General features: G+C 65.5%; 56 protein-coding genes (2 of these 56 cut by a window edge). 41 read left to right on the top strand and 15 right to left on the bottom strand.

What is annotated here, in order from left to right:
- Together BMX43_RS11020 and BMX43_RS11015 are read right to left on the bottom strand one after the other, a co-directional pair.
- On the bottom strand, positions 1 to 585 hold the 5' portion of the coding sequence (locus BMX43_RS11020) for an ABC transporter ATP-binding protein (protein WP_091301291.1). It extends 426 nt beyond the left edge of the window; 585 of the gene's 1011 nt are visible here — the first part of the coding sequence; it begins with the start codon at positions 583 to 585; its stop codon lies off the left edge, out of view.
- On the bottom strand, positions 578 to 1582 hold the full coding sequence (locus tag BMX43_RS11015) for an ABC transporter ATP-binding protein (protein ID WP_091301289.1): 1005 nt from the start codon (positions 1580 to 1582) through the stop codon (positions 578 to 580). The genes BMX43_RS11020 and BMX43_RS11015 overlap by 8 nt, the downstream gene beginning before the upstream one ends.
- Before the next feature lie 215 nt (positions 1583 to 1797).
- On the opposite strand from BMX43_RS11015, the gene argE reads away from it, so the two are divergent.
- The 3 genes from argE (at position 1798) to BMX43_RS11000 (ending at position 5560) form a co-directional block, all read left to right on the top strand.
- Positions 1798 to 2961, top strand: coding sequence for an acetylornithine deacetylase (argE, locus tag BMX43_RS11010; RefSeq protein ID WP_091301288.1), 1164 nt, complete (start codon positions 1798 to 1800; stop codon positions 2959 to 2961).
- Entirely contained in the window at positions 2961 to 4304 is a 1344-nt protein-coding gene (locus BMX43_RS11005) for an NAD(P)/FAD-dependent oxidoreductase (RefSeq protein WP_175482094.1), read from the top strand. Before argE ends, BMX43_RS11005 begins: the two co-directional genes overlap by 1 nt.
- Before the next feature lie 86 nt (positions 4305 to 4390).
- The gene (locus tag BMX43_RS11000) at positions 4391 to 5560 is read left to right on the top strand and encodes a M20 aminoacylase family protein (RefSeq protein ID WP_091301284.1); all 1170 of its coding nucleotides are present in this window, start codon (positions 4391 to 4393) and stop codon (positions 5558 to 5560) included.
- A 71-nt stretch (positions 5561 to 5631) separates the two neighbouring features.
- On the opposite strand, the gene moaA is transcribed toward BMX43_RS11000, so the two are convergent.
- A complete protein-coding gene (gene moaA / locus BMX43_RS10995) occupies positions 5632 to 6636 on the bottom strand; it encodes a GTP 3',8-cyclase MoaA (RefSeq protein ID WP_091301281.1) in 1005 nt (334 codons plus the stop codon).
- A 102-nt stretch (positions 6637 to 6738) separates the two neighbouring features.
- On the opposite strand from moaA, the gene BMX43_RS10990 reads away from it, so the two are divergent.
- The gene (locus tag BMX43_RS10990; protein ID WP_091301279.1) at positions 6739 to 7215 is read left to right on the top strand and encodes a hypothetical protein; all 477 of its coding nucleotides are present in this window, start codon (positions 6739 to 6741) and stop codon (positions 7213 to 7215) included.
- A gap of 28 nt (positions 7216 to 7243) precedes the next feature.
- On the opposite strand, the gene BMX43_RS10985 is transcribed toward BMX43_RS10990, so the two are convergent.
- Genes BMX43_RS10985 through glmU form a run of 4 tightly spaced genes read right to left on the bottom strand, consistent with a single transcriptional unit; the run spans position 7244 to position 11686 of the window.
- Positions 7244 to 7945, bottom strand: coding sequence for a DNA alkylation repair protein (locus tag BMX43_RS10985; RefSeq protein WP_091301277.1), 702 nt, complete (start codon positions 7943 to 7945; stop codon positions 7244 to 7246).
- On the bottom strand, positions 7942 to 8502 hold the full coding sequence (locus tag BMX43_RS10980) for a pyridoxamine 5'-phosphate oxidase family protein (protein ID WP_091301275.1): 561 nt from the start codon (positions 8500 to 8502) through the stop codon (positions 7942 to 7944). The genes BMX43_RS10985 and BMX43_RS10980 overlap by 4 nt, the downstream gene beginning before the upstream one ends.
- Positions 8502 to 10331 (bottom strand): glutamine--fructose-6-phosphate transaminase (isomerizing), encoded by a 1830-nt coding sequence (gene glmS / locus BMX43_RS10975; protein ID WP_091301272.1) that lies wholly within the window; start codon positions 10329 to 10331, stop codon positions 8502 to 8504. Before glmS ends, BMX43_RS10980 begins: the two co-directional genes overlap by 1 nt.
- The gene (glmU, locus tag BMX43_RS10970) at positions 10331 to 11686 is read right to left on the bottom strand and encodes a bifunctional UDP-N-acetylglucosamine diphosphorylase/glucosamine-1-phosphate N-acetyltransferase GlmU (protein WP_091301270.1); all 1356 of its coding nucleotides are present in this window, start codon (positions 11684 to 11686) and stop codon (positions 10331 to 10333) included. The genes glmS and glmU overlap by 1 nt, the downstream gene beginning before the upstream one ends.
- Before the next feature lie 109 nt (positions 11687 to 11795).
- On the opposite strand from glmU, the gene BMX43_RS10965 reads away from it, so the two are divergent.
- Complete coding sequence (locus BMX43_RS10965) at positions 11796 to 12461, top strand: HAD-IA family hydrolase (protein ID WP_091301268.1); 666 nt, start codon at positions 11796 to 11798, stop codon at positions 12459 to 12461.
- 2 nt (positions 12462 to 12463) lie between these two features.
- Positions 12464 to 13687: a DegT/DnrJ/EryC1/StrS family aminotransferase gene (locus BMX43_RS10960; RefSeq protein ID WP_091301266.1), complete on the top strand. Its 1224-nt coding sequence runs from the start codon at positions 12464 to 12466 to the stop codon at positions 13685 to 13687.
- A 192-nt stretch (positions 13688 to 13879) separates the two neighbouring features.
- Here BMX43_RS10960 and BMX43_RS10955 read toward each other — a convergent pair whose 3' ends face one another.
- A complete protein-coding gene (locus tag BMX43_RS10955; protein WP_091301263.1) occupies positions 13880 to 14332 on the bottom strand; it encodes a CreA family protein in 453 nt (150 codons plus the stop codon).
- A 132-nt stretch (positions 14333 to 14464) separates the two neighbouring features.
- On the opposite strand from BMX43_RS10955, the gene BMX43_RS10950 reads away from it, so the two are divergent.
- On the top strand, positions 14465 to 15625 hold the full coding sequence (locus BMX43_RS10950; protein ID WP_091301475.1) for an isovaleryl-CoA dehydrogenase: 1161 nt from the start codon (positions 14465 to 14467) through the stop codon (positions 15623 to 15625).
- A 104-nt stretch (positions 15626 to 15729) separates the two neighbouring features.
- On the opposite strand, the gene BMX43_RS10945 is transcribed toward BMX43_RS10950, so the two are convergent.
- Complete coding sequence (locus tag BMX43_RS10945) at positions 15730 to 16323, bottom strand: OmpW/AlkL family protein (protein ID WP_091301473.1); 594 nt, start codon at positions 16321 to 16323, stop codon at positions 15730 to 15732.
- A 147-nt stretch (positions 16324 to 16470) separates the two neighbouring features.
- On the opposite strand from BMX43_RS10945, the gene BMX43_RS10940 reads away from it, so the two are divergent.
- From BMX43_RS10940 to BMX43_RS10805, 28 genes are all read left to right on the top strand, one after another.
- On the top strand, positions 16471 to 18075 hold the full coding sequence (locus BMX43_RS10940; RefSeq protein WP_091301261.1) for a carboxyl transferase domain-containing protein: 1605 nt from the start codon (positions 16471 to 16473) through the stop codon (positions 18073 to 18075).
- Positions 18076 to 18193: 118 nt separating this feature from the next.
- A complete protein-coding gene (locus tag BMX43_RS10935) occupies positions 18194 to 20083 on the top strand; it encodes an acetyl/propionyl/methylcrotonyl-CoA carboxylase subunit alpha (protein ID WP_091301259.1) in 1890 nt (629 codons plus the stop codon).
- Positions 20080 to 20739: a glutathione S-transferase family protein gene (locus tag BMX43_RS10930; protein WP_175482087.1), complete on the top strand. Its 660-nt coding sequence runs from the start codon at positions 20080 to 20082 to the stop codon at positions 20737 to 20739. Before BMX43_RS10935 ends, BMX43_RS10930 begins: the two co-directional genes overlap by 4 nt.
- A complete protein-coding gene (locus tag BMX43_RS10925; RefSeq protein ID WP_091301257.1) occupies positions 20732 to 21601 on the top strand; it encodes a hydroxymethylglutaryl-CoA lyase in 870 nt (289 codons plus the stop codon). The genes BMX43_RS10930 and BMX43_RS10925 overlap by 8 nt, the downstream gene beginning before the upstream one ends.
- Positions 21594 to 22376, top strand: coding sequence for a crotonase/enoyl-CoA hydratase family protein (locus BMX43_RS10920; RefSeq protein WP_091301255.1), 783 nt, complete (start codon positions 21594 to 21596; stop codon positions 22374 to 22376). The genes BMX43_RS10925 and BMX43_RS10920 overlap by 8 nt, the downstream gene beginning before the upstream one ends.
- A gap of 243 nt (positions 22377 to 22619) precedes the next feature.
- A complete protein-coding gene (locus BMX43_RS10915; protein WP_091301469.1) occupies positions 22620 to 22985 on the top strand; it encodes an NADH-quinone oxidoreductase subunit A in 366 nt (121 codons plus the stop codon).
- Positions 22976 to 23509: a NuoB/complex I 20 kDa subunit family protein gene (locus tag BMX43_RS10910; protein WP_091301253.1), complete on the top strand. Its 534-nt coding sequence runs from the start codon at positions 22976 to 22978 to the stop codon at positions 23507 to 23509. Before BMX43_RS10915 ends, BMX43_RS10910 begins: the two co-directional genes overlap by 10 nt.
- Before the next feature lie 10 nt (positions 23510 to 23519).
- On the top strand, positions 23520 to 24122 hold the full coding sequence (locus tag BMX43_RS10905; RefSeq protein WP_091301251.1) for an NADH-quinone oxidoreductase subunit C: 603 nt from the start codon (positions 23520 to 23522) through the stop codon (positions 24120 to 24122).
- Positions 24123 to 24132: 10 nt separating this feature from the next.
- The gene (locus BMX43_RS10900) at positions 24133 to 25020 is read left to right on the top strand and encodes a sulfotransferase (RefSeq protein WP_175482086.1); all 888 of its coding nucleotides are present in this window, start codon (positions 24133 to 24135) and stop codon (positions 25018 to 25020) included.
- A complete protein-coding gene (locus tag BMX43_RS10895) occupies positions 25020 to 26228 on the top strand; it encodes an NADH-quinone oxidoreductase subunit D (protein WP_175482093.1) in 1209 nt (402 codons plus the stop codon). The genes BMX43_RS10900 and BMX43_RS10895 overlap by 1 nt, the downstream gene beginning before the upstream one ends.
- Positions 26228 to 27343, top strand: a complete 1116-nt coding sequence (gene nuoE, locus BMX43_RS10890; protein ID WP_091301244.1) for an NADH-quinone oxidoreductase subunit NuoE — start codon at positions 26228 to 26230, stop codon at positions 27341 to 27343. Before BMX43_RS10895 ends, nuoE begins: the two co-directional genes overlap by 1 nt.
- A 9-nt stretch (positions 27344 to 27352) precedes the next feature.
- A complete protein-coding gene (locus tag BMX43_RS10885; protein ID WP_091301242.1) occupies positions 27353 to 27589 on the top strand; it encodes a DUF5337 domain-containing protein in 237 nt (78 codons plus the stop codon).
- Between the two features lie 9 nt (positions 27590 to 27598).
- On the top strand, positions 27599 to 28894 hold the full coding sequence (gene nuoF, locus BMX43_RS10880; protein WP_091301240.1) for an NADH-quinone oxidoreductase subunit NuoF: 1296 nt from the start codon (positions 27599 to 27601) through the stop codon (positions 28892 to 28894).
- A 7-nt stretch (positions 28895 to 28901) separates the two neighbouring features.
- Positions 28902 to 29255, top strand: a complete 354-nt coding sequence (locus tag BMX43_RS10875; protein WP_139201562.1) for a hypothetical protein — start codon at positions 28902 to 28904, stop codon at positions 29253 to 29255.
- Positions 29256 to 29318: 63 nt separating this feature from the next.
- Positions 29319 to 31325: an NADH-quinone oxidoreductase subunit NuoG gene (gene nuoG, locus BMX43_RS10870; RefSeq protein WP_091301235.1), complete on the top strand. Its 2007-nt coding sequence runs from the start codon at positions 29319 to 29321 to the stop codon at positions 31323 to 31325.
- A 4-nt stretch (positions 31326 to 31329) separates the two neighbouring features.
- The gene (locus BMX43_RS10865; RefSeq protein ID WP_091301233.1) at positions 31330 to 31725 is read left to right on the top strand and encodes a hypothetical protein; all 396 of its coding nucleotides are present in this window, start codon (positions 31330 to 31332) and stop codon (positions 31723 to 31725) included.
- A gap of 33 nt (positions 31726 to 31758) precedes the next feature.
- Positions 31759 to 32796, top strand: a complete 1038-nt coding sequence (gene nuoH, locus BMX43_RS10860) for an NADH-quinone oxidoreductase subunit NuoH (RefSeq protein ID WP_091301231.1) — start codon at positions 31759 to 31761, stop codon at positions 32794 to 32796.
- Positions 32797 to 32801: 5 nt separating this feature from the next.
- Positions 32802 to 33590 carry a methyltransferase domain-containing protein gene (locus BMX43_RS10855; protein WP_091301229.1) on the top strand — a complete coding sequence of 263 codons (789 nt, stop codon included), beginning with the start codon at positions 32802 to 32804 and terminating at the stop codon, positions 33588 to 33590.
- Positions 33577 to 34071: an NADH-quinone oxidoreductase subunit NuoI gene (gene nuoI / locus BMX43_RS10850; RefSeq protein ID WP_091301227.1), complete on the top strand. Its 495-nt coding sequence runs from the start codon at positions 33577 to 33579 to the stop codon at positions 34069 to 34071. The genes BMX43_RS10855 and nuoI overlap by 14 nt, the downstream gene beginning before the upstream one ends.
- 7 nt (positions 34072 to 34078) lie before the next feature.
- The gene (locus BMX43_RS10845; protein WP_091301225.1) at positions 34079 to 34489 is read left to right on the top strand and encodes a carboxymuconolactone decarboxylase family protein; all 411 of its coding nucleotides are present in this window, start codon (positions 34079 to 34081) and stop codon (positions 34487 to 34489) included.
- On the top strand, positions 34486 to 35100 hold the full coding sequence (locus tag BMX43_RS10840) for an NADH-quinone oxidoreductase subunit J (RefSeq protein WP_091301223.1): 615 nt from the start codon (positions 34486 to 34488) through the stop codon (positions 35098 to 35100). Before BMX43_RS10845 ends, BMX43_RS10840 begins: the two co-directional genes overlap by 4 nt.
- Before the next feature lie 89 nt (positions 35101 to 35189).
- Complete coding sequence (gene nuoK / locus BMX43_RS10835; protein ID WP_091301221.1) at positions 35190 to 35495, top strand: NADH-quinone oxidoreductase subunit NuoK; 306 nt, start codon at positions 35190 to 35192, stop codon at positions 35493 to 35495.
- A gap of 6 nt (positions 35496 to 35501) precedes the next feature.
- Positions 35502 to 37724, top strand: a complete 2223-nt coding sequence (gene nuoL / locus BMX43_RS10830; RefSeq protein ID WP_091301218.1) for an NADH-quinone oxidoreductase subunit L — start codon at positions 35502 to 35504, stop codon at positions 37722 to 37724.
- Positions 37724 to 39265 (top strand): NADH-quinone oxidoreductase subunit M, encoded by a 1542-nt coding sequence (locus BMX43_RS10825; protein ID WP_091301216.1) that lies wholly within the window; start codon positions 37724 to 37726, stop codon positions 39263 to 39265. Before nuoL ends, BMX43_RS10825 begins: the two co-directional genes overlap by 1 nt.
- 10 nt (positions 39266 to 39275) lie before the next feature.
- Positions 39276 to 40712 (top strand): NADH-quinone oxidoreductase subunit NuoN, encoded by a 1437-nt coding sequence (gene nuoN, locus BMX43_RS10820; protein WP_091301214.1) that lies wholly within the window; start codon positions 39276 to 39278, stop codon positions 40710 to 40712.
- A complete protein-coding gene (locus tag BMX43_RS10815; RefSeq protein WP_425431801.1) occupies positions 40702 to 41460 on the top strand; it encodes a biotin--[acetyl-CoA-carboxylase] ligase in 759 nt (252 codons plus the stop codon). Before nuoN ends, BMX43_RS10815 begins: the two co-directional genes overlap by 11 nt.
- A gap of 10 nt (positions 41461 to 41470) precedes the next feature.
- Entirely contained in the window at positions 41471 to 42250 is a 780-nt protein-coding gene (locus BMX43_RS10810; protein WP_091301210.1) for a type III pantothenate kinase, read from the top strand.
- Positions 42247 to 43926 carry a ribonuclease J gene (locus tag BMX43_RS10805; RefSeq protein WP_091301208.1) on the top strand — a complete coding sequence of 560 codons (1680 nt, stop codon included), beginning with the start codon at positions 42247 to 42249 and terminating at the stop codon, positions 43924 to 43926. The genes BMX43_RS10810 and BMX43_RS10805 overlap by 4 nt, the downstream gene beginning before the upstream one ends.
- Positions 43927 to 44143: 217 nt before the next feature.
- On the opposite strand, the gene BMX43_RS10800 is transcribed toward BMX43_RS10805, so the two are convergent.
- The 4 genes from BMX43_RS10800 to BMX43_RS10785 form a co-directional block, all read right to left on the bottom strand.
- Positions 44144 to 45760 carry a DEAD/DEAH box helicase gene (locus BMX43_RS10800; protein ID WP_091301206.1) on the bottom strand — a complete coding sequence of 539 codons (1617 nt, stop codon included), beginning with the start codon at positions 45758 to 45760 and terminating at the stop codon, positions 44144 to 44146.
- Between the two features lie 130 nt (positions 45761 to 45890).
- On the bottom strand, positions 45891 to 46895 hold the full coding sequence (locus BMX43_RS10795) for a glycosyltransferase family 2 protein (protein ID WP_175482084.1): 1005 nt from the start codon (positions 46893 to 46895) through the stop codon (positions 45891 to 45893).
- An 86-nt stretch (positions 46896 to 46981) separates the two neighbouring features.
- A complete protein-coding gene (locus tag BMX43_RS10790) occupies positions 46982 to 48580 on the bottom strand; it encodes a peptide chain release factor 3 (RefSeq protein ID WP_091301202.1) in 1599 nt (532 codons plus the stop codon).
- A 128-nt stretch (positions 48581 to 48708) separates the two neighbouring features.
- On the bottom strand, positions 48709 to 49716 hold the full coding sequence (locus BMX43_RS10785; protein WP_245749446.1) for a Hint domain-containing protein: 1008 nt from the start codon (positions 49714 to 49716) through the stop codon (positions 48709 to 48711).
- 183 nt (positions 49717 to 49899) lie between these two features.
- Between BMX43_RS10785 and BMX43_RS10780 the strand changes: the two genes are divergently transcribed.
- Positions 49900 to 50679 (top strand): SDR family oxidoreductase, encoded by a 780-nt coding sequence (locus BMX43_RS10780; protein ID WP_091301198.1) that lies wholly within the window; start codon positions 49900 to 49902, stop codon positions 50677 to 50679.
- Positions 50680 to 50807: 128 nt separating this feature from the next.
- The gene (locus tag BMX43_RS10775) at positions 50808 to 51899 is read left to right on the top strand and encodes an ABC transporter ATP-binding protein (RefSeq protein ID WP_091301196.1); all 1092 of its coding nucleotides are present in this window, start codon (positions 50808 to 50810) and stop codon (positions 51897 to 51899) included.
- Here the strand turns inward: BMX43_RS10775 and BMX43_RS10770 are convergent.
- On the bottom strand, positions 51896 to 52249 hold the full coding sequence (locus BMX43_RS10770) for a helix-turn-helix transcriptional regulator (RefSeq protein WP_091301194.1): 354 nt from the start codon (positions 52247 to 52249) through the stop codon (positions 51896 to 51898). The two genes, BMX43_RS10775 and BMX43_RS10770, sit on opposite strands and share 4 nt — an antisense overlap.
- Positions 52250 to 52409: 160 nt before the next feature.
- Between BMX43_RS10770 and tatA the strand changes: the two genes are divergently transcribed.
- The 4 genes from tatA to BMX43_RS10750 are packed head-to-tail and all read left to right on the top strand — an operon-like array spanning position 52410 to position 54854.
- Positions 52410 to 52628, top strand: a complete 219-nt coding sequence (gene tatA / locus BMX43_RS10765; RefSeq protein WP_091301193.1) for a twin-arginine translocase TatA/TatE family subunit — start codon at positions 52410 to 52412, stop codon at positions 52626 to 52628.
- 40 nt (positions 52629 to 52668) lie between these two features.
- The gene (tatB, locus tag BMX43_RS10760; RefSeq protein ID WP_091301191.1) at positions 52669 to 53133 is read left to right on the top strand and encodes a Sec-independent protein translocase protein TatB; all 465 of its coding nucleotides are present in this window, start codon (positions 52669 to 52671) and stop codon (positions 53131 to 53133) included.
- Between the two features lie 3 nt (positions 53134 to 53136).
- Positions 53137 to 54003 (top strand): twin-arginine translocase subunit TatC, encoded by an 867-nt coding sequence (gene tatC, locus BMX43_RS10755; RefSeq protein ID WP_091301190.1) that lies wholly within the window; start codon positions 53137 to 53139, stop codon positions 54001 to 54003.
- Complete coding sequence (locus BMX43_RS10750) at positions 54000 to 54854, top strand: ATP-binding protein (RefSeq protein WP_091301188.1); 855 nt, start codon at positions 54000 to 54002, stop codon at positions 54852 to 54854. The genes tatC and BMX43_RS10750 overlap by 4 nt, the downstream gene beginning before the upstream one ends.
- A gap of 37 nt (positions 54855 to 54891) precedes the next feature.
- Here the strand turns inward: BMX43_RS10750 and BMX43_RS10745 are convergent, their stop codons facing one another.
- A protein-coding gene (locus BMX43_RS10745; protein WP_091301186.1) for a M23 family metallopeptidase crosses the window boundary here: on the bottom strand, positions 54892 to 55684 show its 3' portion. The gene runs 455 nt beyond the window's last position; 793 of the gene's 1248 nt are visible here — the last part of the coding sequence; its start codon lies off the right edge, out of view — the gene reads right to left on this strand; it ends in the stop codon at positions 54892 to 54894.

Genomic DNA, 55684 nt, shown 5'->3' with positions numbered 1-55684 from the left:
CTGGATCGAGACATCCAGCGCGGCAATCGGTTCGTCGCAGACGATGAATTTCGGGTTCAGCGCCAAGGCGCGGGCAATGCCGATGCGCTGACGCTGGCCGCCGGAAAACTCGTGCGGGTAGCGGTTGGCGAAGCGGCGGTTCAGACCGACCTGATCCATCAACGTATAGACGCGTTCCAGCTTTTCGGCGGTGGGCAGGCCGGAATGTTCGTCCAGCGGTTCGCCGATGATGGCGGCGACGGTCATGCGCGGGTTCAGGCTGGCCTGCGGATCCTGGAACACCATCTGCATGGTCGGGCGTTTCTGGCGCAGCGCCTCGGCCGAAAGGGTGGCCACGTCATCGCCGTCGATCACCACATTGCCAGCGGTGGGGGTGTAAAGCCGCAGCAGCGCCCGGCCCACGGTGGATTTGCCGCACCCGGATTCGCCCACCAGCCCCAGCGTCTCGCCTTCAAAAATGTCGAAGCTGACATTATCGACGGCCTTCACATCGCCGCTGTGGCGGCGCAGCAGGCCCGAGAAGATCGGGAAATACATCTTCAGATTGCGCACCTGCACCAGCGGGCGCTTTGCCGTGTCAAGCATCGGCGCTCTCCTGTGCCGGGGCGGTCCAGTGGCAGGCCACGTCATGGCCGTGGCCCAAGGCGGCCCCATCCACCGGGCGGCGCAGCGGGTTTTCCGCTTCGCAGCGCGCGAAGGCATGGGCGCAGCGGGCGCGGAACGGGCAGGCGGTGGGGGCACCGGCGAGGATCGGCGGCTGGCCTTCGATCACCTGCAACCGCGCCTCGCGCTGGCCCCCCAGTTTCGGGATCGTGCGCAGCAAGGCGCGGGTATAGGGGTGCTGCGGTTTGTGGAACAGCTCCCACACCGGGGCCTGTTCGACGATCTGCCCGCCATACATCACCATCACCCGGTCGGCGATGCCTGCAATCACCCCAAGGTCATGGGTGATCCAGACGATGGCCATGCCCAGCTTCTGGCGCAGTTCTTTCACCAGTTCCAGAATCTGCGCCTGAATCGTCACATCCAGCGCGGTGGTGGGTTCATCGGCGATCAGCACCTCGGGGTCGCAGGCCAGCGCGATGGCGATCATCACCCGCTGCCGCATCCCGCCGGAAAACTGGTGCGGATAGGTTTTCAGCCGTTTTCGCGCATCGGGGATGCCGACCAGCTCCAGCAGCTCCACCGCGCGGGCCTCGGCCTGCGCCTTGGTCAGCCCCATATGCACGCGCAACGGCTCCATGATCTGGGCGCCGACGGTAAACACCGGGTTGAGCGAGGTCATCGGGTCTTGAAACACGAAACCGATGCGGGCGCCGCGCACCTTGCGCAACTCCTCTGGCGAGGCTTTCAGGATGTCCACGCCGCCCAGCAGCACCTCGCCCGCCCGCACCTGCGCCGGGGGCGATGGCAGCAGCCCGATCAGCGACATCATGGTGACGGATTTGCCAGAGCCGCTTTCCCCCACCACGCCCAGCAATTCGCCGGGGCGCAGGTGAAAACTGACATCATTGACCGCATGAACCTCGCCGCCCCGTGTCTGGAAGACGGTCTTCAGGCCACGCACTTCGAGCACGGGCATATGTAACTCCCCAAGACTTTGTTTTTGTTCGTTATTGCCGGTCTTTTTTCGTTTTTGCGCTGACCGTTTGGTCAAGTGTTAGCCATTTTTGGGCATCCCGCAAGAAACTTTCGGCGAAATGCCCGGCGATCGGGCATGATGACTTGGCGTCAGCGGGCGATCCCTTGCGTTTCGCGCAAAGCGCGCGCAGGCTCCGCCCGAAAACGGAGCATACGATGCCGCAACGCCTTACCCCGCGCCAGATTCTGGACCGTCTGGTTGCCTTCCGCACGGTCAGCCGCGACAGCAATCTTGATCTGGTGGATTGGGTCGAAGATTACCTTGCCGGATGGGGCGTCAGCGCCCGACGCGTCTACAATACCGAAGGCACCAAGGCCGCGCTTTATGCCAGCGCCGGGCCGGATGTGGCGGGGGGCGTGGTGCTGTCGGGCCATACCGATGTGGTGCCGGTGGACGGGCAGGACTGGACAACCGACCCTTGGCAGGTGGTGGAGCACGACGGGCGGCTCTATGGCCGCGGCGTCTGCGACATGAAGGGATTCGACGCGCTGGCACTGGCCGCCGTGCCGCTGGCGCTGGAACGGGGGGTGAAGCGCCCGCTGCAGATCGCGCTGTCTTATGACGAGGAACTGGGCTGCACCGGCGCGCCGCCGATGATCGCGGCAATGGCCGCAGGGTTGCCCCGCGCCAGCGCGGTGGTGGTGGGCGAGCCGTCGATGATGAAGCTGGTGAACGGCCACAAGGGCGGCCACGGCCTGCGCGTACATGTCGAAGGGTTCGAGGTGCACAGTTCCATCCTGCACACCGGGGTCAGCGCGATCATGGAAGGGGCGCGGCTGATCGACTGGGCCAACCGGGTGAATGAAGCGAATCGGGCCAAACAGCCCTCGGACCTCGCGGCGCTGTTCGATCCACCTTGGACAACGCTGCATGTGGGCACGATTCAGGGCGGCACCGCCGAGAATATCACGGCGCGGGATTGCAGCTTTGGCATGGCCTTCCGCGTGGTGCCGGGCGAAGACCCGCTGGAATGGGTGGCCCGTCTGCGGGCCGAAGCCGCGCGGATCGAGGCGGGAATGCAGGCGGTGCGCCCCGAGACCCGGATCTGGCTGGAAGAAAAGTTCTTCGTGCCGCCGCTGAAACCCGAAACGCAGGGCGCCGCCGAGGCCTTGGTGCGCCGTCTGACCGGCGACAATGATACCGGCGTGGTCAGCTATGGCACCGAAGCCGGGCAGTTTCAGGCCGAGGGCTATTCAGCGGTGGTCTGCGGGCCGGGCGATATCGCGCAGGCGCATCAGCCGGATGAATGGCTGGCGGTGGATCAGTTCGAGGCAGGATGGCGGTTCATGGAATCGCTGGTCGAGGAGTTGTGCCAATGATGCCCTTTCCGATTTCCGAGGCGACGCCGATCCGCTTTGCCGGGCCCTTGCCTGCCGCCTGCGATGTGGTGGTGATCGGCGGCGGCGTGATCGGCGTGATGACGGCGTGGTATCTGGCCGAAAAGGGGCTGCGCGTCACCCTGTGCGAAAAGGGCCGCATCGCCGGGGAACAAAGCAGTCGCAACTGGGGCTGGGTGCGCCAGCAGGGCCGCGATCCGGCGGAATTGCCGATCATGGTGGAAAGCCTGTCGATCTGGAAAACGCTGGCGCAGGAATTTGGCGACGCGCTGGGGTTCCGGCAGGAAGGCGTGCTCTACCTCGCCAAGACCGAGAAAGAGATCGCAGGGTTCGAGGACTGGCTGGTTCATGCCAAGGCGCATGGGCTGGATACCCATATGCTGGGCGCGGGCGCGGTGGCCGAGCGGGTGAAGGGCGCGGAAAAGGCGTGGAAGGGCGGGCTGTTCACGCCCTCGGATGCGCGGGCCGAGCCTTGGGCGGCGGTGCCGTTGCTGGCGCAGGGGGCCGTGACGCGCGGCGCGGTGATCGTCGAGCATTGTGCGGTGCGGGCGTTGGACATCGCGGGCGGCAAAGTGGCCGGGGTGGTGACCGAACAGGGCCGCATCGCCTGCGATCAGGTGGTGCTGGCGGGTGGCGCCTGGTCGGCGCTGTTCGCGCGGGCCCATGGGGTGGCGCTGCCGCAGCTTGCTGTGAAGGCCACGGTGATGGCGACGGCGCCCTTGCCCGAGGTGTTCGCGGGCAATGCGGCGGATGATGATTTCGCGTTTCGGCGGCGGCAGGATGGCGGCTATACGCTGGCCCCCGGTGCCGCGCATGATTTCTTCATCGGGCCGGATGCGTTTCGCAACTTCGGCGTCTATCTGCCGGTGCTGAAAAAGGATTTCCGCTCGACCCGCTTTCACTACACCGCCCCCGAGGGCTATCCCGACGCCTGGCGCACGCCGCGCCGCTGGTCGCCCGACGCGCCCAGCCCGTTCGAGGCGCGCCGCGTGCTGAACCCGGCGCCCAGTCGGCGCATCGTGGCCGAGGTGTCGAAACAGTTCGCGCATACTTTCCCGGGGTTGGGGCGGTCGCAACTGGTGGCCGCCTGGGCCGGGATGATCGACACGATGCCCGATGTGGTGCCGGTGGTGGACCGCGTGGCGCAACTGCCGGGGCTGGTGATCGCCACGGGGATGAGCGGCCATGGCTTCGGCATCGGGCCGGGCATGGGGCGGGTGGTCGCCGATCTGGTGGCCGGGGCGACGGTGGGCCATGATCTGGCGCGCTTCCGGCTGGCCCGGTTCACCGATGGCTCGAAAATCGCACCCGGCCCCTCGCTGTAGCGAAGATCCGGCGGCGGCGCGGCATGTCGCTTTCGGCGTTGAAGGGGGGCGGGCTTTGCGCCACGCTGGGACAAAGGAGATCTGCCATGCCGCCCAAGAACCGTTTCGCCGAACTGCTGCCGGAAATCACCGCATGGCGCCGGGATTTTCACGAAAACCCGGAACTGCTGTTCGAGGTGCATCGCACGGCGGCCAGGGTGGCGGAGTTGCTGCGCAGTTTCGGCTGTGACGAGGTGGTGGAGGGGATCGGTCGCACCGGCGTCGTGGGGGTGATCAAGGGGCGGGCCGATGGCTCGGGCCGGGTGATCGGCTTGCGCGCCGATATGGATGCGCTGCCGATCATCGAGCAGACCGGGGCCCCCTATGCCTCGAAAGTGCCGGGCAAGATGCATGCCTGCGGCCATGACGGCCATACCGCCATGCTGCTGGGGGCGGCCAAGTATCTGGCCGAGACGCGGAATTTCGACGGCACGGCGGTGGTGATCTTCCAGCCCGCCGAAGAGGGCGGCGGCGGCGGGCGCGAAATGGTGGCCGACGGGCTGATGGAACGCTGGGGCATCACCGAGGTCTACGGGATGCACAACATGCCGGGGATTCCGGTCGGGCATTTCGCCATCCGCCCCGGCGCGATCATGGCGGCGGCGGATCAGTTCGACATCACGGTGACGGGCAAGGGCGGCCATGCCGCCAAGCCGCATGAATGTGTCGATACCACGGTGGTGGCCGCGCATATCATCGTGGCGGCGCAGACGATTGCCAGCCGCACGGTTGATCCGCTGAAACAGGTGGTGGTGTCGATCTGCACGGTGGCGACCGACAGCACGGCGCATAACGTGATCCCGCAGGTGGTGAAGATGAAGGGCACGGTGCGCACCATGGATGCGCGCGTGCAGGATCAGGTGGAACAACGGCTGCGCGAGATCGTCGAGGGCACGGCGCTGGCCTTGGGCGCCAAGGCCGAACTGGCCTATCAGCGCGGCTATCCGGTGACGGTCAATGCCGAGGCGCAGACCGAGTTCGCGGCGGAAGTGGCGCAGGCGGTCTCGGGTCAGGTGGATACGGCGACCGCGCCGCTGATGGGGGCCGAGGATTTCAGCTATATGCTGAACGAACGGCCCGGCGCCTATATCTTTCTGGGCAATGGCGATACCGCCATGGTCCACCACCCGGCCTATAATTTCGACGACAACGCCATTCCCTTCGGCGCCAGCTGGTATGCCGGGATGGTGGAGGGCCGGATGCCGGTTTCGGGCTGAGGCGTTTTCCCCCTCACCCTGCCCTCTCCCCCCGGGGGAGAGGGCAGGGTGAGGGGGCAGAGGGCGTGCGGTCAGCCGCCGGTATGGCTCATATGGCGTGACATCTGGCCGCCGACGCTCTGGCGGCTATAGTCGAAATCATGGCCCTTCGGCTTGCGGGTGATCGCGTCGCGGATCGCCTGTTCCAGCAGCGCGTTGTCGGGGCTGGCCCGCAGCGGCGCGCGCAGGTCGGCCCTGTCTTCTTGGCCGAGGCACATGAACAGCTCGCCCGTGCAGGTCAGCCGCACCCGGTTGCAGCTTTCGCAGAAATTATGGGTCAGCGGCGTGATGAAGCCGATCTTCTGGCCGGTTTCCGCAATCCGCACATAGCGTGCCGGGCCGCCGCTGTTTTCCGCCAGTTCGGTCAGGGTGAAGCGGGCGGCCAGACGGGCGCGCAGGTCCGACAGTGGCCAGTATTGATCCAGCCGGTCCTCGTTGCCCAGATCGCCCATCGGCATCACCTCGATGAAGGTGAGGTCATGGTCCTCGCGGGCGCACCAGTCGAGCAGCGAGAACAGCTCATCCTCGTTGAAGCCTTTCAGCGCCACGGTGTTGATCTTCACCCGCAGCCCGGCCGCCTTGGCCGCCGCGATTCCGTCCAGCACCTGCGGCAACCGGCCCCAGCGCGTGATCTCGGCAAACTTCGCGGCATCGAGCGTGTCGAGCGAGACATTGACCCGCCGCACCCCGCAATCGGCCAGATCCTGCGCAAAGCGGGCCAATTGGCTGCCATTGGTGGTCAGCGTCAACTCCTTCAGCGCGCCGCTGTCCAGATGGCGGCGCATCGCCTGAAAGAAGGTGAGGATGCCCTTGCGCACCAAAGGCTCGCCCCCGGTGATGCGCAGCTTTTCCACCCCCATGCCGATGAAGGCGCTGCACATCCTGTCCAGTTCTTCCAGCGTCAGCAGGTCGGCTTTCGGCAGGAAGGTCATGTTTTCCGACATGCAGTAGACGCAGCGGAAATCGCAGCGATCCGTGACCGAGACCCGAAGGTAGCGGATGGCACGGGCGAAAGGGTCGATCAGGGGCATGGTCATGCTGGAAAGGTAAGCCTTTGCCGACTGAGCGGCAAGGCCAATGCGGTGGTTGTTGCCGGGCCGGGCCGGGACTATCGTCGGGCAAAGGGCAGGAGGTTTCAGATGGCGAAGATCGGGGCGGGGATCGGGCTGGCGCTGCTGCTGGCGGGCTGTGCGCAGGTGCAGGGATTGTGGCCGGGGCGTCAGGCGGCGGTGCCCAAGGCTGCGCCCGCCGTGGCAGCCCCGGCCCTGCCCGAACTGGTGGCGCCGCCGCCAAAGCCCGGCGCCCGCAGCGCCGAGGCGCTGGACACCACGACCGAGGCGCAGCGCGAAGCCGCCACCGCCGTGCCCGTGCCGCAGGCCGAGGCGCCTCTGGGCAAGCTGGTGGTCAGCCTGGGCGATGTGACCAGCCCGGGCTTCTGGCTGAGCGCGCCGTTGATCGGCACGGCTGGGCCGGGGCTGGTGAAAACGGCGGGCGGGCAGGTGGTGCAGGTGGAGCTGCGCCCCGGCAGCGGTGCTGCGCAACTGTCGCTGGCGGCGTTTCGCGCGCTGGGTCTGGGGCTGACCGACCTGCCGGAGATCGAGGTTTACCGGCGGTGAACAGGTGAGTATTTAAGCCAGGGTGAAATCAGGCGCTCGGCAGCAGCTCCGGCGGCAGATATTGCGCGGCTTCCTTGCGGGCGAAGGATTTCATGTAGGGCCCATGTTCGGCCAGAAATCCCGCGGCAGCGGCGGCATCGTGTTTCGACAGGTCGCGCACCCACCAGGCGATGGCCTTCTGGATGAACCAGTCGCGATCACCCACATAGCTGCCCGCCCAGCCCAGCACCCGGTCGCGCGCGGCGGATTCGGCCTCTTTCAGGTTGTTCAGCTTGGCGAGCGGCAGGGTGGCGACCAGCGCCGCGCGGCGCGCCCACATCAGATCGGAGGTGGTCCAGCCCTCGACATCATCCAGGCGCGAAAGATCGGCCATGATGCGCTTTTGCGCCGCGCTGCACACATGATCGGCAATCGCCCAGGCGTCGAATTGCGGCACCCAGGACTGGATCAGTGCCCAGGCGGCGCTGTCATCGGGGCGGATGCGGGCCTGGGTCAGAAGTTTGGCGGCGGCGACGCGCGCCTCGTGGATATTGCTGTCCCACAGGCCGGCGGCCAGCGCCAGCCGGTCCTCCAGCGACAGCTCGGCGCGCCATGCCTTGGCCAGCGCGTCGATCTCGGGGACCGAGGTGCCCAGATAGCGGCGGTCCACCTTGTGATAGGCGGCCATTTCGGCGGCCTTGCCGGGTTGGGCTGCGGCTGCGATCTGCGCGATGGCGTCGGCGGGGGTCATATGCGGTCTTTCAGATTGGCGTCGATGCCGGTGGGCAGCCCGTCAATGGAACTGCGGTTTCTGTCGGCCCAATAGGCGGCGAGGCCTTCGGGGCCCTTCTGTTCGGCCCAGTCGCGCAGGACCGGGCGGTCCTGCTGGAATTCCATGAACGGCACGGCAAAGCCGCAAGAGCTTTGCACCAGATCGACCGTCATGTCGCAGATCTGACGGGCGCCGGGCAGGGCGGGCAGATGCGCGGCCAGATCGGCCCAACCGGCATCGCCCAGATGCACCATGCGCGCCGTGCCATAGGCGCGCATGATCAGCGGGCGTTGGCTGAAGCTGCACCACATCACCGTCATGCGCGGATCCTGCGCCAGATGGGCGGCCGTCTCGTTCCCTGATCCGGTGACATTCAGCCAGAGCAGCCGGTTCGGCCCGATCACGCGCAGGCTGTCCATCCCCTTGGGCGACAGGTTGATCCGCGCGCCGGGCGCCGAGGTTGCCACGAAATACACCGGCTGTTCGGTGATGAAGGCGCGTTGGTCTTCGGTGAAGGCGTCGAACTGTTTCGCCATCACTCCACCGTCACGGATTTCGCCAGATTGCGCGGCTGGTCCACATCGGTGCCCTTGGCAATCGCGGTGTGATAGGCCAGCAGTTGCGCCGGGATCGCATAAAGGATCGGCGCCAGCAGATCGGGCACCTGCGGCAGGGTCAGCGCCTGCCAGCAGCCCGCGCCCGCCTCGGCCACGCCTGCCGCATCCGACAGCAGCAGCACCTTGCCATGCCGCGCCATGACCTCTTGCATGTTGCTGACGGTCTTCTCGAACAGATGGTCGCGCGGCGCCAGCACGATCACCGGCACGCGGTTGTCGATCAGCGCGATGGGGCCGTGTTTCAGCTCGCCCGACGCATAGCCTTCGGCGTGGATATAGCTGATTTCCTTCAGTTTCAGCGCGCCTTCCAGCGCCAGCGGATACATCGGGCCACGGCCCAGGAACAGCACGTCCTGCGCCTCGGCCAACTGGTCCGACAGGCTTTCGATCTCGCCCGCCAGCCCCAGCGCATGGTTCATCAGCCCCGGCAGCAGCGCGAAATCGGCCAGATGCGCCTGCACCTGCGCCGCCGTCAGCCGCCCGCGATCCTGCCCGGCCTTCAAGGCCAGCAGCGCCAGCACCGCCAACTGGCAGGTGAAGGCCTTGGTCGAGGCCACGCCGACCTCGATCCCGGCCAGGATCGGCAGCGCCAGATCCGCCTCGCGCGCGATGGAGGAGGTGGAGACGTTCACCACTGCCACGATCTTCGCCACCTTGTCCTTCGCATAGCGCAGCGCCGCCAGCGTGTCGGCGGTTTCGCCCGACTGGCTGACGAACAGCGCCCAGCTGCGCGCGGAAAGCGGCGGTTCGCGGTAGCGGAATTCGGAGGCCACGTCGATGTCGCAGGGCAGACCGGCGAGGCTTTCAAACCAGTATTTCGCCACATGGCAGGCGTAAGAGGCCGTGCCGCAGGCGACCATGGTCAGCCGGTCGATCTGCGTGAAATCCAGCCCTTCGGGCAGCCGCAGCGCCGGGTTCACCCCGCCGCTGTTTTCCACATAATGGCGCAGCGCATCGGCCAGAACGGCGGGCTGTTCGGCGATTTCCTTTGCCATGAAATGCTTGTAGCCCGCTTTCTCGATCCGCGTGGCATCCACCTGAATCCGGGTCATCGCGCGATTGGCGCGGCGGTTCTGCGCGTCAAAGATCTCGGCCCCGGCGCGGGTGACCACCGCCCAGTCGCCTTCCTCCAGATAGGTGATGCGGTCGGTCATCGGCGCCAGCGCGATCGCGTCGGAGCCGACGAACATCTCGCCGTCGCCATGGCCGATGGCGAGGGGAGAGCCTTTGCGGGCGCAGATCAGCAGATCATCCTCGCCTTCAAACAGGAAACACAGCGCAAAGGCACCATGCAGCCGGGGCAGCAGCGCCTCGACCGCCTGTTGCGGGGTCTTGCCGCTGGCCAGCAGGGCGCGGGTCAGCACCACCACGGTTTCGGTATCGGTTTCCGATTCGAAATCGTAGCCCGCCGCTTTCAACTCGCAGCGCAGATCGCGGAAATTCTCGATGATGCCGTTATGCACCACGGCGACAGTGCCCGCCTTGTGCGGGTGGGCATTGGCGACGGTCGCGGCGCCATGGGTGGCCCAGCGGGTATGGCCGATGCCTGCGCGCCCGGCCAAAGGTTCATGCACCAGCAGGTCGGACAGGTTCACCAGCTTGCCCACGGCGCGGCGGCGATCCAGCTTGCCGTCGTTCACCGTGGCGATGCCTGCGCTGTCATAGCCGCGATATTCCAGCCGCTTGAGCGATTCCACCAGCAGCGGCGCCACCTGATGGTTGCCCAGAACCCCGACAATCCCGCACATTATGCTTCGCCTTTCTGGCGTTTCGCCTTGATGGCCCGATACATCTCGAACAGGCGCGGGGCGAGCCCCGGCTTCGTCACCTGCTTGGCTCGCCCCAGCGCCACGGCATCCGAGGGCACGTCTTCGGTGATGACAGAGCCCGAGCCGGTCATCGCCCCGTCGCCCACGCGCACCGGCGCCACCAGCATGGTGTCCGATCCGATGAAGGCGCGTTTGCCGATTGTGGTGCGGTGCTTGTTCACGCCGTCATAATTGCAGGTCACGGTGCCCGCGCCAATATTGGTATGCTCGCCCACATCGGCATCGCCCAGATAGGTCAGGTGGCCGACCTTCACACCCTCGTCCAGAATGGCGTTCTTGATCTCGACAAAGTTACCGACATGCACATCCTCGGCCAGTTCGGCGCCGGGGCGCAGCCGGGCAAACGGGCCGACGGTGGCCCCGCGCGAGATATGGCAGCCTTCCAGATGGCAGAAGGCGCGGATCTCGGCGCCGGACTCAATCGTGACGCCCGGCCCGAAAATCACATTGGGCCCGATGATGGCATCGCGGCCGACATGGGTATCCAAGGCGAAGAACACGGTCTCGGGCGCGGTCAGCGTCACGCCGTTCTCCAGCGCCTCGGCCCTTGCCCGCGCCTGAAAGGCGGCTTCCGCCTCGGCCAGTTGCGCGCGGGTGTTCACGCCCAGCGTCTCCGCCTCGTCGCAGATCACCACGCCCGCCGACAAGCCGCGCTTGCGGGCCAGTTCCACGATGTCGGTCAGGTAATATTCGCCCGCCGCATTGTCGTTGCCGACGGCGGAAACAAGGCTGAACAGCGTGGCGGTATCGGCGCAGATCACGCCGGAATTGCAAAGGCTTATCGCGCGTTCTTCAACTGTGGCATCCTTGAACTCCACAATCCGTTCCAGCGCCTCGCCCTGCGCGATCAACCGGCCATAGCGCCCCGGATCGCGTGCCTCGAAGCCCAGCACCACCACGGCATGACGGGCGCGGGCGTCCAGCATCGCCTCCAGCGTTTCGGGGCGGATGAAGGGCGTGTCGCCGTAAAGCACGACACAATCGCCTGTCGCCCCCTCCAGCGCCGGGGCCGCCTGCGCCACGGCGTGCGCGGTGCCCAACTGCGCCTCCTGCACCACCACCGTGCAGGCCTCGTCATAGGCGCGGGCGGCCTTGCTCACCGCCGCGGCGCCATGGCCGGCAACCACCACCACCCGCTCTGGCGCCAAGGCCGCACCGGCCTGCATCGCATGGTGCAACAGCGGGGCGCCTGCCACATGATGCAGCACCTTCGGCAGGTCGGAATTCATCCGCGTGCCTTGCCCTGCGGCAAGAATGACGAGCGAGACAGGCATGGCACCCCTTTTCTTTGGCTTGCGCCCGTTTTAACCCGGATCACGGGGCGCGCAAGCTGTGCCCCTTCACACATCCTTACCGCAGGTTTCAACCCCTGAAGGAGCGATCATGCGCACTGTGGTCTTTGATCTGGACGGCACGCTGGCCGATACCAGCGCCGATCTGATCGCGGCGGCCAATGCCTGCTTTCGCGGGCTGGGGCACGGCGACCTGCTGGACCCGGAACAGGACGCGCTGACCGCGTTCCATGGCGGGCGGGCAATGCTGACGCTCGGCCTCTCTCGGCTGGGGATCGCCGATGATGCGCTGATCGCCGCGCAATATCCGGTGCTGCTGGCCGCCTATGCCGACGGGATCGACACCCATACCCGCCTTTACCCCGGCGCGGTGGAGGCGGTGCAGGCGCTGCGGGCGGCGGGCTATGCCACCGCGATCTGCACCAACAAGCCCGAAGGTCTGGCCGAAACCCTGACCCGGCGCCTTGGCATCCGTGATCTGTTCGGCAGCCTGATCGGCGCCGATACGCTGCCCACCCGCAAACCCGACCCCGCGCCCTATCTGGCGGCGGTGCATCAGGCCGGGGGCATCCCGGCCCGCTCGATCCTGATCGGCGACACGGAAACCGACCGCAAGACCGCCGCCGCCGTCGGCGTGCCCTGCGTGCTGGTCAGCTTCGGCCCCGAAGGCGCCGGGGTGGCGCGGCTGGCGCCCGAGGCGCTGCTGGACCATTACCGCGATCTGCCCGCCCTGGCCGACCGCCTGCTGGGGGCCTGAGCATGGAGCGTTTCACCGGCAGTTTCACCCAGCAGGAACCCCTGCCGCCCGAGGCGATCGACGCGGCGCTGCGTGTCATGCAATCGGGCCGCCTGCACCGCTACAACACCGCCCCCGGCGAGATCGCCGAAGCGGCGGCGCTGGAAGAGGAGTTCGCCGCCCAGACCGGCGCGCGCTACTGCCTTGCCGTTGCCTCGGGCGGCTATGCGCTGGCCTGCGCGCTGCGGGCCGTGGGGGTGCAGCCGGGGGATCGGGTGCTGACCAACGCCTTCACCCTGGCCCCGGTGCCGGGCGCGATTGCCAGCATCGGCGCTGTGCCGGTCTTCGTGGGCGTGACCGAAGGGCTGGTGATCGACCTTGACGATCTGGCCGCCAAGGCAGGGCAGGCGCGGGTGCTGCTGCTCAGCCATATGCGCGGCCATATCGTCGATATGGCGCGGCTGATGGCGCTGTGCGACGCCCAAGGCATCACGGTGATCGAGGATTGCGCCCATACGATGGGGGCAAGCTGGGCCGGGCGGCTGACCGGGCGCTGGGGGGCGGTGGGGTGCTTTTCGACGCAGACCTACAAGCACGCCAATTCCGGCGAGGGTGGGCTGCTGATCTCGGATGATGCGCAGGTCATGGCGCGCGCGATCCTGCTGTCGGGCAGCTACATGCTCTACGACCGCCACCGCGCCGCGCCGCCGCCCGAGGCTTTTGCCGATCTGCGGCTGGTCACGCCCAATATCTCGGGCCGGATGGACAATCTGCGCGCCGCGATCCTGCGCCCGCAACTGCGCGACCTTGCCACACAATGTGCCCGCTGGAACGACCGCTACCGCGTGCTGGAAGAGGGACTGGCCCAGACCCCCGGCCTGACCCTGATCGCCCGACCCGAGGCGGAGGGCTATGTCGCCTCCTCCTTCCAGTTCCTGCTGCTGGATTGGGCGCCCGAGGCGATCCGCGCCGTTACTGCCCGCTGCGCCGCGCGGGGGGTGGAGCTGAAATGGTTCGGCGCGCCCGAACCCGTGGCCTTCACCTCGCGCTATGAAAGCTGGCGCTATGCGCCGGGCGATCCGATGCCCGAAACCGACCGCATCCTGACTGCCATCCTCGACATGCGCCTGCCGCTGACCTTCAGCCTGGACGATTGCGCCCAGATTGCCCGGATCCTCCGCGCCGAGGTGTCGGCGGTGTTTCAGGGCGACCTGACGGCGCCCGATGCCGCAGCGCGCGCCGACTGATCCGTCGCCGGGGGGCTGTCTGCCCCCCACGGCCCTGCGGGCCTCCCCCCGAGGATATTTAGGAACAGAAAATGAAGCAGGGGGCCGCACCTTTCCATTTTCTGTCTGAAAATATCCTCAGGGGGTGAATTGGCCTCAGGCCAAGAGGGGGCGCGAGCGCCCCCTTCTGCTCCGCCGGATGCAGGGCGCGCCTTACGGCGCGGCATCGCCCAGCGGCACCACCGACAGTGACATCTTGCCCGAGCCCTGGGTCAACTCGCTGGCATGGGCGAGATAGACCAGCGCCTTGTTCTTCGCGTCATAGACCCGCGTCACCTTCAGCGATTTCAGGATCAGCGAGCGGCCCTCGCTGAACACCTCTTCACCGCCGCCGCTGCGGTCGATCTTGCCCAGCACGATCGGCCCGGTCTGTGTGCAATCCACCGCCGAATAGGACGGGTCTTCAAACCAGTTGCCCTGTTGCAGCCGGTCGATCACCGAGCGGTCGAAATAGGCCAGATGGCAGGTCACCCCCTGCACATCGGGATCGGCGAAGGCTTCGATGATGATGTCATTGCCCACCCAATCCACGCCGACCTGCCCGATCTCTTCGGCCAGGGCCGGACTGGCCAGCAGCGCTGCAATCACAGCCAGAACCTGTTTCATCTTTCTCTCCTGCGCTTTGCCTCAAGGTGGGGCAACGCAAGGCAACCCGCAAGGTTGGCGTGTCACGAAACGCTTGACGCGACTCGGTGAATACCTTTTATTGAACGAGCGTTCAATTCTTGGGAGGGAATGATGTTCACAAGCCCGATGCACTTCGATCTTGGCGAGGATGTCGCCGCCCTGCGCGACATGGTGCATCGCTGGGCGCAGGAGCGGGTGAAACCGCTGGCGGCGCAGGTGGACCGGGACAATGTGTTCCCCGCCGAGCTGTGGCGCGAGATGGGCGATCTGGGCCTGTTGGGCATCACCGTGCCCGAAGAGTTTGGTGGGGCGGGGATGGGCTATCTGGCCCATGTCATCGCCACCGAAGAAATCGCCCGCGCCTCTGCCTCGGTCAGCCTGTCTTACGGCGCCCATTCCAACCTCTGCGTCAACCAGATGAAGCTGAACGGCAGCCCCGAGCAGAAGGCGAAATACCTGCCCGGTCTGGTTTCCGGCACCCATGTCGGCGCTCTGGCGATGAGCGAGCCGGGCGCCGGGTCCGACGTGGTGTCGATGAAGCTGCGGGCGGAAAAGCGGAATGGCTATTACGTTCTGAACGGCTCCAAATACTGGATCACCAACGGGCCGGATGTCGATACGCTGATCGTCTATGCGAAAACCGATCCCGAGGCCGGGCCGAAAGGCATCACCGCCTTCATCGTCGAACGCGGCTTCAAGGGCTTTTCCACCAGCCCGCATTTCGACAAGCTGGGGATGCGCGGCTCGAATACCGGCGAGCTGGTGTTCGAGGATTGCGAAGTGCCGTTCGAGAATGTGCTGGGGGCCGAGGGCAAGGGCGTGCGCGTGCTGATGTCGGGCCTTGATTACGAACGGGTCGTGCTGTCGGGCATCGGCACCGGCATCATCGCCGCCTGTCTGGACGAGGTGATCCCCTATGCGAAAGAGCGCCACCAGTTCGGCCAGCCGATCGGGAATTTCCAGCTCATGCAGGCCAAGATCGCTGACATGTATGTCGCGCTCAACACCGCGCGCGCCTATGTCTACGAGGCGGCGCGCGCCTGCGACCGGGGCACCGTGACGCGGGCCGATGCGGCGGGCTGTGTGCTTTATGCCAGCGAACAGGCGATGGTGCAGGCGCATCAGGCGGTGCAGGCGCTGGGCGGCGCAGGGTTCCTGAACGACTCGGTGGTCAGTCGGCTGTTCCGCGACGCCAAACTGATGGAGATCGGTGCGGGCACATCGGAAATCCGCCGGATGCTGATCGGGCGCGAGCTGATGGCACAGGCATGATCGGGCCGGTGAAACAGGGGCGCAGGTTGAACCTGCACCCGGCCATGAAAAAGGGGCGCAGGCCAAGCCTGCACCCCAGTCCGCACCCCTCATCCCCGAGGAAGTCAGAACTTCATGATATACGAGATGCCCGCCACCAGCGGATTGACATCAACCTTGCCGATCTTGGCACCATCCAGATAGACATCGCTGTTGATGTCGATATAGCGCAGGTCCATCCGCAGCGCGCCGGTGTCGGACAGGGCGTAATCCATGCCCAGATGCGCGGCCAGACCCCAGCTGTCGTCGATGCTCAGATCGCCCAGGCTGGAGCTTTCTTCGAAGAACGTGGTGTAGTTCACGCCAACCCCCACGAAGGGCGTGATCGGGCCGCTGGTCGGAATGTGATAGTTGACCGAGACAGTCGGCGGCAATTGCTTGGTCGATCCGACACGATCCCCGCCAAGGTCGATGGAATGATGGAAGGGCAGGGCGCCCAGCACTTCGATGCCGATATTGTCGCGCACGAAATACTCGAAGGTGATGGTCGGGCGCACGCTGTCGCCGATATCGGTATCCGCCCCGGCGAGCGTGCCGTTATCGCTGGTCGGCGCCACATAGCCGATGCCGAAGCCGAACGTCATATCCCCTGCCGACTGGGCAAGTGCCGGGGCCGCCGTCGCGGCGAGCAGGACAAGGGCGAGAGAGGAGGTCTTCATGGTCGTGCCTTCCGTTGCATTACGCACCGAGCTATGCGCCCGGCCCAGATCGGCGACCTTGACCTGAATCAATTTCGTGACATGCGGGGCTGCGACATTCCGGCTCAGGCCCCTGTGGCACAACCTGTTGGGAAGGCGATATAAATCATGATTCTGAAATCTCGCATTCAGACCGGATCGGAAAGCTTCCGCGCCAACCGCGCCGCCCATCTGGCCCTGCTGGGCACCGTGGCCGGGGCGGCAGCTCAGGCGGCAGCAGGCGGTGGCGACAAGGCGATGTCCCGCCATGTGGCGCGCGGCAAGATGGCGCCGCGCGACCGGGTGGCCAACCTGCTTGATCCCGGTTCGCCCTTTCTGGAAATCGGCGCCATGGCAGCGCATGGGCTGTATGATGGCGCGGCGCCTTGCGCCGGGGTGATCGCGGGCATTGGCCGCATCCATGGGCAAGAGGTCATGGTGCTGTGCAACGACGCCACCGTGAAGGGCGGCACCTATTACCCGATGACCGTCAAGAAACACCTGCGCGCGCAGGAGATCGCCGAGGAATGCGCGCTGCCTTGCGTCTATCTGGTGGATAGCGGCGGCGCCAACCTTCCCAATCAGGACGAGGTGTTCCCCGACCGCGATCACTTTGGCCGCATCTTCTACAATCAGGCGCGGATGAGCGCCAAGGGCATCCCGCAGATCGCCGTGGTGATGGGCTCTTGCACTGCGGGCGGCGCCTATGTGCCCGCGATGTCGGATGTCACCATCATCGTCAAGGATCAGGGCACGATCTTCCTGGCCGGCCCGCCCTTGGTGAAGGCCGCGACGGGCGAGGTGGTCACGGCCGAAGACCTCGGCGGCGGCGATGTGCATACACGGCTGTCCGGCGTGGCCGATTATCTGGCCGAAGATGACGCCCATGCGCTGGCGCTGGCCCGCCGCGCCGTCCGCCACCTGAACCGCGCCAAACCCGCCACCGTGCAATGGCAATCGGTCGAAGACCCGGCCTATGATCCTGAGGAGATCCTGGGCGTGGTGCCCGGCGATCTGCGCACGCCTTACGACATCCGCGAGGTCATCGCCCGCGTGGTGGACGGCTCGCGCTTTGACGAGTTCAAGCCGCGCTTCGGCGAAACCCTCGTCACCGGCTTTGCCCATGTGATGGGCTGCCCGGTTGGCATCATCGCCAATAACGGCGTGCTGTTTTCCGAGGCCGCCGTGAAGGGCGCGCATTTCGTCGAATTGTGCAGCCAGCGCAATATCCCGCTGGTCTTCCTGCAAAACATCACTGGCTTCATGGTGGGCCGCAAATACGAAAACGAAGGCATCGCCCGCCACGGCGCCAAGATGGTGACCGCCGTCGCCACCACCAATGTGCCAAAGATCACCATGCTGGTCGGCGGCAGCTTCGGCGCGGGCAATTACGGCATGGCGGGCCGCGCCTATTCGCCCCGCTTCCTGTGGACTTGGCCCAATTCCCGCATCTCGGTGATGGGCGGCGAACAGGCGGCAGGGGTGCTGGCCACCGTGAAGCGCGACGCGCTGGACCGCGCGGGCACGGATTGGAGCGCCGAGGACGAGGCCGCCTTCAAACGCCCCACCATCGAGATGTTCGAGACGCAGAGCCATCCGCTCTACGCCACGGCCCGGCTGTGGGATGACGGCATCATCGACCCGCGCCGCACGCGGCAAACGCTGGCGCTCAGCCTCTCCGCCGCCCTTTGCGCCCCGATCGAGCCGACGCGCTTCGGCGTATTCCGTATGTAATGCCTCCGGCAGGAGTATTTGAGCCAAGGTGAATGCAGCTTCATCCTGGCAAAAATACTCTCGGGGGGCGCGGGGGGCAGACAGCCCCCCGGCGACATCACTCAAGGGGAGGAACGCCATGTTCCAGAAGATCCTGATCGCCAATCGCGGCGAAATCGCCTGCCGCATCATCGCCACCGCCCGCCGTCTGGGTGTGGCCACCGTCGCCGTCTATTCCGAGGCCGACGCGCAGTCCCGCCATGTGGCGCTGGCCGACGCGGCGGTGCCCATTGGTGGCCCGGCGCCGCGCGACAGCTATCTGCGCGGCGATGCCATCATCGCCGCCGCCAGGGCCACCGGCGCGCAGGCCATCCATCCCGGCTATGGCTTCCTGTCGGAAAACCCCGATTTCGTCGATGCCGTCACGGCGGCGGGGCTGGTCTTCATCGGCCCCTCGGCCAGCGCCATCCGCGCCATGGGGTTGAAGGATGCCGCCAAGCGGCTGATGTCTGCCGCAGGCGTGCCGGTCGTGCCCGGCTATCACGGCGACAATCAGGATCCCGAACATCTGGCCGGGGCCGCCGATACCATCGGCTATCCGGTGCTGATCAAGGCCGTGGCGGGCGGGGGCGGCAAGGGGATGCGCCGCGTCACCCGCCCCGCCGATTTCGCCGATGCGCTGGCCTCGGCCAAGGGCGAGGCCGCCACTGCCTTTGGCAATGACGCCGTGCTGATCGAGAAATATGTCGAAAAGCCCCGCCACATCGAGGTGCAGGTGTTCGGCGACGGCACCGATGCCGTGCATCTGTTCGAGCGTGACTGTTCGCTGCAACGCCGCCATCAGAAGGTGATCGAGGAAGCCCCGGCGCCGGGGATGCCCGCCGAAATGCGCGCCGCGATGGGCGAGGCTGCGGTGCGGGCCGCCCGTGCCATCGGCTATAGCGGTGCGGGGACCATCGAATTCATCGTCGATGCCTCTGACGGCCTGCGCCCCGACCGCTTCTGGTTCATGGAGATGAACACGCGGCTTCAGGTGGAACATCCGGTGACCGAGGCGATCACCGGCGTCGATCTGGTGGAATGGCAGTTGCGTGTGGCGGCGGGCGAGCCGCTGCCCCTGCGGCAGGACCAGCTTTCGATCACCGGCCATGCCTTCGAGGCGCGGCTTTATGCCGAAGACGTGCCTGCCGGTTTCCTGCCCGCCACCGGGCGGCTGGCGCATCTGGCCTTTCCGGCGGGATGCCGCGCCGATACTGGCGTGCGCAGCGGCGATGCGATCAGCCCGTGGTATGACCCGATGATCGCCAAGATCATCGTCCACGGCCCCACCCGTGCCGTGGCGCTGAACCAGTTGGCGCAGGCGCTGGCCCAAACCCAGGTGGCAGGCACCACCACCAACCTTGCCTTCCTCGGCGCGCTGGCCCGCCATCCGGGCTTTGCGGCGGGCGATGTGGATACCGGGTTGATCGAGCGTGATCTGCCCAGCCTGACCCGCACGCCCGACCCCTCGCCACAGATCCTCGCTGCCGCCCTGCTGGCCAGCGCCGACCTGCCTGCCGATCCGCTGGCGGGCTTCACCCTCTGGGCGCCGCTGGCCCGCAGCCTTGCCATCACGCGGGGGGATACCGTCACTGAAGGCACCCTGCGCCTGACGCCCGCGCCGCAGATCACGCTGGCGGGCGAAACGCTGACCCCCCGCCTGCCGGTGGTGAAGGCCGCAGGCCAGATCCATGTCTTCGATCACGGCACCTGTTTCAGCTTCACCCCGCAAGACCCGCTGGACCGCGCCTCCAGCGCCGGGGCTGCCGGCAATGCCACGCTGTCGCCCATGCCCGGCCTTGTGAAGGCGGTCTTCGTCTCCGCAGGGCAGGCGGTGGCCGAGGGCGACCGTCTGGCGATTCTGGAGGCGATGAAGATGGAACACACCCTCACCGCCGCCCGCGACGGCGTGGTGGCCGAGGTGCTGGTGGAACCCGGCGCGCAGGTCGAGGCGGGCGCCGCCCTGATCCTGCTGGAGGATGCCGCATGATCCGCCTGCATCACGTTCCCGGCTCGCGCAGCTTCCGCATCCTGTGGCTGCTGGAGGAGCTGGGCCTGACCTATGAGGTCCGCAACTGGCGGCTGGATGACGGCTCCACCCGCTCGCCCGAGTTTCTGGCGGTGTCGCCGATGGGCCGGGTGCCGGTGCTGGAGATTGACGGGCTGGCGATCTGCGAAAGCGGCGCGATCCTGCAATGGCTGGTCGAACGCCACCCCGAGGCGGGTCTGGCCCCGCCGCTGGGCACCGCCGAACGGGCGCGCTTTCTCGAATGGGTGCATTTCGCCGAAACGCAGGCGCCGATTCTGGAACAGCTCAACATCCAGCACATCTTCCTGCGCCCCGCCGAGGCGCGCTCTCCCGTGCTGATGAAGCTGCTGGTCAGGCGGCTGGCGGTCACCATGAAGGTGATGGAACAGGCGCTGGCCACGCGTGAGACGCTGCTGGACAGCGGCTTTTCCGCCGCCGATGTGATGCTGGGCTTCAACATCCCTGCCGTGTTCCGTTTCGTGCGGGCCAAAGGCTTCCCCCGGCTGGCGGCTTATGGCGCTGCCATGGCGGCCCGGCCCGCCTATCAGCGCGCGCTGGCGCAGGCGGGGGCGGATACGCTCTATACCCGCGATTTCTACGAGGTGCCCGATGCCTGAGCGTGCCGAAATCTTCGAAATGGGCCCGCGCGACGGGTTGCAGAACGAAAAGCGCCTGATCCCCACTGCGGAAAAGATCGCGCTGGTCGATCTCTTGTCACGCGCGGGCTTCCGGCGGATCGAGGTCACCAGTTTCGTCAGCCCGAAATGGGTGCCGCAGATGGCCGATGCGGCGCAGGTGCTGGCCGGGATCACCCGCGCACCCGGTATCCGCTATGCCGCGCTGACCCCCAACCTGCAGGGCTACGCGGCGGCAAAAGCGGCCCGCGCCTCGGAAGTGGCGATCTTCGCCTCGGCCTCCGAAGGCTTCTCGCGCGCCAATCTCAACTGCTCCATCGCCGAAAGTCTGGAACGTTTCGCGCCCTTGGCCGAGGCTGCGCGCGCCGATGGCCTCCCGCTGCGCGGCTATGTCTCGGTGGTCACCGATTGCCCGTTCGATGGCCCGACGCCGCCCGCGCAGGTGGCCCGCGTGGCCGCAGCCCTGCGCGATCTGGGCTGTTACGAGGTCAGCCTGGGCGACACGATCGGGCAGGGCACGCCCGCCACCATCACCGCCATGTTGCAGGCCGTGCTGGCGGAACTGCCGCCCGACCGGCTGGCGGGCCATTACCACGATACCGCAGGCCGGGCGCTGGACAATATCGAGGCGTCGCTGGCGCTGGGCCTGCGGGTGTTCGATGCGGCGGTGGGCGGCTTGGGCGGCTGCCCCTATGCGCCGGGGGCGGCGGGCAATGTGGCGACCGAGGCGGTCGCGGCCCGTCTGGCGGCCCTGGGCTTTGACACCGGCCTTGATCCGGTGATCTTGGAAGAAGCCGCGCAACTGGCGCGGGCGATGCGGGCAGGAGCAAGCGACCATGTATGACACCCTTACCCTGGAAACCGACGCGCGCGGTGTGGCGCGGCTGACGCTCAACCGACCCGAAAAGCACAACACCCTGTCCGCGAAGATGATCGAGGAACTGACGCAGGCCGCAGCGGCGCTGGGCGCCGATCCGGCGGTGCGCGTGGTGGTGCTGGCGGCGGTGGGCGACAGTTTCTGCGCGGGCGGCGATCTGACCTGGATGAAGGCGCAGATCGACGGTGATGCCACCACCCGGCGCGAGGGCGCCACCGCGCTGGCGCTGATGCTGGCGGCGCTGAACGCCCTGCCCAAGCCGCTCATCGGGCGGGTGCAGGGCCCGGCCTATGGCGGCGGGGTCGGGGTCATGTCGGTCTGCGATCTGTGCATCGGGGTGGAGGGCACGAAGTTCGGGCTGACCGAAACCAAGCTCGGCCTGATCCCCGCGACGATCTCGCCCTATGTGGTGGCGCGCATCGGCGCCACGGCGGCGCGGCGGCATTTCATGGCCTCGCGCCTGTTCGACGCGGTCGAGGCGCATCGCATCGGCCTGCTGTCCACCGTCACCGCCGCTGGCGATCTGGACGCGGCGGTGGAGGCCGAAGTGACCCCCTTCCTGTCCTGCGCCCCCGGTGCCGTGGCCGATGCCAAGGCGCTGGTGGCCCGTCTGGCGCCGCCCCCCGACCGTGCGCTGATCGACGCGACCATCGGCCTGCTGGTCGCCCGCTGGGAAAGCCCCGAGGCCGCCGAAGGCATCGCCGCCTTCCTTGGCAAGCGCAAGCCCGACTGGTCGCAGTGAGCGCGGCCAAGCCCGAGAGATTCCATCGGTCTTTGTCTATTCGCAGCGCAGCACCGGCAACGGCGCTGCGCTGCGGCGTCTTTATGGTGTGCAACGGTATACAATCGCCAAATCCCTGCGATTGGAATGGCTTTTTCGCCACCGCTTCGGTTGACCCGGCCATGGGCGCGGAGTAAACGGAACGCAGCAACGATCCGCGCGCGCCCGCCGTCCGGCATGGGCCGCCAGCCGAAGGAGCCACTCGTGGACGCACTTCTCCGAGAGTATCTGCCCATCCTGATCTTTCTGGCACTCGCCGTCGGCCTCGGCCTCGTGCTGATCCTCGCCGCCGTGATCATCGCGGTGCGCAACCCGGACCCCGAAAAGGTCTCGGCCTATGAATGCGGTTTCAACGCCTTCGACGACGCCCGGATGAAGTTCGACGTGCGCTTCTACCTCGTCTCCATCCTGTTCATCATCTTCGACCTCGAAGTGGCCTTCCTGTTCCCCTGGGCCGTGGCCTTCGGCGAGATTTCGATGTTGGGCTTCTGGTCGATGATGGTGTTCCTGGGCGTGCTGACGGTCGGCTTTGCCTATGAATGGAAGAAAGGGGCGCTGGAATGGGCGTGAGCACTTCAGCCAACCACGCGGCGAATGACCTCGATGCAGGCATGGTCGCGATGAACCGCGACCTGCAGGACAAGGGCTTCCTGCTCACCTCCACCGAAGACATCATCAACTGGGCGCGCACCGGCTCGCTGCACTGGATGACCTTCGGTCTGGCCTGCTGCGCGGTGGAAATGATGCACACCGCCATGCCGCGCTATGACGTGGAGCGCTACGGCTTCGCCCCGCGCGCCAGCCCGCGCCAGTCCGACGTGATGATCGTCGCCGGCACGCTGACCAACAAGATGGCCCCGGCGCTGCGCAAGGTCTATGACCAGATGCCGGAACCGCGCTATGTGATCTCCATGGGCTCCTGCGCCAATGGCGGCGGTTACTATCACTACAGCTATTCCGTCGTGCGCGGCTGCGACCGCGTGGTGCCGGTGGACATCTATGTTCCCGGCTGCCCGCCCACGGCCGAGGCGCTGATGTATGGCATCCTGGCCCTGCAGCGGAAGATCCGCCGCACCGGCACGCTGATCCGCTGAGGAGGAACCCATGTCCGAAGCCCTGATCCAGCTTGCCGAACACCTGACGCTGAAGCGCCCGCAGGCGATCATCGGCACCGACATCGCCTTTGGCGAGCTGAATGTCGATGTCGCCCTGTCACAGCTGCTGCCCTTCATCGACTTCCTCAAGACCGATGCCGCCTGCCGCTTCTCGACGCTGGTGGACATCACCGCCGTCGATCACCCGGAACGCCCGGCGCGCTTCGATGTGGTCTATCACTTCCTGTCGATGTATCAGAACCACCGCATCCGCGTGAAAGTCGCCGTGCGCGAGGACGAGATGGTCCCTTCGATCATCCCGGTGCATGAAAGCGCCAACTGGTTCGAACGCGAAGTGTTCGACATGTTCGGCATCCTGTTCTCCGGCCACCCGGACCTGCGCCGCATCCTCACCGATTACGGCTTCCGCGGCCATCCGCTGCGCAAGGATTTCCCGACCACCGGCTATACCGAGGTCCGCTATGACGAAGCGCAGAAGCGCGTCGTCTACGAACCGGTGAAACTGGTGCAGGAATACCGCCAGTTCGATTTCCTGTCTCCGTGGGAAGGCGCGCAATATGTGCTTCCCGGGGATGACAAGGCCAAGGCATAAGGGGCAACAGGTGGGCGGGGAACCGACAGTGCTGATCTGCGTGGGCGCGACGAAGGCCGGGACATCCTGGCTCTTCGATCACCTGTCCACGCATGACGACTGTCATCTGCGCTCGATCAAGGAGCTCCATTGGTTCGACATGCAGCATCACCACAACCATGACCGCTACATCACCGGCCTGACCCGCCGCGCTGCCAGCCTCGATGCGGGGCAGGCGGGGCTGACGGGCCGGGCCGCGCAGCGCGCTGCGCGCAAGCGGGCGGATGTGGCCGATTGGCTGGCCGTGGTGTCGCAGCGGGCCGATGATCTGGCGGCCTATCGCGGCTACCTGACCGGCGGCTGGCAGGGGCAGGCACTGGTCGCCGATCTGACCCCCGGCTATGCCCCGCTGCCCGAGGCCAGCTTTCGCCGGATGACCGAGGTCGCCGCCGATACCCGCTTTCTCTACCTGCTGCGCGATCCCGTCGCCCGGTTGTGGAGCCAGGTGCGCATGATGGCCCGCCGTCAGGTGACCGATGCCGCCGACTATCCGAAACGCGCCACCGCGCTGATGCGGCAGGAAATCGCCCGCATCACCACCGGCCAGCCCGACCGCGAGGATTACGCGGGCACGATCACCCGGCTGCAAGCCGTTGTGGCGCCTGCGCGGCTGAAGGTGATGTTTCAGGACGACATGCTCACCCCGCCCGGCCTGTCCCGTCTCTGGGGCTTTCTGGGCATCGGCGCGGGCAAGGCCGATTTCGCGCGCCGCGTGCTGGAAGGCGCGCCACTGGCGCTGCCCGCGCGGCTTGCCGCCAAGGCTCTGGCCGCGCTGCGGCCGCAATATGACTTCGTCGCCCGCCTCTTCCCGGAGCTTCCGGCAAGCTGGCACAAGACCCTGAATGAGGTTCACGCATGATGGACGGACAATTCGAAGACGCGCTGACGGGCGAGCAGAAGATCCGCAACTTCAACATCAACTTCGGCCCGCAACACCCTGCTGCGCATGGTGTTTTGCGTCTGGTGCTGGAGCTTGACGGCGAAATCGTGGAACGCTGCGACCCGCATATCGGCCTGCTGCATCGCGGCACCGAAAAGCTGATGGAAAGCCGCACCTATCTGCAGAACCTGCCCTATCTGGACCGGCTCGATTACGTCGCCCCGATGAACCAGGAACATGCCTGGTGTCTGGCCATCGAAAGGCTGTGCGGCGTGACCGTGCCGCGCCGCGCCTCGCTGATCCGCGTGCTGTATTCCGAAATCGGTCGCGTGCTGAACCACCTGCTGAACGTCACCACGCAGGCGATGGACGTGGGCGCGCTGACCCCGCCGCTCTGGGGCTTTGAAGAACGCGAAAAGCTGATGGTGTTCTACGAACGGGCCAGCGGCGCGCGTCTGCACTCGGCCTATTTCCGCCCCGGCGGCGTCCATCAGGATCTGCCCGAGGCGCTGCTGAACGACATCGAGCAATGGGCGGTGGAGTTCCCCCGCGTGCTGGACGATATCGACGGGCTGCTGACCGAAAACCGCATCTTCAAGCAGCGCAATGCCGATATCGGCGTTGTCACCGAAGACGATATCCTCAAATGGGGCTATTCGGGCGTCATGGTGCGCGGCTCTGGCCTCGCATGGGATTTGCGCCGCGCGCAACCCTATGAATGCTATGACGAATTCGACTTCAAGATCCCGATCGGCAAGAATGGCGATTGCTACGACCGCTACCTGTGCCGGATGCAGGAAATGCGCGAATCCACCTCGATCATCAAGCAGGCGATTGCCAAGCTGCGGGTCGAAAAGGGCGACGTGCTGGCGCGTGGCAAGCTGACGCCGCCGAAGCGGGGCGAGATGAAGACCTCGATGGAGGCGCTCATCCACCACTTCAAACTCTATACCGAAGGCTTCCACGTTCCGGCGGGCGAAGTCTATGCCGCCGTCGAGGCGCCCAAGGGCGAATTCGGCGTCTACATGGTCGCCGACGGCTCCAACAAACCCTACCGTGCCAAGCTGCGCGCGCCGGGGTTCCTGCACCTGCAATCCATGGACTACATCGCCAGAGGCCACCAGCTGGCCGACGTCGCTGCCATCATCGGCACGATGGACGTGGTGTTCGGGGAGATCGACCGCTAATGCTTCGCCGCCTGCACAAAGACCAGCCCGCCGCCTTCGCCTTCACCCCGGCGAATATGGAATGGGCACAGGGCCAGATTTCCAAATATCCCGCAGGCCGTCAGGCCTCGGCGATCATTCCGCTGCTGTTCCGCGCGCAGGAACAGGAGGGCTGGCTCAGCCGCCCGGCCATCGAATATGTGGCCGACATGTTGGGGCTTGCCTATATCCGCGCGCTGGAAGTGGCGACCTTCTACTTCATGTTCCAGCTGCAACCCGTTGGCACTGTTGCCCATATCCAGATCTGCGGCACCACGTCCTGCATGATCTGCGGCGCCGAGGAGCTGATCGCGGTCTGCAAGGAACTGATTTCGGCCCATCCCCACACGCCTTCTGCCGATGGCAAATTCTCGTGGGAAGAGGTCGAATGTCTGGGCGCCTGCGCCAATGCGCCGATGGCCCAGATCGGCAAGGATTATTACGAAGACCTCAGCCCCGCCAAGCTGCGCGAGCTGATCGCCCGCTTCTCCAACGGCGAAGTGCCAGTGCCCGGCTCGCAGATCGGGCGCTATTCGTCGGAACCGCTGAACGGGCTGACCGCGCTGAAAGAGTTTGAATCCGGGCGCACCCAGTATAACGCCTCGGTGCAACTGGCGACCGATATCGGCGATACGGTGAAGCGGATCGACGGCACCGAAGTGCCGATCCTGACGCCGTGGCGCGCCAAGCCCGCGCTGGCCGAACCGGCTGTGGCCGACGAGGCACCCGCCGCCGCCGCGGGCGGCATCGCCGCCCCGCTGGCCGAGGTGCTGACCGCCGCCAAACCCGAACTCGCCGAACCCGTGGCCGAAGGCGTGAAGCCCGCGCTGCTGTCGGCGCCGCGCGATGGCAAAGCCGACGATCTGCGCGTGCTGGAAGGCATCGGTCCGAAGATCGAGGCGCTGTGCCACGAACTCGGCATCTACCATTTCGACCAGATCGCCGCCTTCACCGAGGCGGAGGTCGCTTGGGTCGATGCCAATCTGAAAAGCTTCAAGGGCCGTGTCGTCCGTGACAAATGGGTGGCGCAGGCGAAAATCATCGTCGAGCAGGGCATGGAAGAATTCCTCCGCCGTGCGAAGACCAACGACTACTGAGGCGCCGGGATGAGCAGCCCGACCCCCGAGGACAAGCGACAGGCGCGCGATGCGCGCACCGTCGCGCTGGTCATCGTGGGGGCGATGCTGCTCTGGCTTCTGGCGCAGGGTCTTGGGGGGATGTATGGCTGGGATCCCCGCTATGCCTTCCTCTTCGACCTCGCCGCACTGGCCGCGTTCATCTGGGCGCTGGTTGTCACGTATCAGATCTGGCGGCGGCACAAGGCTGCTGGCCGGGGAAATTGAGGGCAGAACATGCTGCAGGATCAGGACCGGATCTTCACGAACCTCTACGGGATGCACGACCGCACCCTCAAGGGTGCGATGAAACGCGGCCATTGGGACAATACGGCGGGCCTGCTGGCGCTGGGGCGTGACGGCATCATCCAGATCATGAAGGACTCAGGGCTGCGCGGCCGGGGCGGCGCAGGCTTCCCGACCGGCATGAAATGGTCCTTCATGCCCAAGCAAAGCGATGGCCGCCCGTCCTATCTGGTGGTCAACGCCGACGAATCCGAACCCGCCACCTGCAAAGACCGCGAAATCATGCGCCACGATCCGCATACGCTGATCGAAGGTTGCCTTGTTGCCGGTTTCGCCATGAACGCCGTGGCCGCCTATATCTACATCCGCGGCGAATACATCCGCGAGAAAGAGGCGCTGCAGGCCGCCATCGACGAATGCTATGACGCGGGTCTGATCGGCAAGAACGCCTGCAAGTCGGGCTATGATTTCGACGTGTACCTGCATCACGGGGCGGGCGCCTATATCTGCGGCGAAGAAACCGCGCTGCTGGAAAGCCTGGAAGGCAAGAAGGGCATGCCGCGGATGAAACCGCCGTTCCCGGCCGGCTCGGGCCTTTACGGCTGCCCGACCACGGTGAACAACGTGGAATCCATCGCCGTGGCGCCGACCATCCTGCGCCGGGGCGCCGCGTGGTTCGCGGGCTTTGGCCGCCCGAACAATGCGGGCGTCAAGCTGTTCGCCATGTCGGGCCATGTGAACACCCCCTGCGTGATCGAAGAATCCATGTCGATCTCGATGAAGGAACTGATCGAGAAACATGGCGGCGGCGTGCGCGGCGGCTGGAAGAACCTCAAGGCGGTGATCCCCGGCGGGGCAAGCTGCCCGGTGATCCCGGCGGACAAATGCGAAGACGCGATCATGGATTACGACGGGATGCGCGCGCTGCAATCCTCGTTCGGCACCGCCTGCATGATCGTGATGGACCAGAACACCGACATCGTGAAGGCGATCTGGCGTCTGGCGAAGTTCTTCAAGCATGAATCCTGCGGCCAATGCACGCCCTGCCGCGAAGGCACCGGCTGGATGATGCGGGTGATGGATCGCCTGGTGCGCGGCGAGGCCGAGGTCGAGGAAATCGACATGCTGCTGTCGGTGACCAAACAGGTCGAAGGCCACACGATCTGCGCCCTTGGCGACGCCGCCGCTTGGCCGATCCAGGGCCTGATCCGCCATTACCGCGACGAGATCGAGGACCGCATCAAGGCCAAGAAGACCGGCCGCATGGGCGCGATGGCGGCGGAATAAGATGAATATGCACCCCCTCATCAGCATGGGTGTCGTCGCGGGCCTTTCGGCCTGCGTCGCCGCACCTGCGACGCCAAGGGGGCCGCAGCCGACCTATGGGCCGTCGCAGACCGTGGAATATCGGGGTGTGGCGTTCCAGTCGAAACTACTGGCCGGGCAGCCGGGCCGGGCGCTGACCCCGGCTGGGGCGGTGCCGGTCGATGGGCTGCGCGTGGTCGTGGCGCCGTTCGCCGACGATCAGGGCCGCATGGCCAAGGACGTGGCGCGCATCGCCTGCGACCGCGCCGGGGGCCGGTTCAACACTTCCGCGCTGGGGACATATGTCAACGGCGCATGGGTTTTCGAGGGGGGCTGCGCATGACTCCCTTTCAACAGATGACGGCGCGGGGCCTTGCCCCGTCGCGGATTTCGGCGGAGTAACCTGATGAGCAACCTCAAGAAAATCATCATCGACGGCATCGAGGTCGAGGTTGACGCCGCGATGACGATCATTCAGGCGGCCGAGGTCGCCGGGATCGAAATCCCGCGTTTCTGCTATCACGAGCGTCTGTCCATCGCGGGCAACTGCCGGATGTGTCTGGTCGAGGTCGTGGGCGGCCCGCCCAAGCCCGCCGCCTCTTGCGCCATGCAGGTGCGCGACCTGCGCCCCGGCCCGAATGGCGAACCCGCCGTGGTGAAAACCAATTCGCCGATGGTCAAGAAGGCCCGCGAAGGCGTGATGGAGTTCCTGCTCATCAACCACCCGCTGGATTGCCCGATCTGCGATCAGGGCGGCGAATGCGACCTGCAGGATCAGGCCATGGCTTATGGCGTGGATTTCAGCCGCTACCGCGAGCCGAAGCGCGCGTCGGAAGACCTGAACCTCGGGCCGCTGGTCGAAACCAAGATGACCCGCTGCATTTCCTGCACCCGCTGCGTGCGCTTCACGACCGAGGTCGCGGGCATCACCCAGATGGGGCAGACCGGGCGCGGCGAGGATAGCGAGATCACCTCCTACCTCAACGAAACGCTGGCCTCGAACCTGCAGGGCAACATCATTGATCTGTGCCCGGTCGGCGCGCTGACCTCCAAACCCTATGCCTTCACCGCCCGCCCGTGGGAGCTGACCAAGACCGAATCCATCGACGTGATGGATGCGCTCGGCTCGAACATCCGCATCGACACCAAGGGCCGCGAAGTGATGCGCATCGTGCCGCGCAACCATGACGGCGTGAACGAGGAATGGCTGAGCGACAAGTCCCGCTTCATCTGGGACGGCCTGCGCCGTCAGCGGCTGGATACGCCCTATATCCGCGAAAACGGCCGTCTGCGCAAAGCCAGCTGGGGCGAGGCGCTGGCCGCCGCCGCGAGCGCGATGAAGGGCAAGAAACTGGTCGGCCTCGTCGGCGATCTGGTGCCGGTCGAAGCGGCCTACAGCCTGAAGACACTGGTCGAGGCGATGGGCGGCAAGGTTGAATGCCGCACCGATGGCGCGCGCCTGCCTGCGGGCAATCGCGCCGCCTATGTCGGCACCGCCGCGATCGAGGATATTGATACCGCCAAGGCGATCTGGCTGATCGGCACCAACCCTCGCAACGAGGCGCCGGTGCTGAACGCCCGCCTCCGCAAGGCCTGGACCAAAGGCGCGCAGGTCAACCTGATCGGCCCCGCCGCCGATCTGACCTATGATTACACCCATCTCGGCACCGACCGCGCCGCGCTGGTCGCCGCCGCGAAATCCGCCACCCAGACGGGCGGCGTGGTGATCGTGGGGCAGGGCGCGCTGACCGAAGCCGATGGCGAGGCGGTTCTGGCCCATGCACAGGCGCTGGCCGCCGCTGCGGGTGCCGGTCTCTTGGTGCTGCACTCTGCCGCCGCCCGTGTCGGCGCGATGGATGTCGGCTGCACCACCGAAGGCGGCCTTGCCGCCGCGCTGGACGGGGCCGAGGTGATCTACAATCTGGGCGCCGACGAGGTGGAAATCGCCGCCGGGGCCACGGTGATCTATCAGGGCAGCCATGGCGACCGCGGCGCGCACCGCGCCGACATCATCCTGCCGGGCGCCGCCTATACCGAAGAAAACGGCTTGTTCGTGAACACCGAAGGCCGCCCGCAACTGGCGCAGCGCGCCGGGTTCGCGCCGGGCGAGGCCAAGGAAAACTGGGCGATCCTGCGCGCGCTGTCCGCCGAAATCGGCACGACGCTGGCCTGGGACAGCCTTGCCGCGCTGCGCCATGCCATCCTCAACGTGCATCCGCATCTGGGGCAGATCGACGAGGTGCCCGCCAACACCGGCCCGGCACTGGCGCTGCGTGATCCGGGGGCTGCCACCTTCCGCGTTGCGGTGAAGGATTTCTACCTGACCAACCCCATCGCCCGCGCCTCTGCCCTGATGGGCGAGCTGTCGGCCATGGCCATCGCGCGGGCGCAAACCCCGCTCGCGGCGGAGTAAGCCGATGCGCCAGCGTCGCCCCCTTGCTGCCCTGACCGCCGCGCTTGCGGTGCTGTCGGGCTGCGCGGTGGCGACGGTGGCAACCTCGGGCGCGCCGAAATATCACGGGATCGAAACGATCCTGCTGGATGACGAGATGGTGGATTTCCGCGTCTCGATGGACGGGGCGGCGGGGGTCGAGGATGTAGAGGCCTATGCGCGCTGTGCTGCGGCCCAATATGCGCTGATCCGGGGCTTCGGGTTCGCGCGGCATGTGCGCACGAATGTGGCGCAAACGGGAACAACCTGGCGCGGGGATGCGGTCTATGTCATCTCCGCCGCTCTGCCCCGCGGGCTCAAGACGATCGACGCCGAGGTGACGGTGCGCGATTGCGGCGAGCAGGGGATACCGACGGTATGAACGAGAAAGAATGGGCTGAGGGACAACGGCAAAATGGCTGAATTTCTGCAAACCGGGCTGGGGATGGCGCTGCTGATCGCGGCGCAAAGTCTCCTTGTCATCGCCTTCGTGATGATCTCGCTGCTCTTCCTCGTCTATGGCGACCGCAAGATCTGGGCTGCGGTCCAGATGCGGCGGGGCCCCAACGTGGTGGGCGCCTTCGGCCTGCTGCAATCGGTGGCGGACGCGCTGAAATATGTGGTGAAGGAAGTGGTGATCCCGGCCGGCGCCGACCGCCCGGTCTATTTCCTCGCCCCGATGCTCAGCTTCGTGCTGGCGATGATCGCCTGGGCGGTGATCCCGTTCAGCACCGGCTGGGTGCTGGCCGACATCAACGTCGCCATCCTCTACGTTTTCGCCATTTCCTCGCTGGAGGTGTACGGCGTCATCATGGGGGGCTGGGCGTCGAACTCCAAATACCCGTTCCTCGGCTCGCTGCGGTCTGCCGCGCAGATGATCTCTTACGAGGTGTCGCTGGGCCTGATCATCATCGGGGTGATCATCTCCACCGGCTCGATGAACTTCTCGAACATTGTCGCCGCGCAGGATACCGGCTGGGGCTTCTTCGGCTGGTACTGGCTGCCGCATCTGCCGATGGTGGCGCTGTTCTTCATCTCGGCACTGGCCGAAACCAACCGCCCGCCCTTCGACCTGCCCGAAGCGGAATCCGAACTGGTGGCCGGCTATCAGGTGGAATATTCGGCGACTCCCTTCCTGCTGTTCATGGCGGGCGAATATATCGCCATCTTCCTGATGTGCGCGCTGATCTCGCTCTTGTTCTTCGGCGGCTGGCTGTCGCCCATCCCGGGTCTGCCCGACGGCGCCTTCTGGATGGTGCTGAAAATGGCCTTCTTCTTCTTCATGTTCGCCATGGTGAAGGCCATCGTGCCGCGCTACCGCTATGACCAGCTGATGCGCATCGGCTGGAAGGTCTTCCTGCCGCTGTCGCTCGGCTGGGTGGTCGTCGTGTCGTTCCTTGCCAAATACGAAGTGCTCGGCGGCCTCTGGGCGCGCTGGACGATCGGGGGCTGATTTCGATGGGAGTGGACTTCGTCATCTTCGACGAGCTTTGCAAACTCTCGACCCGGTTCCAGCCTGCGGGCCGGACGCTGATGCTTGGGCGTCACAAATGGCAGCCGCAGGGGCGGTTGCAGCGGAAATACCAGCGGGCGTGGAAGCAGGCCGGCAAGGAGGGCGACTTCCTCGCTACCGTGCAGGAAGACGGCTATTGCGAAACGCTGATGTCCAGCCTCGGCTTCGGCCAGATGGAGGCGCTGGATTTTTCGGATTACGAAGGCGCGACGATCCTGCAGGATCTCAACTGCCCGGTCGGGCCGGAACTGGAAGGCCAGTTCGACCTGATCTTCGACGGCGGCACGCTGGAACATGTGTTCAACGTGCCGATGGCGCTGCAAAGCGTGTTCCGCATGTTGAAACCGGGCGGCCGCTTCATCTCGGTCAACGGGATGAACGGCTGGATGGGGCACGGGCTGTATCAGTTCAATCCCGAACTGGTCTGGAGCTTCTGGAAACGGACCTGCGGCTGCAAGGTGCATGTCTGCAAGGCCGTCGAGAAAGACGCGACCAAAGAAGGCTACGAGCTGGCCTTCCCCGATCCGGCCATCGTTGGCCGCCGCTTGCGCTTCCGGGGCATCAACTTCCCGGCGGGCCGCGTCTATCTGTATTACGAGGTCGAGCGTCTGCCCGACAGCGTGATGGGGGAGCGGATGCTGCAAAGCGACTACGAGGTGAAGTGGACGCCGCATAACAACGCGGGCGAAATCAGAGATATCAAGGCAAAGGAAGCGCAAGATGGGCGCGATTGATTTTAACCGGGCCACGAAATACTTCCTGCTCGTGGATTTCATCAAAGGCTTCGGTCTGGGGTTGAAATACTTTTTCGCCCCCAAGGCGACGCTGAACTATCCGCATGAAAAGGGCCCGCTCTCGCCGCGGTTCCGCGGTGAACACGCGCTGCGCCGCTATCCCAATGGCGAAGAGCGTTGCATCGCCTGCAAGCTGTGCGAGGCGATCTGCCCGGCGCAGGCCATCACCATCGACGCCGAACCGCGCGAGGACGGCAGCCGCCGCACCACGCGTTACGATATCGACATGACGAAATGCATCTATTGCGGCTTCTGCCAAGAGGCGTGCCCGGTCGATGCCATCGTCGAAGGCCCGAACTTCGAGTTCTCGACCGAAACCCGCGAAGAGCTGTATTACTCCAAGGAAAAACTCCTGGAAAACGGCGCCCGCTGGGAGGCAGAGATCGCCCGCAACCTCGAGCTTGACGCTCCGTACCGGTGAGAACCCCATGACCGAAGATTTCACCAAGCTTTTCAAGTCGATGATGGAACAGGGGCAGGAGATGGTCCGCTCCTTCAACCCTGCGCTGGAAAGCATGTCGGTGAAAGGCTTCGAAAAGCTGTTCCCCACCATGACGAAAGACATGATGGAGCTGTGGTTCGGCAAGACCTTCAACCGCGAAGGTCTGGATGCCAAGACGCGCCTGCTGGTGACCATCGCCGCGCTGACGGTGCTGGGCGCCCATGCCGAGCCGCAGTTGAAACTGACCATCCGCCATGCGTTGGAGGCGGGGGCAACGAAACGCGAGATCGCGGAAGTGATCTGGCAGATGAGCATGTTCGGCGGGGTGCCCGCCATGCAGAAGGCGCTTGAGCAGGCTCAGGCCGTCTTTGCGGAAATCGAGGAGAAAAACGCATGAGCGTTGCGGATTACGCCTTCTATTGCTTCGCCGTGGTGGTGGTGGCTGCGGGGCTCATGGTCACCGTGTCGCGCAACCCGGTCCATTCGGTGCTCTGGCTGATCCTGGCCTTCCTCAGCTCTGCCGGGCTGTTCGTGCTGCTGGGCGCCGAATTCGTGGCGATGCTGCTGATCATCGTCTATGTCGGCGCGGTGGCGGTGCTGTTCCTGTTCGTGGTGATGATGCTCGATGTCGATTTCGAGGAATTGAAGGGCGAAATGGCCCGCACCATGCCGCTGGCGCTGCTGGTGGGCGTGGTCATCCTGCTGCAATTCGGCATGGCCTATGCCGCCTGGGTGCAGGCCGACGGCGCGCTGGGTCTGCGCCAGGCGGTGACCCCGGCGATGACCGAGGTGGAAAACACCCGCGCGCTGGGTCTGCTGATCTATGACCAATACATCTACCTGTTCCAGGCCTCGGGCCTCGTGCTGCTGGTCGCCATGATCGGCGCCATCGTGCTGACCCTGCGCCACCGCAAGGACGTGAAGCGCCAGAACGTGCTGCACCAGATGTGGCGCGACCCGGCCAAGGCGATGGAGCTGAAAGACGTGAAGCCGGGGCAGGGGCTGTAAGGCACCGCTGCCGGATGACGGAACCGGGCGGCCCAGTGTAGGCCGCCGACAAGTAAAAAATATCGGGTGACGGACCCGGAGGGACGAGAATGGTAGGACTTGAACATTACCTGACGGTGGCGGCGGCGTTGTTCGTCATCGGCATCTTCGGCATCTTCCTCAACCGGAAGAACGTGATCGTCATCCTGATGTCGATTGAACTCATGCTGCTGGCGGTGAACATCAACCTCGTCGCCTTCTCCAGCTTCCTCGGCGATCTGGTCGGGCAGGTCTTCACGATGTTCGTGCTGACCGTCGCCGCCGCCGAGGCTGCCATCGGTCTTGCGATCCTCGTCAGCTTCTTCCGCACCCGCGGCACGATCGAAGTCGAAGACGCCAACGTGATGAAAGGCTAAGCACTCATGGCCACGATCATTCTTCTTGCGCCGCTGGTCGGCGCCCTGATCTGCGGCTTCGGCTGGCGCATCATCGGCGAATTTGCCGGGCAGGTCATCACCACCTCGCTGGTGTTTCTGGCGGCGGCGCTGTCCTGGGTCATCTTCCTGACCTTCAATGGCGAAACGCAGCATATCCACCTGCTGACCTGGATCCAGTCGGGCACGCTCGATACCGAATGGGCGATCCGGCTGGACCGGCTGACCGCGATCATGCTGGTGGTGGTGAACTCGGTCTCCGCGCTCGTCCACCTCTACAGCTTCGGCTACATGGCGCATGACGACAACTGGCACGAAGGCGAACATTACAAGGCGCGCTTCTTCGCCTACCTGTCGTTCTTCACCTTCGCCATGCTGACGCTGATCACCTCCGACAACCTGGTGCAGATGTTCTTCGGCTGGGAAGGCGTGGGCGTCGCATCTTACCTGCTGATCGGCTTCTACTACCGCAAACCTTCGGCCAATGCCGCCGCGATGAAGGCCTTCATCGTCAACCGTGTGGGCGACTTCGGCTTTGCGCTTGGCATCTTCGCGCTGTTCTTCCTGACCGACAGCATCCGTCTGGATGACGTATTCGCCAAGGCGCCCGAACTGGCCACGATGAACCTTTCCTTCCTGTGGGGCGAGTGGAACGCTGCTAACCTGATCGGCGTCCTGCTGTTCATCGGCGCGATGGGCAAATCGGCGCAGCTTGGCCTGCACACCTGGCTGCCCGATGCGATGGAAGGCCCGACCCCGGTGTCGGCGCTGATCCACGCCGCCACCATGGTGACCGCCGGGGTGTTCCTCGTCTGCCGCATGTCGCCGCTGTATGAATATGCGCCCGATGCCACGACCATGATCACCGTGCTGGGCGCCACCACCGCCTTCTTCGCTGCGACCGTCGGTCTGGTGCAGAATGACATCAAGCGCGTGATCGCCTATTCCACCTGCTCGCAGCTGGGCTACATGTTCGTCGCTGCCGGTGTGGGGGCCTATCCGGTCGCCATGTTCCACCTGTTCACGCACGCCTTCTTCAAGGCCATGCTGTTCCTTGGCGCCGGTTCGGTGATCCACGCCACCCACCACGAACAGGACATGCGCAATTACGGCGGGCTGCGGAAGAAGATCCCGCTGACCTTCTGGGCGATGATGATCGGCACGCTGGCCATCACCGGCGTCGGCATCCCGCTCACCCATTTCGGCTTTGCCGGCTTCCTGTCGAAAGACGCCGTGATCGAAAGCGCCTATGTCGGCTCCGATTACGCCTTCTGGCTGCTGGTGATCGCCGCCTGCATGACCTCGTTCTATTCCTGGCGCCTGATGTTCCTCACCTTCTACGGGGAAAGCCGCGCCCATGCGCATGACGATCACGGCCATGATGCCCACGGGCATGGCCACGACGATCACGGCCATGGCGCACACGAGCCGCATGAAAGCCCGATGGTCATGCTGATTCCGCTCGGCGTTCTGGCGCTTGGCGCGGTGTTCTCGGGGATGCTGTGGTATAACAGCTTCTTCGGGGATGAGGCGAAGATGCGCGCCTGGTTCGCGATGGAAGCCGTGGCCGAACACGGCGAAGTCGCTGCCGAAGGCGATCACGCGGCCCCGGCCGAAGGCACCGCAACCGAGGCGACCGCGACCGAAACCCACGCGGCCCCGGCGGAAACCCATGCCGTTGCCACCGCCCCGAAAGGTGCTGTCAGCATCCTGCCGTATGGCCCGGAAGAGCTTGAATCGGTGAAGGCCCGCATCGGCTTCCATGAAGGCGAAGGCCATCACGAGCCGGTCAATATCATCGCCGCCGCCCATGCCGTTCCGGCCTGGGTCAAGGTCTCGCCCTTCATCGCCATGGTGCTGGGCTTCGCGCTGGCCTTCCAGTTCTACATCCGCAAGCCCGACCTGCCGAAGCGTCTGGCTGCGGCGCAACGCCCGCTCTACGAATTCCTGCTCAACAAGTGGTATTTCGACGAGCTGTATAACGCCGTCTTCGTGATCCCCGCCCGCTGGCTCGGCTCCTTCCTGTGGAAGAAGGGCGACGGCGCGGTGATCGACGGCACGATCAACGGCGTGGCGATGGGCTTCATTCCGCTGCTCACCCGCCTCGCGGCCCGGATGCAATCGGGCTACATCTTCCACTACGCATTCGCCATGGTTCTGGGCATCGCCGCCCTGATCACCTGGATGTCGCTCTCGGGGGGCGCGCACTAATGGAAAACGTCCTTTCCATCATCACCTTCATTCCGGCAGTGGCCGCCGCCGTTCTGGCGCTGTTCCTGCGCGGCAATGATGCGGCGGCCCAGCGCAACGCCAAATGGGTTGCGCTGCTGGCCACCACCGCCACCTTCCTTGTGTCGCTGGTGATCCTGACCGGCTTCGATCCCGCCAATACCGGGATGCAATTCGTCGAGGATCGCGAATGGATCCTTGGCCTGCAGTACAAGATGGGCATCGACGGCATTTCGGTGCTGTTCGTGCTGCTGACAACCTTCCTGATGCCGATCACCATCGCCGCCTGCTGGGGCGTCGAGACGCGGGTGAAGGAATACATGATCGCCTTCCTGCTGCTGGAAACGCTGATGCTCGGCGTGTTCTGCGCGCTGGATCTGGTGCTGTTCTACCTGTTCTTCGAGGCGGGCCTGATCCCGATGTTCCTGATCATCGGCATCTGGGGCGGCAAGGAACGCATCTATGCGGCCTTCAAGTTCTTCCTCTACACCTTCCTCGGCTCGGTGCTGATGCTGGTGGCGATGATCGCCATGTATGTCGATGCGGGCACCACCGACATGGTGGCGCTGATGTCGCATACCTTCGCTTCGGAAACCCTGTCGATCGGCGGCCTGCAGATCGTCGGCGGCTTGCAGACGCTGCTGTTCCTCGCCTTCTTCGCCAGCTTCGCGGTGAAGATGCCGATGTGGCCGGTGCATACCTGGCTGCCCGATGCCCACGTTCAGGCGCCGACGGCGGGGTCTGTCGTGCTGGCCGCGATCATGCTGAAGATGGGGGGCTACGGCTTCCTGCGCTTCTCGCTGCCGATGTTTCCGGTGGGGGCTGACGTGATGACGCCGCTGGTGCTGTGGATGTCGGCCATCGCCATCGTCTACACCTCGCTGGTCGCGCTGGCTCAGCAGGACATGAAAAAGCTGATCGCCTATTCGTCGGTCGCGCACATGGGCTATGTGACCATGGGCATCTTCGCCGCCAACCAGCAGGGCATCGACGGCGCGATCTTCCAGATGGTCAGCCACGGCTTCATCTCGGGCGCGCTGTTCCTTTGCGTCGGCGTGATCTATGACCGCATGCACACCCGCGACATCGACGCTTATGGCGGCCTTGTCATCCGCATGCCCGCCTATGCGCTGATCTTCATGTTCTTCACCATGGCCAATGTCGGCCTGCCGGGCACTTCGGGCTTCATCGGTGAATTCCTGACGCTGATGGGCATCTTCCAGGTCAATACCTGGGTGGCCGCTGTCGCCACTTCGGGCGTGATCTTCTCGGCGGCCTATGCGCTGTTCCTCTACCGCCGCGTCGTCTTTGGCGATCTGGTGAAAGAGGCGCTGAAATCCATCACCGACATGACCTCCCGCGAAAAGGCGATCTTCGCCCCGCTGGTGGTGATGACCCTGCTTCTGGGCGTGTATCCTTCGCTGGTGACCGACATGATCGGCCCTTCGGTGGGACAGCTCGTGACCGAATACCATGCTGCCATCCCCACGTCGTCCGACGTGGCGGAAGCGGCCAGCCACTGAGGGCCGCAAGATGACTGGTTCCGATTTCAACATCCTCCTGCCCGAGGTCATTCTGGCGCTCTTCGCCATGGCCGCGCTGCTGTTCGGGGTCTATACCGGCAAGGACAAGACCACCGGGCTGATCACCTGGGCCACGGCGGCGGTGTTTGCGCTGCTCGCCGTCTGGATTGGCGTGAACGGCGAAGGCGCGCGCACCGCCTTTGGCGGCATGTTCAACGATGATCCCTTCGCCCGCTTTGCCAAGGTCACCATCCTGCTCTCCGCCGCCGCCGTTCTGGTGATGAGCGCCGATTACATGCAGCGCCGCGGCCTTGCCCGGTTTGAATACCCGATCCTCGTCGCCCTGTCGGTTGTCGGCATGATGATGATGGTCTCGGCGGGCGACCTGATGGCGCTCTATATCGGTCTCGAACTGCAATCGCTGGCGCTTTACGTCATCGCCTCGATCCGCCGCGACAGTGCCAAATCGACCGAGGCCGGGCTGAAATACTTCGTGCTCGGCGCCTTCTCCTCGGGTCTGCTGCTCTATGGCGCTTCGCTGACCTATGGCTATGCGGGCACCACGCTGTTCTCGGGCATCCTGTCCACGCTGGGCGAGGGCGTGCCGCTGGGCCTGCTGTTCGGCCTTGTGTTCATGCTGTCCGGTCTGGCCTTCAAGGTGTCTGCCGCGCCGTTCCACATGTGGGCGCCCGATGTCTACGAAGGCTCGCCGACCCCGGTGACCGCCTTCTTCGCCACCGCGCCGAAAGTCGCCGCCATGGCGCTGTTCGCCCGCCTCGTCTATGACGCCTTCGGCGCCATCCCGGCGGACTGGACGCAGGTCATCGCGGCGATGTCGCTGCTGTCGATGTTCCTCGGCGCGGTTGCCGCCATTGGCCAGAAAGACCTCAAGCGCCTGATGGCCTATTCCTCCATCGCCCATATGGGCTATGCGCTGCTTGGCCTTGCCGCCGGCACGGCAGCGGGGGTGCAGGCGATGCTGGTCTACATGGCGATCTATGTCACCATGAACGTCGGCACCTTCGCCTTCATCCTGTCGCTGGAACGGGACGGCAAGCCGGTTTCGGATATCCACGCGCTCAACATGTTCTCGAAAAAGGAACCGCTGAAGGCGCTGGCCATGCTGGTGCTGCTGTTCAGCCTCGCCGGTGTGCCGCCGATGCTGGGCTTCTTCGGGAAGTTCTATGTGCTGAAGGCCACCGTCGATGCGGGCATGGTGTGGCTTGCCACCGCAGGCGCCGTGGCCTCGGTGATCGGCGCCTTCTACTACCTGCGCCTCGTGTTCTACATGTATTTCGGCAAGGAAACCGATGGCGTCGAAAGCCGGATGGGCGCGGTGCAATGGCTGGCCCTCATGGCCTCGGCGGCGATCATGGTCGTCGGCATCGTCAACCTGATGGGCATCGACCCGGCAGCGGCCATCGCGGCAGAAGCCCTTGTGCGCTAAACCCGCTTGGCCCGCAGGCGTGGCCCGCCACGCCCTGCCTGCGGTAGACAGCACCAATGCCTTTGCGGCATCCCTCGCGCCGGGCCTCTCAGGTCCGGCGTGGGTCATTGCGGGCGAGCAGACCGCCGGGCGTGGCCGCCGGGGCCGCCCGTGGAGCAGCCCGCGCGGCAATTTCTACGGCTCGCTGGTGATGAAACCGGCAGGCCCCGCCGATCAGGTGGCACTGCGCAGCTTCGCCGCCGCCCTCGCGCTCTATGATGCCTGCGTCAACCTCACCGGCCTGCCGCAGGCCTTCGCGCTGAAATGGCCCAATGACGTGCTGTGCAATGGCGGCAAGCTGGCCGGCATCCTGCTGGAAAGCGCGGGGCAGGGCGGGCAGGTCTCGCATCTGGTGATCGGCATCGGCGTCAACCTGATCGCCGCCCCCACGCCCGAACAGGTGGAACCCGGCGCCGTCGCCCCGGTCAGCCTGCTGGGCGAAACCGGGCTGCGCATCCCGCCCGAAACCTTCCTCGACCACCTCGCCCCCGCCTTCGCGGCATGGGAGGCGACCTTCACCACCGAAGGCTTCGCCCCGCTGCGCGCCGCCTGGCTGTCGCGCGCCGCGCGCCTGGGCGAAAAGATCCGCGCCCGCACCGGCACCACCACCCGCGACGGTATTTTCGAGACCATCGACAGCACCGGCGCGCTGGTGCTCAACATGTCCGGCACGCGGGTCGCCATCCCCGCCGCCGAGGTTTTTTTCTGAGAGAGGCCCCATGCTCCTCGCCATCGACTGCGGCAATACCAACACCGTGTTTTCCATCTGGGACGGCGCACAGTTCCGCGCCACCTGGCGCATCGCCACCGATCACAAACGCACCGCCGACGAATATTTCGTCTGGTTCTCGTCGCTGCTGATGCTGACGAAAACCGAGGCGCATATCACCGAGGCGATCATCTCCTCCACCGTGCCGCGCGTGGTGTTCAACCTGCGCGTGCTGTGCAACCGCTATTTCGACTGCCGCCCCATCGTCGTGGGCAAGCCCGAATGTGCGCTGCCCGTCGCGCCGCGCGTCGATCAGGGCACCACCGTCGGCCCCGACCGGCTGGTGAACACCGTCGCGGGCTTCGATCGCCATGGCGGCAACCTGATCGTGGTCGATTTCGGCACCGCCACCACCTTCGACGTGGTGGATGTGGACGGCGCCTATATCGGCGGCGTCATTGCCCCCGGCGTGAACCTGTCGCTGGAGGCGCTGCACATGGCCGCCGCCGCCCTGCCGCATATCGACATCGCCCGCCCGCACTCTGCCATCGGCACGAATACGGTGGCCTGCATGCAGGCGGGCGTGTATTGGGGATATATCGGCCTCGTCGAAGGCATCGTGCGCCAGATCCGCGCCGAGCGCGAAAACCCGATGATGGTCATCGCAACCGGCGGCCTCGCCCCTTTGTTCCAGCAGGGAACCGAACTATTTCATTCGGTGGAAGACGATCTGACGATGCATGGCCTCGTCCTCATCCACCGCCACAACAAGGAACTGGAAACCGCATGAGCACGACGAACCGCCTGATCTATCTGCCTCTGGGCGGCGCCGGCGAAATCGGCATGAACTGCTATGTCTATGGCTACGGCCCCGAAGACCGCGAACGCCTGATCGTCGTCGATCTGGGCGTGACCTTCGGCGAGATGGAAACGACGCCCGGCGTCGATCTGATCATGGCCGATGTGAAATGGCTGGAAGACCGGCTGGACCGGATCGAGGCGATCTTCATCACCCATGCGCACGAAGATCACATCGGCGCGCTGGGGCACCTCTGGCCCCGGCTGAAGAAGCGCGTCTATGCCCGCCGCTTCACCGCCGCCATCGGCCGCCTGAAGTTTGAAGAACACGGCCACCCGCTCGATGTGATCCACACGGTCGAGGCCCGCCCCGCCGTGATCGAGGCCGGTCCCTTCAAGTTGCAATTCGTGCCGGTCGCCCATTCGATCCCCGAAAGTTCGGCGCTGATCATCGACACGCCCGCCGGGCGGCTGTTCCATTCCGGCGACTTCAAGCTGGATCCCTCGCCGGTGGTGGGCGAGGGCTGGAACGAAGCGCTGTTCCGCGACATCGCTGCCGAGGCGCCGATCCGCGCCCTGATGTGCGACAGCACCAACGTCTTCTCGCCGCTGCCGGGCCGGTCGGAAACCACGCTGGCCGATCCGCTGCACGGGCTGATCGCCAATGCCGGCGGCATGGTGGTGGCCACCACCTTCGCCTCCAACGTCGCCCGCCTGAAAACCCTGGCCGAGGCCGGGCGCGCCGCAGGCCGCTCGGTCTGCCTTCTGGGCCGCGCCATGCAGCGCATGGTCAAGGTGGGCGAGGAAACCGGCGTGCTGACCGGCATGCCCCCCACCATCCCCGCCGAAATGGCGGTGGAAGTGTCGCGCCAGAATCTGATGCTGATCGTCACCGGCAGCCAGGGCGAACGCCGCGCCGCCACCGCGCAACTGGCGCGCGGTCGCTATCTCGGGCTGGAGATGAAGGAGGGCGACACCTTCCTGTTCTCCTCCAAAACCATTCCGGGCAATGAACGCGGCGTCGGCCGCATCATGAACGCCTTTTCGGAAATGGGCGTCGATGTCGTCGATGATACCAACGGGCGTTACCATGTGTCGGGCCATGCCAACCGCCCCGATCTCGAAAAGATGCACGAGATCCTGAAGCCAGAGATCCTGATCCCGATGCATGGCGAACACCGCCACCTCCGCGAACATGCCAAACTGGCCGCGGCACGCGGCATCGCCGCCGAAATCGCCACCAATGGCATGATGATCGACCTGACCGGCCCCACCCCTGAAGTGGCCGAATATATCGACACCGGGCGGCTCTATCTCGACGGCTCGGTGCTGATCGGCGCGATGGATGGCGTGATCCGCGAACGCATCCGCATGGCGCTGAACGGCCATGCCGTCGCCACCGTGATCCTCGATGAACAGGACGATCCGCTGGGCGACGCCTGGGTCGAACTGATGGGCCTGCCCGAAATCGGCAAACGCGGCACCGCGCTGGCCGATGCGATGGAGACCGAGATCACCGAATTCCTCGGCAATGCCCCCGCCAAGGTGATGCGCGACGATGACAAGATGGACGAAGCCATCCGCCGCATCGTCCGTCAGGTCGCGGTCGAGGAAATCGGCAAGAAACCCGAAGTCACCGTGATCGTCTCGCGCCTGATCGAAGAATGACCGCGCCGGTGGGGCACCTGACTGGCGCCCCGCTTGGTTTCACGGTCTTTTTTTGAGTATTTGGGCCAGGATGAAGGGGCAAGGCTGCGCTTTTCCCATCACCCTGGCAAAAATACTCCGGGGGAGGCGCGCGGCACGCGCGGCGGGGGCAGCGCCCCCAATCTTCTGGCAGATGGATGGGACATAAAGCAAAGGGGCGCCGCAGCGCCCCTTTTTGTCATTCCGCGTCGGCGGTTTCGGTTTCCACCGCCGGCAATTCCGGCAGCTCGTTCTCGGTCTCGTCCACCACCCGCTCGGGCAGCTTGAAGCTGCGCAGGATGAAATCCGGCACATGGTCGCCCATGCCGACCACACGGTCGTCGCGATCATTGCGCCCGCGATAGTCGCGCCGGTCATCCCGACGCTCTTCGCGCGGCGCCACATGGCCGGTGCCGTGGTGATGGACATGGCCATGGCCATGATGGGCCGGTGCCGCCGGGCGCGGGCTGTCGCGCCGCTCTTCCTTGCGCGGGGCTTCGGCCACAACGACCACGGGTTCTTCACGCTGCGGCTTGGGCTCGTCGCGTTGCGGCTTGCGGTCGTCGCGGGTCTGGGGCTTGCCGCCTTTGCCGCGCGGGCCGCGATCATCCTTGCGGTCCGACCGTTCGGGCCGATCCGGGCGCGCGCCCGGTTCCGGCAGGGTAAAGCCTTCCGGCACCGATCCGCGCGGGATCGGCTGTTTTACCAGATTCTCGATATTGGTCAGATATTTCTCATCCGACGGCACCGCGATGGTGAAGGCCTTGCCCTTGCGCCCGGCGCGGCCAGTGCGGCCGATGCGGTGCACATAATCCTCCGGGTGCGACGGCACGTCGAAGTTGAACACATGGCTCACCGCCGGAATGTCCAGCCCGCGCGCCGCCACGTCCGATGCCACCAGCAGATGCAGCGAGCCGTCGCGGAACCCGTCCAGCGTTTTCGTGCGCTGCGACTGGTCCAGATCGCCATGGATCGGCGCCGCGTTGAACCCATGCGCCTTCAGCGACTTGGCCACCACATCCACATCCATCTTGCGGTTGCAGAAGATGATCGCGTTGGTGCAGCTTTCGCCCTCGGCCTTGATCAGCGCCCGCAGCACCGCGCGCTTGTCGGCGAAAGACCGGTCCTTGCGCGACGGCGTGATCTGGATCAGCGCCTGTTCGATGGTTTCCGAAGACGAGCTTTGCCGTGCCACTTCGATCTTCACCGGATTGCTCAGGAAGGTCTTGGTGATCCGCTCGATTTCCGGCGCCATGGTGGCCGAGAAGAAGAAGGTCTGCCGGGTGAACGGCGTCAGCGAGAAGATCTTCTCGATATCAGGGATGAACCCCATGTCGAGCATCCGGTCCGCCTCGTCCACCACCATGATCTGCACGCCGGTCAGCAGCAGCTTGCCGCGCTCGAAATGGTCCAGCAACCGGCCCGGGGTGGCGATCAGCACATCGACGCCGCGGTCGATCAGCTTGTCCTGTTCGCCAAACGCCACGCCGCCGATCAGCAGCGCCTTGGTCAGCTTGGTATATTTCGCATAGGTTTCAAAGTTTTCGGCCACCTGCGCCGCCAGTTCGCGCGTCGGGCACAGCACGAGGCTGCGCGGCATCCGCGCCCGCGCCCGGCCTTGGCCCAGCAGCGTGATCATCGGCAGCACGAAGCTTGCCGTCTTGCCGGTGCCGGTCTGGGCGATGCCCAGCACGTCGCGGCCTTGCAGGGCGGGCGGGATCGCCTGTGCCTGAATCGGGGTGGGGGTTTCATAGCCCGCTTCCGCGACGGCTTGCGTAACACGCGGATCAAGCGCGAGATCAGAGAATTTGGTCATATACGTCCTGTCACAGCGGGATCGGCCCGCAGGAATTGAGAGGGACGCATCGTTCCGGGCGCCCCGGCGTCTTGGCAACGTGCCATGCCTCGCGGTTAGCCCAAATTGCCGCCAAGGTCAAGCCCGGCCGTCAGATGTAGTCCTTGTAAGACCCGATCAGCGGCACAAGCCCCTCGAATTTCAGGCAATCCTTGCGCAGGCGCTGCGCTTCGGGGTCTTGCATCACGGCGGCGAATTTTTCCTTGTGCCGCGCGATCGACTGGCGGCGCAGCCGCACCAGCCGCCCGCCCGAGGCGTCATCCAACGCGCGCAGCCGCTCGAACATGCGGGGCAGCCAGGGTTTCATGCTGGCATCCTCCACGAAATTGCGGTTGCGCAGCGCCCAGTATTTCAGCCCCACCTCGCGGTCATCCTGATGCGCCGATCCGCGCCGGGTTTTCACGATGAACGTATCCAGATCGCGCACGATGTAATGGTTGATCTGCGCGAGGCTCTGCCCGCCCGGATCGGTGGAGTTGTAATTCTTCACCAGATACTGCCCCGGCAGCAGGCCCGAGCCATTGGTGATGCGCGGCGCGGCGGTGACACCCGGTTTCGGCTGCGGCTGGTGGATGCCGGGCCGGTCATACAGCGCCGGGCGGAACAGCGCCTTGAAGGCATTGAAATGGCTGTTATCCTGCATCGGATAATCCGCCATGGTGAAGCGTTCGGTCTGTTTGCGATAGCTCATCAGCCGCTTGCCCGATGACCCATAGAGCCGCCAGTTTACCATCATCAGATCGAAGGGCGGGGCGGCGGCTTCCAGATCGGCAATCCGGCCCCCGCCGGTTTTCACCACCAGAAACTCGTCCAGATCCAGCGCCATGGCATAATCGGCGCTTTTGAACTCCCGCAACTTGCTGGCGCGCGAATAGGCCTTCACCTGATTGGTGCCGCGCGGCGCCGGATTCTCGTAATACTGAATCACCCCCATCGCCTGCAGCAGCAGGAGGATTTCATGGGTCAGATCGTCCGAGTCGTTCTGGTAGATGGCAATGTCGGTGAAGCCCGTCTCAAGGTGATGCGCCACCCATTCGAGGATATAGGGCCCCTCGTTCTTGGCCGTGCCAACCAGAAAGGCGCGTGGTTCGGTCATGTCGTCTCCGTTCGGGGTCATCGGCGAAACCGGGCGAAGTGTCGCGCGATTCCGCCGCCGTGGACAAGACCGTTCGCGCCCGCCGCTTACACCATCATCTCTTTCGTCGCCGTCAGCTTCAGTTCCGGGTGGTCGCGTTCCACCCGGTCGATGTCCCAGCGCAGGCGGGTCAGGTAGACCAGATCGCCGTCATTGTCATAGGCGATATGGCCCTTGTTGACGTTGACGAATTTCTCCACATCCGCCTTCGCCCCGGTCAGCCAGCGGGCGGAGGTGAACTGCGAAGGTTCAAACCGCACCGGCAGCGAATATTCCTGCTCGATCCGGCTGGCCAGCACCTCGAATTGCAGCGCACCCACCACGCCCACGATGAAGCCCGATCCGATCATCGGCTTGAACACCTTGGCGGCACCTTCTTCGGCAAACTGCATCAGCGCCTTTTCCAGATGCTTGGCCTTCATCGGATCGCCCGCCCGCACGCCCTGCAGCAGTTCCGGCGCGAAAGACGGGATGCCGGTAAAGCGCAGCGCCTCGCCCTCGGTCAGCGCATCGCCGATGCGCAACTGCCCGTGGTTCGGGATGCCGATGATGTCACCCGCCCAGGCCTCCTCTGCCAATTCGCGGTCGGCGGCGAGGAACATCACCGGGTTGGCCACCGCCATCGGCTTTTTCGTGCGCACATGGGTCAGCTTCATGCCGCGTTCGAAATGGCCCGAGGCAAGGCGCACAAAGGCGACGCGGTCGCGGTGCTTGGGGTCCATATTGGCCTGCACCTTGAACACAACGCCCGTCACGGCGCTTTCCTCGGGGGCCACCTTGCGCGTCGCGGTGGGCTGCGGCTGCGGTTCCGGACCGTATTTGCCGATCCCGTCCATCAGCTCTTTCACGCCAAAGGAATTGATCGCCGAGCCGAACCAGATCGGCGTCATATGCCCTTCGAGAAAGCTCTGGCGGTCAAAGACCGGCAGCAACTCGCGCGCCATTTCCAGCTCTTCGCGCAGCTTTTCCAGCAGGTCGGCGGGCACATGGTCCGCCAGTTGCGGATCGTCCAGCCCGTTGATCTGGATGGTTTCCGCCACGCGGTTGCGATCCGCCCGGTCCATCAATTCCAAACGATCGTTCAGAATGTCATAGCAGCCAAGGAAATCACGCCCCTGGCCGATGGGCCAGCTTGCAGGCGACACGTCGATCGCCAGATTCTCCTGAATCTCGTCGATGATCTCGAAGGTGTCGCGCGCCTCGCGGTCCATCTTGTTGCAGAAGGTCAGGATCGGCAGGTCGCGCAACCGGCACACCTCGAACAGTTTGCGCGTCTGGCTTTCCACACCCTTGGCCCCGTCGATCACCATCACGGCGGCATCCACCGCCGTCAGCGTGCGATAGGTATCCTCGGAAAAATCGCTGTGGCCGGGCGTATCCACCAGATTGAAGCGATAGTCGCGGAAATCGAACGACATGGCGCTGGCGGAGACCGAAATCCCGCGCTCCTGCTCCATCTTGATGAAGTCGGATCGCGTGCGCCGCGCCTCGCCCTTGGCGCGCACCTGACCGGCCATCTGAATGGCGCCCCCGAACAGGAGGAACTTTTCCGTCAGCGTGGTCTTGCCGGCATCCGGGTGCGCGATGATCGCGAAGGTCCGGCGGCGGGCGATTTCAGGCGGGAGGGTGGGGCGATTGTCCAGCATGGGCAGGGCAATACCCCGGACAGCGGGTTTTCGCAATGGATCAGGCAGGGGGGAACGGGCGGCACGCGCCGGGGGCGCTGCCCCCGGACCCCCGGGATATTTGGGCCAAGATGAAAGACAGGCGCGGGTCAGCCCCGCATCGGGCGGCGCAGCGCGGGGTCGGCGGGCGGCTCCAGCACCAGTTGCCCGGTTTCGGTGCCGAAATGCTGCACCTGGCTCAGCCCCGGAAAGCGCGCCTGCACTTCGGCGGACAGTTCTTTGGGCAGGCGCGACAGTGTGGCCTCGGTCACCAGCAGGCTTTCGGCGGGGATCCCTTCGGCATAGACGATCTCGTGCCGGTCGAAGACCAGGCTGAAATAGTCGATGAAGGCGCCCTCGCGCAGGAAGATCGTCTCGCCATTCACCAGATGCCGCGCCTGCACCAGCAGCTCCGACGTGGGCAAGCCGCCGCGCCGCTGGCGCTGATACAGGAACATGCGGTGGTGCTGGCTGACGATCAGATCCCCCGCATTGCCCATCGCCCCCGCCGAAATCACCACCGGCGCAAAGGCCCCCACCGCGCGCAGCGTGGCATGGCCGACCCAGCGCACCGGCTGCGGCCCGTGATCGCGCGTCAGCACCCGTTCGCCCGCCACCAGCGCCTCGATCGGGCGCTGGCTGCCATCGGCCATGGTGATCTGCGTGCCCCGCGCAAAGCTGACGCAGAGCAGTTCCGACAAAGGCGCCGCCTCGGGTGCCTCTTCCACCTTCACAAGCGAATATTCGATGCCCGCACCCATCGGCGACAGCGGCGCCGCGTATAGCCCCGCCTGTGTCCCGGCCAGCGCCAGCATCAACAGTTCCACCCGGTTGCCGTCATCACCCATCAGCGTATAGCGCCCGATCAGCGTCACCGCATCGCCGGGCTGCCCCAGCGCCGATCCCGGCGCCACATGCTGCACCCCCGCCGCCCGCGCCAGCACCAGCCGTTCGGCGGCAAAGTCGCGGTCCAGCTCGTAGATGTCGCCGGGGCAGACCTCGGCCGGGCCACGCAGCGCATCCCCCAGATTGACGCCGATCGACACAAAGATCGCATCCGCCGGAAAGACCATGCAGGTCTGTCCGGGAAGGGAATGCGGTGTCGGCATGTCGGTCATGGGCGGGATCCGGCTGTGATCTTAAGGGCGTAGGCGGTGCAAACATGAGCGCAGCCGCCGGGTCAAGCACAGATGATCAAAGGATTGGAGCGAATCTTGGGCAGCGTCGCGGCCAGAGGCAGGACTTTCCGTCACCGCCCGCAGTTGCTAGGCTCAGCGCCGCAACGACAGGAGGAACGCGCAATGGATCTGGGAATTCGCGGCAAACGGGCGCTGGTCTGCGCCTCGTCCAAAGGCCTTGGCCGGGGCTGCGCCGAGGCACTGGCCGAGGCGGGCGTCGATCTGGTGCTGAACGCCCGCGGCGCCGAAGCGCTGGAGGCGACGGCGGCGGCGATTCGTGCCGCCCATGGCGTGCAGGTCACCGCCATTGCCGCCGACATCACCACCGAAGACGGCCGGGCGCAGGTTCTGGCCGCCGTCGGCCCGGTGGACATTCTGGTGACCAATGCCGGCGGCCCGCCCCCCGGCCTGTGGAGCGACTGGACGCGCGACGATTTCATCCGCGCGCTGGATGCCAATATGCTGACCCCCATCGCGCTGATGACCGCACTGATGCCCGCGATGATCGACCGGGGCTGGGGACGGGTGGTCAACATCACCTCGCAATCGGTGAAGGGGCCGATTGCGCAACTGGGCCTGTCCAATGCCGCGCGCACCGGGCTGACCGGCTATGTCGCGGGCACGGCGCGGCAGGTCGCGCCCTTTGGCGTCATCGTCAACAACCTGCTGCCCGGCATCCATGACACCGACCGCGCCACCGCGCTGGATACCGGCGTGACCAAGGCACAGGGCATCGACATGGACGCGGCGCGCGCGCAACGCATGGCCACCATCCCCGCCCGCCGCTATGGCACCGCCGCCGAGTTCGGGGCGATGTGTGCCTTCCTCGCCTCGCAGCATGCGGGCTTCATCGTCGGCCAGAACATCCTGCTGGATGGCGGGGCGACCAATGTGACGATGTGAAAACGCGGCACCGCTGCGGCACAGGCGGTGTACGGGGGGTGTACGGATGTCACCCCCCGTTTGCGCGTCTTGTCTCGGGCCGGGCGGGCTGCTAGGCAGAAACCTGATCAATTTCCTCGGATAGTCCCGTGCCGCAGCCCGTTCCCCGCCTCGAGATCCGCGCGCTGACCCGCAGCTTCGGCGGGCGGCCTGTGGTAAACAATGTCTCGCTGACCATCGCGCCGGGGCAGGTGACCTGCCTGCTCGGCCCCTCGGGCTGCGGCAAATCCACCACCCTGCGCATGATCGCCGGGGTGGAAACCCCCGATTCCGGCGAGATCCTGATCGACGGGGTGCCGGTGTTCGGCGCCGGTCGCACCCTGCCACCCGAGGCGCGCGGCGTCGGCCTGATGTTTCAGGATTTCGCGCTGTTCCCGCATCTGACCGTGGCGCGCAACGTGGCGTTCGGTCTGCAGGGCGACCGCGATTCCAGGATGAAGAGAGTCTCGGAACTTCTTGAGAAGGTTAATCTTTCTGGATATGGCGACAAGCACCCCCACCAGCTTTCAGGGGGGGAACAGCAGCGCGTGGCGCTGGCCCGCGCGCTCGCGCCGCGCCCCCGGCTGATGCTGATGGACGAGCCGTTTTCCGGCCTCGACAACCGCTTGCGCGACGGGATTCGCGATACCACGCTGGAGGTTCTGAAAGAGGAAGGCGCCGCCGTTCTTCTGGTAACGCACGAGCCGGACGAGGCGCTGCGCATGGCCGATGAAATCGCCCTGATGCGCGGCGGCCATATCGTGCAACGCGGCTCTCCCTACAATGTCTACAACAGCCCGGTCGATAAGGCCGCGGCGGCGTTCTTCAGTGATATCAACGTGATACCAGGTGTTTCTCGTGGGGCGCTGACACTGACGCCCTTTGGTGACTTCCTCACGCCCGGCCATGCCGATGGCGGCGCGGTCGAGATCATCATCCGCCCGCAGCACATCAAGATCGACTTTGACCGCGCCGGGCGCGGCCCCAACCCTACGCCGATGGATGGCACCCCCGCCCGCGGCACGGTGACCCGTGCCCGCTTCCTTGGGCGGGAAAGTCTGGTCGAGTTTTCAATGGATTACGACAAATCCACCCTCACCGCCGCCGTGCCGGGCGTGTTTCTGCCCAAGCCCGGAACCGTGCTGTGGCTGATGATCCGCCGCGACCGCTGCTTCGTGTTTCCGGCCCATCCGCGCGGCTAGGCGGGGTCTTCGGCCACCTGTGGCAACACCGCCGCGATCTTCGCCGCCAGCGACCGCGCGCCGCGCGGCAGCGTGCCTTCAGGCGCCTCTGAAGTGGCGGCCAGAAACTGTTGCAGCACCGCCAACTCGTCGATCGTCAATATCAGTGGGGGCAGCGTGACCGGCGCACGCAAGATATAGCCCACCCCGCGCTCTCCTTCCACCGGCAGGCCAGACCCGGCCAGCACCGCCATGTCGCGCCAGATCGTGCGGGTGGACACACCAAGCCGCTGCGCCAGATCACTTGATCGGTGCAGCCGTCCATCTCGCAGGATCTGGACAAGATCGAACAGGCGGTCGTTGCGGCTCATGTCACAAAATGATCCTGCGCCCCGACCGAGTCAAGCCAAGGCAACTGACATCTAGCTGTCAGCAAGTCCCGCCGGGGGGCGGATCGGGGCTTGATACGCGGCAGGGTCGGCGTAGAGATGAAGGGGTAACAGGTGCCGCTCGCACCTTTTGGAGACTGACATGGGAAGATTCGGACCGCTTGAAATCATCATCATCGCCGCCGTTGTGCTTGTGCTGTTCGGGCGCGGCAAGATCAGCAATCTGATGGGCGAAGTTGGCAAGGGCATCACCGCCTTCAAGAAAGGCGTGAAGGACAGCACCACCGCTGCCGCCGAAGAACCGCCGGCCGTCGATACCGTGCGCGACGTGACGCCTGTCACCGAGAAAGACAAGGTCTGAGCCGCGTTTGCGCTAGATCTGGTTTCTGGAAGGGCAGGACATGCTGGATATAGGCTGGAGCGAGTTGATCCTGATCGGGATCGTCGCGCTGATCGTGGTGGGTCCGAAAGACTTGCCGCGCATGTTTCACACGCTGGGCCGGGTCACCGGCAAGCTGCGGAGCATGGCGCGCGAGTTTCAGCACGCCATGGATGACGCGGCCAAAAGCGCCGGGCTGGACGAGGTGCGCCGCGATCTGTCGGAGGTGGTGTCGAAGAAAAACCTCGGGCTGGACGCGCTGGAAACTGCCGCGACCAAGTTCGAGAAATGGGACCCGACGCGCAGCATGACCGGCCCGCAGACGCCTGCCACGCAGGCGATGGCCGAGATGCGCGCCGCCGAAGCTGCCGCAAAGGCAAAGGCCGCCACCGCCGCCGAAATCGCCGCAGATGCGGATTTTGACCATGAACCGCCGCAACCGGCCCCCGCTGCCGCTGTGGCCAGCGGTGCGGCGAACAAAGAGTAAACCATGGCTGACGAGACGATCGACGACAGCGCCGCCCCCTTGGTGGAACATCTGGCCGAGCTGCGCAAACGGCTCATGTGGTCGGCGCTGACCTTCATCATCGGCATGTTCACGGTCTATCCCTTTGCCATGGACGTGTTCAACTTTCTGGCGCAGCCGATCTGCAATGCGCTGGCCGCGCAGGGGCAGAACTGCCAGCTTGTGCTGATTTCACCGCAGGAAGGCCTGTTCGTCGCCATCAACATCTCGTTGTTCGGCGCGCTGGTTCTGGCCTTTCCGGTGATCGGCTACCAGTTGTGGCGCTTTGTGGCGCCGGGGCTGTATCGCGCTGAAAAGAATGCGCTTTTACCGTTTCTGATCGCCTCTCCGGTGATGTTCTTCTTTGGCGCGACCTTCTCGTATTACGTCGTGCTGCCCACCGCCTTCGGCTTCTTCCTGCAGTTCCAGCAGATGGGGCAAGAGGCGGCCGCAGTTGCCACCGCCGCGACCGACGCGGCCGCTGCAGTGGCGGACAAGCCGGTGCCGGGCATCATGTTTCAGGGCTCGGCGCAGGAATATCTGGGCGTCACGATGAAATTCATCCTCGCCTTCGGCCTGTGCTTCCAACTGCCGGTGTTGCTGACGCTGCTGGGCAAGGCGGGGCTGGTTTCGGCCAAGGGTCTGGCCTCGATGCGGAAATATGCGGTGGTGGGCATTCTGGTGCTGGCCGCCGTGGCGACCCCGCCGGATGTGATGAGCCAGGTCATCCTGTTTGCCGCGATCTATCCGTTGTATGAAATCTCGATCCACATCATTCGCCGGATCGAGAAGAGCCGCGAAGCCCGCATGCGCGCCGATGGCAGCTGGATCGAGGACGAGGAGGACGCATGAGTCTGGATGCCTTTTCGCCCGATGCGCTGACCCGCATCGCCGAGGCGCTGGAGCGGTTGGCCCCGCCGCCACAACCTGCGCCGGATTTCACGGCGGCCAGTGCCTTCGCCTGGCATACCGGGCCGGACCGGCTGGAGCCGGTGGCCAAGGTGGCGCGGGTGGATCTGTCGCTGTTGGTGGGGGTGAACCGGGCGCGCGACACGCTGTTCGACAACACGCTGCACTTCGCCCAAGGGCTGCCCGCCAACAACGCGCTGCTTTGGGGCGCGCGCGGGATGGGAAAATCCAGTCTGGTCAAGGCGGTTCACGCGGCGATCTGCGCGCGCGGGCTGGATCTGAAGCTGGTGGAACTGTCGCGCGAGGATCTGCCCTCGGTCGCGCGGCTGCTGGCGCATCTGCGCCAGTCACAGGCGCGGTTCGTGCTGTTCTGTGACGACCTGTCGTTCAGCCATGATGACCAGCATTACAAAAGCCTGAAGGCCGTGCTGGATGGCGGGATCGAGGGGCGGCCGGACAATGTGATCCTCTATGCCACCTCGAACCGCCGTCACCTGATGCCGCGCGACATGATCGAGAATGAACGCTCCACCGCGATCAACCCCGGCGAGGCGGTGGAGGAAAAGGTCTCGCTGTCAGATCGTTTCGGGCTGTGGCTGGGGTTCCATCCCTGTTCGCAGGATGAATATCTGGCGATGATCGACGGTTATTGCGCGGCGCATGGCGTGCAGGTTGCCCCCGATGTGCTGCGGGCTGAGGCGATCGAATGGCAGGCGACACGCGGGTCGCGGTCAGGCCGGGTGGCGTGGCAGTTCTTCACCGATCTGGCGGCGCGGCACGGCGTAAGTCTTTGATCTTGAAGGGGCAGGCCTGCAAGCCTGCCCCTTTCGCTTATTGCAGATAGCTCATCGGATCGACCGAGTCGAAGCCCTGCCGCACCTCGAAATGCAGGAAGGAGGGGCTGCCCGCGCGCACCTTGGCAATGGCCTGCCCGCGCGTCACGGTGGCGCCCTTTTCAACGCTCAGCGCATCAATCCCGCCGTAAACCGTCAGCAGGTTGCCGCTGTGGCGGATCACCAGAATCGGCACGCCATCGGTGCTTTTGGTGATCGCGGCGACGGTGCCGGCCTCGGCGGCGGTGACGGTGGCCCCGGCTGACGCGCCGATGTCGATCCCGTCATTCTTGCCCTTGGCATAGCCGCGGATCACCGAACCGCCGACCGGCATCGCCAGTTTGCTGGCCGACGCGGCGGTGCGGTTGGCGCCCAGATCGGCTACGGGTTTCGGGGCGGATGCTCCGTCCGCACCCTGCGCCACCGGGTTCGGGGCCTCGTCCTTTTCCGGCAGCGGTTCGGAGGCCGAGGGCGGCACCGGGGTGGGCGAGCCTGCGCCGGGTGGGGTGACAGCGGCGGTTTCGGCGGGGGCTGCAGCCGCGACGGCGACCGGGATCAGCAGATATTGCCCTTCGCGCACCGTCAGATTGGCGTCGAGCCCGTTCCAGTCGGCCAGATCGCGGGCGGTGACATTGTAGGTTCGGGCGATGGTGAAGGCGGTTTCGCCACGCTGCACCTGATGGCGGGCCGGCTCGACGCCCGGCGCCTGACTGGCGGCATCGGGGCCTTTCTGCCAGCCCGAAGCGGGCGTTGCGGCCGGGGCCGTCGCCGCGGTCGGCGTGGCGCGGTTG

The organism is Gemmobacter aquatilis (assembly GCF_900110025.1).
In the GTDB taxonomy this organism is placed as follows: Bacteria; Pseudomonadota; Alphaproteobacteria; order Rhodobacterales; family Rhodobacteraceae; genus Gemmobacter; species Gemmobacter aquatilis.
The sequence above is the reverse complement of the archived record's forward strand: the minus strand, read 5'-3'. Positions and strand labels throughout refer to the sequence as shown.

Bases quoted from the DNA above. Each gene is read 5' to 3' on its own strand.
- BMX43_RS11015 (WP_091301289.1), bottom strand. From the start codon at position 1,582: ATGCCCGTGCTCGAAGTGCGTGGCCTGAAGACCGTCTTCCAGACACGG.
- argE (WP_091301288.1), top strand. From the start codon at position 1,798: ATGCCGCAACGCCTTACCCCGCGCCAGATTCTGGACCGTCTGGTTGCC.
- BMX43_RS11005 (WP_175482094.1), top strand. From the start codon at position 2,961: ATGCCCTTTCCGATTTCCGAGGCGACGCCGATCCGCTTTGCCGGGCCC.
- BMX43_RS11000 (WP_091301284.1), top strand. From the start codon at position 4,391: ATGCCGCCCAAGAACCGTTTCGCCGAACTGCTGCCGGAAATCACCGCA.
- moaA (WP_091301281.1), bottom strand. From the start codon at position 6,636: ATGACCATGCCCCTGATCGACCCTTTCGCCCGTGCCATCCGCTACCTT.
- BMX43_RS10990 (WP_091301279.1), top strand. From the start codon at position 6,739: ATGGCGAAGATCGGGGCGGGGATCGGGCTGGCGCTGCTGCTGGCGGGC.
- BMX43_RS10985 (WP_091301277.1), bottom strand. From the start codon at position 7,945: ATGACCCCCGCCGACGCCATCGCGCAGATCGCAGCCGCAGCCCAACCC.
- BMX43_RS10980 (WP_091301275.1), bottom strand. From the start codon at position 8,502: ATGGCGAAACAGTTCGACGCCTTCACCGAAGACCAACGCGCCTTCATC.
- glmS (WP_091301272.1), bottom strand. From the start codon at position 10,331: ATGTGCGGGATTGTCGGGGTTCTGGGCAACCATCAGGTGGCGCCGCTG.
- glmU (WP_091301270.1), bottom strand. From the start codon at position 11,686: ATGCCTGTCTCGCTCGTCATTCTTGCCGCAGGGCAAGGCACGCGGATG.
- BMX43_RS10965 (WP_091301268.1), top strand. From the start codon at position 11,796: ATGCGCACTGTGGTCTTTGATCTGGACGGCACGCTGGCCGATACCAGC.
- BMX43_RS10960 (WP_091301266.1), top strand. From the start codon at position 12,464: ATGGAGCGTTTCACCGGCAGTTTCACCCAGCAGGAACCCCTGCCGCCC.
- BMX43_RS10955 (WP_091301263.1), bottom strand. From the start codon at position 14,332: ATGAAACAGGTTCTGGCTGTGATTGCAGCGCTGCTGGCCAGTCCGGCC.
- BMX43_RS10950 (WP_091301475.1), top strand. From the start codon at position 14,465: ATGTTCACAAGCCCGATGCACTTCGATCTTGGCGAGGATGTCGCCGCC.
- BMX43_RS10945 (WP_091301473.1), bottom strand. From the start codon at position 16,323: ATGAAGACCTCCTCTCTCGCCCTTGTCCTGCTCGCCGCGACGGCGGCC.
- BMX43_RS10940 (WP_091301261.1), top strand. From the start codon at position 16,471: ATGATTCTGAAATCTCGCATTCAGACCGGATCGGAAAGCTTCCGCGCC.
- BMX43_RS10935 (WP_091301259.1), top strand. From the start codon at position 18,194: ATGTTCCAGAAGATCCTGATCGCCAATCGCGGCGAAATCGCCTGCCGC.
- BMX43_RS10930 (WP_175482087.1), top strand. From the start codon at position 20,080: ATGATCCGCCTGCATCACGTTCCCGGCTCGCGCAGCTTCCGCATCCTG.
- BMX43_RS10925 (WP_091301257.1), top strand. From the start codon at position 20,732: ATGCCTGAGCGTGCCGAAATCTTCGAAATGGGCCCGCGCGACGGGTTG.
- BMX43_RS10920 (WP_091301255.1), top strand. From the start codon at position 21,594: ATGTATGACACCCTTACCCTGGAAACCGACGCGCGCGGTGTGGCGCGG.
- BMX43_RS10910 (WP_091301253.1), top strand. From the start codon at position 22,976: ATGGGCGTGAGCACTTCAGCCAACCACGCGGCGAATGACCTCGATGCA.
- BMX43_RS10905 (WP_091301251.1), top strand. From the start codon at position 23,520: ATGTCCGAAGCCCTGATCCAGCTTGCCGAACACCTGACGCTGAAGCGC.
- BMX43_RS10895 (WP_175482093.1), top strand. From the start codon at position 25,020: ATGGACGGACAATTCGAAGACGCGCTGACGGGCGAGCAGAAGATCCGC.
- nuoE (WP_091301244.1), top strand. From the start codon at position 26,228: ATGCTTCGCCGCCTGCACAAAGACCAGCCCGCCGCCTTCGCCTTCACC.
- BMX43_RS10885 (WP_091301242.1), top strand. From the start codon at position 27,353: ATGAGCAGCCCGACCCCCGAGGACAAGCGACAGGCGCGCGATGCGCGC.
- nuoF (WP_091301240.1), top strand. From the start codon at position 27,599: ATGCTGCAGGATCAGGACCGGATCTTCACGAACCTCTACGGGATGCAC.
- BMX43_RS10875 (WP_139201562.1), top strand. From the start codon at position 28,902: ATGCACCCCCTCATCAGCATGGGTGTCGTCGCGGGCCTTTCGGCCTGC.
- nuoG (WP_091301235.1), top strand. From the start codon at position 29,319: ATGAGCAACCTCAAGAAAATCATCATCGACGGCATCGAGGTCGAGGTT.
- BMX43_RS10865 (WP_091301233.1), top strand. From the start codon at position 31,330: ATGCGCCAGCGTCGCCCCCTTGCTGCCCTGACCGCCGCGCTTGCGGTG.
- nuoH (WP_091301231.1), top strand. From the start codon at position 31,759: ATGGCTGAATTTCTGCAAACCGGGCTGGGGATGGCGCTGCTGATCGCG.
- BMX43_RS10855 (WP_091301229.1), top strand. From the start codon at position 32,802: ATGGGAGTGGACTTCGTCATCTTCGACGAGCTTTGCAAACTCTCGACC.
- nuoI (WP_091301227.1), top strand. From the start codon at position 33,577: ATGGGCGCGATTGATTTTAACCGGGCCACGAAATACTTCCTGCTCGTG.
- BMX43_RS10845 (WP_091301225.1), top strand. From the start codon at position 34,079: ATGACCGAAGATTTCACCAAGCTTTTCAAGTCGATGATGGAACAGGGG.
- BMX43_RS10840 (WP_091301223.1), top strand. From the start codon at position 34,486: ATGAGCGTTGCGGATTACGCCTTCTATTGCTTCGCCGTGGTGGTGGTG.
- nuoK (WP_091301221.1), top strand. From the start codon at position 35,190: ATGGTAGGACTTGAACATTACCTGACGGTGGCGGCGGCGTTGTTCGTC.
- nuoL (WP_091301218.1), top strand. From the start codon at position 35,502: ATGGCCACGATCATTCTTCTTGCGCCGCTGGTCGGCGCCCTGATCTGC.
- BMX43_RS10825 (WP_091301216.1), top strand. From the start codon at position 37,724: ATGGAAAACGTCCTTTCCATCATCACCTTCATTCCGGCAGTGGCCGCC.
- nuoN (WP_091301214.1), top strand. From the start codon at position 39,276: ATGACTGGTTCCGATTTCAACATCCTCCTGCCCGAGGTCATTCTGGCG.
- BMX43_RS10810 (WP_091301210.1), top strand. From the start codon at position 41,471: ATGCTCCTCGCCATCGACTGCGGCAATACCAACACCGTGTTTTCCATC.
- BMX43_RS10805 (WP_091301208.1), top strand. From the start codon at position 42,247: ATGAGCACGACGAACCGCCTGATCTATCTGCCTCTGGGCGGCGCCGGC.
- BMX43_RS10800 (WP_091301206.1), bottom strand. From the start codon at position 45,760: ATGACCAAATTCTCTGATCTCGCGCTTGATCCGCGTGTTACGCAAGCC.
- BMX43_RS10795 (WP_175482084.1), bottom strand. From the start codon at position 46,895: ATGACCGAACCACGCGCCTTTCTGGTTGGCACGGCCAAGAACGAGGGG.
- BMX43_RS10790 (WP_091301202.1), bottom strand. From the start codon at position 48,580: ATGCTGGACAATCGCCCCACCCTCCCGCCTGAAATCGCCCGCCGCCGG.
- BMX43_RS10785 (WP_245749446.1), bottom strand. From the start codon at position 49,716: ATGACCGACATGCCGACACCGCATTCCCTTCCCGGACAGACCTGCATG.
- BMX43_RS10780 (WP_091301198.1), top strand. From the start codon at position 49,900: ATGGATCTGGGAATTCGCGGCAAACGGGCGCTGGTCTGCGCCTCGTCC.
- BMX43_RS10770 (WP_091301194.1), bottom strand. From the start codon at position 52,249: ATGAGCCGCAACGACCGCCTGTTCGATCTTGTCCAGATCCTGCGAGAT.
- tatA (WP_091301193.1), top strand. From the start codon at position 52,410: ATGGGAAGATTCGGACCGCTTGAAATCATCATCATCGCCGCCGTTGTG.
- tatB (WP_091301191.1), top strand. From the start codon at position 52,669: ATGCTGGATATAGGCTGGAGCGAGTTGATCCTGATCGGGATCGTCGCG.
- tatC (WP_091301190.1), top strand. From the start codon at position 53,137: ATGGCTGACGAGACGATCGACGACAGCGCCGCCCCCTTGGTGGAACAT.
- BMX43_RS10750 (WP_091301188.1), top strand. From the start codon at position 54,000: ATGAGTCTGGATGCCTTTTCGCCCGATGCGCTGACCCGCATCGCCGAG.